Source organism: Pseudoduganella sp. R-43 (assembly GCF_049913255.1).
Taxonomy (GTDB): Bacteria; Pseudomonadota; Gammaproteobacteria; order Burkholderiales; family Burkholderiaceae_D; genus Rugamonas.
On record NZ_CP183988.1, the window covers coordinates 2,544,076 to 2,600,235 of the forward strand.

53 protein-coding genes, 1 tRNA gene, 1 other RNA gene and 1 riboswitch (2 of these 56 cut by a window edge) are annotated in these 56,160 nt (G+C 60.9%); of the genes, 37 read left to right on the forward strand and 18 right to left on the reverse strand.

Going from position 1 to position 56,160, the window contains the following annotated elements; translation table 11 throughout:
- Both ybgC and ACN9M3_RS11630 read right to left on the reverse strand, forming a co-directional pair.
- On the reverse strand, positions 1 to 296 hold the 5' portion of the coding sequence (gene ybgC / locus ACN9M3_RS11625) for a tol-pal system-associated acyl-CoA thioesterase (protein ID WP_426170877.1). The gene continues 103 nt to the left of window position 1, outside the view; the window shows 296 of its 399 coding nt (coding positions 1-296); the start codon lies at positions 294 to 296; its stop codon lies off the left edge, out of view.
- A 119-nt stretch (positions 297 to 415) separates the two neighbouring features.
- On the reverse strand, positions 416 to 1,159 hold the full coding sequence (locus ACN9M3_RS11630; protein ID WP_426322571.1) for an SDR family NAD(P)-dependent oxidoreductase: 744 nt from the start codon (positions 1,157 to 1,159) through the stop codon (positions 416 to 418).
- 214 nt (positions 1,160 to 1,373) lie between these two features.
- Positions 1,374 to 1,484: riboswitch (ZMP/ZTP riboswitch) on the forward strand.
- An 81-nt stretch (positions 1,485 to 1,565) separates the two neighbouring features.
- Here ACN9M3_RS11630 and glyA point away from each other — a divergent pair.
- The 9 genes from glyA (at position 1,566) to ACN9M3_RS11675 (ending at position 8,212) form a co-directional block, all read left to right on the forward strand.
- Positions 1,566 to 2,810, forward strand: a complete 1,245-nt coding sequence (gene glyA, locus ACN9M3_RS11635) for a serine hydroxymethyltransferase (protein ID WP_426170880.1) — start codon at positions 1,566 to 1,568, stop codon at positions 2,808 to 2,810.
- A 78-nt stretch (positions 2,811 to 2,888) separates the two neighbouring features.
- Positions 2,889 to 3,362 carry a transcriptional regulator NrdR gene (gene nrdR / locus ACN9M3_RS11640; protein ID WP_090443505.1) on the forward strand — a complete coding sequence of 158 codons (474 nt, stop codon included), beginning with the start codon at positions 2,889 to 2,891 and terminating at the stop codon, positions 3,360 to 3,362.
- A gap of 60 nt (positions 3,363 to 3,422) precedes the next feature.
- Positions 3,423 to 4,046, forward strand: coding sequence for a type IV pilus modification protein PilV (gene pilV, locus ACN9M3_RS11645; protein WP_426170881.1), 624 nt, complete (start codon positions 3,423 to 3,425; stop codon positions 4,044 to 4,046).
- Positions 4,043 to 4,918, forward strand: a complete 876-nt coding sequence (locus tag ACN9M3_RS11650; protein WP_426322574.1) for a PilW family protein — start codon at positions 4,043 to 4,045, stop codon at positions 4,916 to 4,918. Before pilV ends, ACN9M3_RS11650 begins: the two co-directional genes overlap by 4 nt.
- A gap of 10 nt (positions 4,919 to 4,928) precedes the next feature.
- A complete protein-coding gene (locus tag ACN9M3_RS11655) occupies positions 4,929 to 5,501 on the forward strand; it encodes a pilus assembly PilX family protein (protein WP_426170884.1) in 573 nt (190 codons plus the stop codon).
- On the forward strand, positions 5,498 to 5,941 hold the full coding sequence (locus ACN9M3_RS11660; protein ID WP_426322576.1) for a type IV pilin protein: 444 nt from the start codon (positions 5,498 to 5,500) through the stop codon (positions 5,939 to 5,941). The genes ACN9M3_RS11655 and ACN9M3_RS11660 overlap by 4 nt, the downstream gene beginning before the upstream one ends.
- Entirely contained in the window at positions 5,869 to 6,495 is a 627-nt protein-coding gene (locus tag ACN9M3_RS11665) for a GspH/FimT family pseudopilin (protein ID WP_426322578.1), read from the forward strand. The genes ACN9M3_RS11660 and ACN9M3_RS11665 overlap by 73 nt, the downstream gene beginning before the upstream one ends.
- On the forward strand, positions 6,492 to 7,586 hold the full coding sequence (ribD, locus tag ACN9M3_RS11670; protein WP_426323735.1) for a bifunctional diaminohydroxyphosphoribosylaminopyrimidine deaminase/5-amino-6-(5-phosphoribosylamino)uracil reductase RibD: 1,095 nt from the start codon (positions 6,492 to 6,494) through the stop codon (positions 7,584 to 7,586). Before ACN9M3_RS11665 ends, ribD begins: the two co-directional genes overlap by 4 nt.
- A gap of 11 nt (positions 7,587 to 7,597) precedes the next feature.
- Positions 7,598 to 8,212, forward strand: coding sequence for a riboflavin synthase (locus ACN9M3_RS11675; RefSeq protein ID WP_426322580.1), 615 nt, complete (start codon positions 7,598 to 7,600; stop codon positions 8,210 to 8,212).
- 225 nt (positions 8,213 to 8,437) lie between these two features.
- Here the strand turns inward: ACN9M3_RS11675 and ACN9M3_RS11680 are convergent, their stop codons facing one another.
- The gene (locus ACN9M3_RS11680; RefSeq protein WP_426322582.1) at positions 8,438 to 8,587 is read right to left on the reverse strand and encodes a hypothetical protein; all 150 of its coding nucleotides are present in this window, start codon (positions 8,585 to 8,587) and stop codon (positions 8,438 to 8,440) included.
- A gap of 210 nt (positions 8,588 to 8,797) precedes the next feature.
- On the opposite strand from ACN9M3_RS11680, the gene ACN9M3_RS11685 reads away from it, so the two are divergent.
- The 3 genes from ACN9M3_RS11685 (at position 8,798) to ACN9M3_RS11695 (ending at position 11,885) form a co-directional block, all read left to right on the forward strand.
- The gene (locus ACN9M3_RS11685) at positions 8,798 to 9,310 is read left to right on the forward strand and encodes a hypothetical protein (protein WP_426322584.1); all 513 of its coding nucleotides are present in this window, start codon (positions 8,798 to 8,800) and stop codon (positions 9,308 to 9,310) included.
- Between the two features lie 59 nt (positions 9,311 to 9,369).
- A protein-coding gene (locus ACN9M3_RS11690) for an IS3 family transposase (protein ID WP_426322586.1) occupies positions 9,370 to 10,538 on the forward strand; the annotation gives its coding sequence in 2 pieces (ribosomal slippage) (positions 9,370 to 9,637 and positions 9,637 to 10,538; 1,170 coding nt in all).
- A gap of 114 nt (positions 10,539 to 10,652) precedes the next feature.
- Complete coding sequence (locus ACN9M3_RS11695) at positions 10,653 to 11,885, forward strand: triple tyrosine motif-containing protein (protein ID WP_426322588.1); 1,233 nt, start codon at positions 10,653 to 10,655, stop codon at positions 11,883 to 11,885.
- A gap of 208 nt (positions 11,886 to 12,093) precedes the next feature.
- Here ACN9M3_RS11695 and ACN9M3_RS11700 read toward each other — a convergent pair whose 3' ends face one another.
- The 3 genes from ACN9M3_RS11700 to ACN9M3_RS11710 form a co-directional block, all read right to left on the reverse strand.
- Entirely contained in the window at positions 12,094 to 12,423 is a 330-nt protein-coding gene (locus ACN9M3_RS11700; RefSeq protein WP_426322590.1) for a type II toxin-antitoxin system RelE/ParE family toxin, read from the reverse strand.
- 31 nt (positions 12,424 to 12,454) lie between these two features.
- A complete protein-coding gene (locus tag ACN9M3_RS11705) occupies positions 12,455 to 13,168 on the reverse strand; it encodes an SDR family oxidoreductase (RefSeq protein WP_426170894.1) in 714 nt (237 codons plus the stop codon).
- A 151-nt stretch (positions 13,169 to 13,319) separates the two neighbouring features.
- Positions 13,320 to 13,742: an OsmC family protein gene (locus ACN9M3_RS11710; protein WP_426322592.1), complete on the reverse strand. Its 423-nt coding sequence runs from the start codon at positions 13,740 to 13,742 to the stop codon at positions 13,320 to 13,322.
- A gap of 145 nt (positions 13,743 to 13,887) precedes the next feature.
- On the opposite strand from ACN9M3_RS11710, the gene ribBA reads away from it, so the two are divergent.
- From ribBA to nusB, 3 genes are read left to right on the forward strand one after another with little or no spacing between them, the layout of a single operon-like run.
- The gene (gene ribBA / locus ACN9M3_RS11715; RefSeq protein WP_426322594.1) at positions 13,888 to 14,997 is read left to right on the forward strand and encodes a bifunctional 3,4-dihydroxy-2-butanone-4-phosphate synthase/GTP cyclohydrolase II; all 1,110 of its coding nucleotides are present in this window, start codon (positions 13,888 to 13,890) and stop codon (positions 14,995 to 14,997) included.
- 37 nt (positions 14,998 to 15,034) lie between these two features.
- Positions 15,035 to 15,523, forward strand: coding sequence for a 6,7-dimethyl-8-ribityllumazine synthase (gene ribH, locus ACN9M3_RS11720; RefSeq protein ID WP_057263414.1), 489 nt, complete (start codon positions 15,035 to 15,037; stop codon positions 15,521 to 15,523).
- A 20-nt stretch (positions 15,524 to 15,543) separates the two neighbouring features.
- A complete protein-coding gene (gene nusB / locus ACN9M3_RS11725; RefSeq protein WP_426170900.1) occupies positions 15,544 to 16,014 on the forward strand; it encodes a transcription antitermination factor NusB in 471 nt (156 codons plus the stop codon).
- Here nusB and ACN9M3_RS11730 read toward each other — a convergent pair.
- Both ACN9M3_RS11730 and ACN9M3_RS11735 read right to left on the reverse strand, forming a co-directional pair.
- On the reverse strand, positions 16,011 to 16,721 hold the full coding sequence (locus tag ACN9M3_RS11730) for a hypothetical protein (protein WP_426322597.1): 711 nt from the start codon (positions 16,719 to 16,721) through the stop codon (positions 16,011 to 16,013). The two genes, nusB and ACN9M3_RS11730, sit on opposite strands and share 4 nt — an antisense overlap.
- Before the next feature lie 69 nt (positions 16,722 to 16,790).
- A complete protein-coding gene (locus tag ACN9M3_RS11735; protein ID WP_426170902.1) occupies positions 16,791 to 17,720 on the reverse strand; it encodes a transglycosylase SLT domain-containing protein in 930 nt (309 codons plus the stop codon).
- 477 nt (positions 17,721 to 18,197) lie between these two features.
- Between ACN9M3_RS11735 and ubiD the strand changes: the two genes are divergently transcribed.
- From ubiD to recR, 6 genes are all read left to right on the forward strand, one after another.
- Entirely contained in the window at positions 18,198 to 19,682 is a 1,485-nt protein-coding gene (gene ubiD / locus ACN9M3_RS11740) for a 4-hydroxy-3-polyprenylbenzoate decarboxylase (RefSeq protein ID WP_426170903.1), read from the forward strand.
- Between the two features lie 16 nt (positions 19,683 to 19,698).
- Positions 19,699 to 19,797: signal recognition particle sRNA small type (gene ffs, locus ACN9M3_RS11745), an RNA gene on the forward strand.
- Between the two features lie 224 nt (positions 19,798 to 20,021).
- The gene (gene dnaX / locus ACN9M3_RS11750) at positions 20,022 to 22,523 is read left to right on the forward strand and encodes a DNA polymerase III subunit gamma/tau (RefSeq protein WP_426322599.1); all 2,502 of its coding nucleotides are present in this window, start codon (positions 20,022 to 20,024) and stop codon (positions 22,521 to 22,523) included.
- A 37-nt stretch (positions 22,524 to 22,560) separates the two neighbouring features.
- A complete protein-coding gene (locus ACN9M3_RS11755) occupies positions 22,561 to 22,887 on the forward strand; it encodes a YbaB/EbfC family nucleoid-associated protein (protein WP_130313213.1) in 327 nt (108 codons plus the stop codon).
- Positions 22,888 to 22,896: 9 nt separating this feature from the next.
- Positions 22,897 to 23,187 (forward strand): YciI family protein, encoded by a 291-nt coding sequence (locus ACN9M3_RS11760; RefSeq protein WP_426170909.1) that lies wholly within the window; start codon positions 22,897 to 22,899, stop codon positions 23,185 to 23,187.
- A gap of 4 nt (positions 23,188 to 23,191) precedes the next feature.
- Positions 23,192 to 23,782: a recombination mediator RecR gene (gene recR, locus ACN9M3_RS11765; protein WP_426170911.1), complete on the forward strand. Its 591-nt coding sequence runs from the start codon at positions 23,192 to 23,194 to the stop codon at positions 23,780 to 23,782.
- Positions 23,783 to 23,791: 9 nt separating this feature from the next.
- On the opposite strand, the gene ACN9M3_RS11770 is transcribed toward recR, so the two are convergent.
- From ACN9M3_RS11770 to ACN9M3_RS11785, 4 genes are all read right to left on the reverse strand, one after another.
- Entirely contained in the window at positions 23,792 to 25,879 is a 2,088-nt protein-coding gene (locus ACN9M3_RS11770; protein WP_426322602.1) for a putative bifunctional diguanylate cyclase/phosphodiesterase, read from the reverse strand.
- Between the two features lie 4 nt (positions 25,880 to 25,883).
- Complete coding sequence (locus tag ACN9M3_RS11775) at positions 25,884 to 28,832, reverse strand: response regulator (RefSeq protein WP_426170915.1); 2,949 nt, start codon at positions 28,830 to 28,832, stop codon at positions 25,884 to 25,886.
- 84 nt (positions 28,833 to 28,916) lie between these two features.
- Complete coding sequence (locus ACN9M3_RS11780) at positions 28,917 to 29,117, reverse strand: YbdD/YjiX family protein (RefSeq protein ID WP_130313223.1); 201 nt, start codon at positions 29,115 to 29,117, stop codon at positions 28,917 to 28,919.
- A gap of 4 nt (positions 29,118 to 29,121) precedes the next feature.
- Complete coding sequence (locus ACN9M3_RS11785) at positions 29,122 to 31,182, reverse strand: carbon starvation CstA family protein (RefSeq protein ID WP_426322605.1); 2,061 nt, start codon at positions 31,180 to 31,182, stop codon at positions 29,122 to 29,124.
- A gap of 129 nt (positions 31,183 to 31,311) precedes the next feature.
- On the opposite strand from ACN9M3_RS11785, the gene ACN9M3_RS11790 reads away from it, so the two are divergent.
- From ACN9M3_RS11790 to ACN9M3_RS11860, 15 genes are all read left to right on the forward strand, one after another.
- Positions 31,312 to 32,673 carry a cache domain-containing protein gene (locus tag ACN9M3_RS11790; protein ID WP_426322607.1) on the forward strand — a complete coding sequence of 454 codons (1,362 nt, stop codon included), beginning with the start codon at positions 31,312 to 31,314 and terminating at the stop codon, positions 32,671 to 32,673.
- Entirely contained in the window at positions 32,670 to 33,299 is a 630-nt protein-coding gene (locus tag ACN9M3_RS11795) for a response regulator (RefSeq protein ID WP_426322609.1), read from the forward strand. Before ACN9M3_RS11790 ends, ACN9M3_RS11795 begins: the two co-directional genes overlap by 4 nt.
- A gap of 293 nt (positions 33,300 to 33,592) precedes the next feature.
- A complete protein-coding gene (locus ACN9M3_RS11800) occupies positions 33,593 to 34,531 on the forward strand; it encodes an HDOD domain-containing protein (protein ID WP_426322611.1) in 939 nt (312 codons plus the stop codon).
- Between the two features lie 2 nt (positions 34,532 to 34,533).
- A complete protein-coding gene (locus ACN9M3_RS11805) occupies positions 34,534 to 36,591 on the forward strand; it encodes a putative bifunctional diguanylate cyclase/phosphodiesterase (RefSeq protein ID WP_426322613.1) in 2,058 nt (685 codons plus the stop codon).
- A 2-nt stretch (positions 36,592 to 36,593) separates the two neighbouring features.
- A complete protein-coding gene (locus ACN9M3_RS11810) occupies positions 36,594 to 37,391 on the forward strand; it encodes a substrate-binding periplasmic protein (RefSeq protein WP_426322615.1) in 798 nt (265 codons plus the stop codon).
- Between the two features lie 122 nt (positions 37,392 to 37,513).
- The gene (locus tag ACN9M3_RS11815; protein ID WP_426322617.1) at positions 37,514 to 38,908 is read left to right on the forward strand and encodes a DUF6861 domain-containing protein; all 1,395 of its coding nucleotides are present in this window, start codon (positions 37,514 to 37,516) and stop codon (positions 38,906 to 38,908) included.
- An 11-nt stretch (positions 38,909 to 38,919) separates the two neighbouring features.
- Entirely contained in the window at positions 38,920 to 39,546 is a 627-nt protein-coding gene (locus tag ACN9M3_RS11820; protein WP_426170928.1) for a GAD-like domain-containing protein, read from the forward strand.
- A gap of 4 nt (positions 39,547 to 39,550) precedes the next feature.
- Positions 39,551 to 40,162: a GAD-like domain-containing protein gene (locus tag ACN9M3_RS11825; protein ID WP_426323737.1), complete on the forward strand. Its 612-nt coding sequence runs from the start codon at positions 39,551 to 39,553 to the stop codon at positions 40,160 to 40,162.
- A gap of 34 nt (positions 40,163 to 40,196) precedes the next feature.
- Positions 40,197 to 40,808, forward strand: a complete 612-nt coding sequence (locus ACN9M3_RS11830) for a GAD-like domain-containing protein (RefSeq protein WP_426322619.1) — start codon at positions 40,197 to 40,199, stop codon at positions 40,806 to 40,808.
- Between the two features lie 15 nt (positions 40,809 to 40,823).
- Complete coding sequence (locus ACN9M3_RS11835; RefSeq protein WP_426170931.1) at positions 40,824 to 41,450, forward strand: GAD-like domain-containing protein; 627 nt, start codon at positions 40,824 to 40,826, stop codon at positions 41,448 to 41,450.
- A gap of 1 nt (position 41,451) precedes the next feature.
- On the forward strand, positions 41,452 to 42,060 hold the full coding sequence (locus ACN9M3_RS11840; protein ID WP_426170932.1) for a GAD-like domain-containing protein: 609 nt from the start codon (positions 41,452 to 41,454) through the stop codon (positions 42,058 to 42,060).
- Positions 42,057 to 42,671, forward strand: a complete 615-nt coding sequence (locus tag ACN9M3_RS11845) for a GAD-like domain-containing protein (RefSeq protein ID WP_426322622.1) — start codon at positions 42,057 to 42,059, stop codon at positions 42,669 to 42,671. The genes ACN9M3_RS11840 and ACN9M3_RS11845 overlap by 4 nt, the downstream gene beginning before the upstream one ends.
- Before the next feature lie 142 nt (positions 42,672 to 42,813).
- The gene (locus ACN9M3_RS11850; RefSeq protein WP_426322624.1) at positions 42,814 to 44,952 is read left to right on the forward strand and encodes an exo-alpha-sialidase; all 2,139 of its coding nucleotides are present in this window, start codon (positions 42,814 to 42,816) and stop codon (positions 44,950 to 44,952) included.
- A gap of 166 nt (positions 44,953 to 45,118) precedes the next feature.
- On the forward strand, positions 45,119 to 48,130 hold the full coding sequence (locus ACN9M3_RS11855; protein WP_426322626.1) for a TonB-dependent receptor: 3,012 nt from the start codon (positions 45,119 to 45,121) through the stop codon (positions 48,128 to 48,130).
- A 14-nt stretch (positions 48,131 to 48,144) separates the two neighbouring features.
- Positions 48,145 to 51,015, forward strand: a complete 2,871-nt coding sequence (locus tag ACN9M3_RS11860; protein ID WP_426322628.1) for a TIM-barrel domain-containing protein — start codon at positions 48,145 to 48,147, stop codon at positions 51,013 to 51,015.
- Between the two features lie 19 nt (positions 51,016 to 51,034).
- On the opposite strand, the gene ACN9M3_RS11865 is transcribed toward ACN9M3_RS11860, so the two are convergent.
- From ACN9M3_RS11865 to ACN9M3_RS11890, 6 genes are all read right to left on the reverse strand, one after another.
- Positions 51,035 to 52,657 carry an alpha/beta hydrolase gene (locus ACN9M3_RS11865; RefSeq protein WP_426170940.1) on the reverse strand — a complete coding sequence of 541 codons (1,623 nt, stop codon included), beginning with the start codon at positions 52,655 to 52,657 and terminating at the stop codon, positions 51,035 to 51,037.
- Positions 52,658 to 52,918: 261 nt separating this feature from the next.
- The gene (locus tag ACN9M3_RS11870; RefSeq protein ID WP_426170942.1) at positions 52,919 to 53,509 is read right to left on the reverse strand and encodes an addiction module antidote protein; all 591 of its coding nucleotides are present in this window, start codon (positions 53,507 to 53,509) and stop codon (positions 52,919 to 52,921) included.
- A gap of 62 nt (positions 53,510 to 53,571) precedes the next feature.
- The gene (locus ACN9M3_RS11875; protein ID WP_426170943.1) at positions 53,572 to 53,928 is read right to left on the reverse strand and encodes a type II toxin-antitoxin system RelE/ParE family toxin; all 357 of its coding nucleotides are present in this window, start codon (positions 53,926 to 53,928) and stop codon (positions 53,572 to 53,574) included.
- A 338-nt stretch (positions 53,929 to 54,266) separates the two neighbouring features.
- Complete coding sequence (locus tag ACN9M3_RS11880; RefSeq protein WP_426170945.1) at positions 54,267 to 54,611, reverse strand: YggL family protein; 345 nt, start codon at positions 54,609 to 54,611, stop codon at positions 54,267 to 54,269.
- A 64-nt stretch (positions 54,612 to 54,675) separates the two neighbouring features.
- On the reverse strand, positions 54,676 to 55,227 hold the full coding sequence (locus ACN9M3_RS11885; RefSeq protein ID WP_426170947.1) for a hypothetical protein: 552 nt from the start codon (positions 55,225 to 55,227) through the stop codon (positions 54,676 to 54,678).
- A gap of 121 nt (positions 55,228 to 55,348) precedes the next feature.
- Positions 55,349 to 55,438, reverse strand: a tRNA-Ser gene (locus ACN9M3_RS11890).
- Between the two features lie 124 nt (positions 55,439 to 55,562).
- Between ACN9M3_RS11890 and ACN9M3_RS11895 the strand changes: the two genes are divergently transcribed.
- Positions 55,563 to 56,160: the 5' portion of a M23 family metallopeptidase gene (locus tag ACN9M3_RS11895; RefSeq protein WP_426170949.1), read on the forward strand. It continues 488 nt past the right edge of the window; the window shows 598 of its 1,086 coding nt (coding positions 1-598); the start codon lies at positions 55,563 to 55,565; its stop codon lies off the right edge, out of view.

The window sequence follows — 56,160 nt, forward strand, 5'->3', positions numbered from 1 at the left end:
CCGCACCACGCCTCCTGTACAAACTGGATCGAAGCGCGGCCCAGTTTATCAATACGAAGCGTCAATTTTATTACATCGTCTAGTCGCGCTGGCGCGTGGTAGTCCGCGCTGACATTTTTGACAACAAACATGGCGTCGTGCTCACGCAGGAGGATATCCTGGTTAACGCCGAGGGAGCGCAACCACTCAGTGCGTGCGCGCTCGAAGAACTTCAAATAGTTCGCGTAATAGACAATTCCGCCGGCGTCCGTGTCTTCGTAATAAACACGGACATCCCAGGTGAACTCAGACGACATAGATAGAAGAGCTACTAAGTGAGAATCGGCAACATTTTACGCCAAATGAATCAGCGACAAGGCATTTTGCACAATCTCGTAACAATTGCTTACGGTTTTCCCTTATATGGGGCGGCATTTTAGCCGCGTTTGATCGCGAATGGCGAGAATCCTTGGCAGGTTGGCATCAATTCGATGGAATTTACATTAATGTGTTGCGGCAATGTTGCAATCCAGAAAGCCGTGTTGGCGATATCGTCGGCGGTCAGCGGGGTGGTGCCTTCGTAAACCTTGGCTGCGGCAGCGTCGTCTTTCAGGCGCACGTTGGAAAATTCGGTGCCGCCGCACAGGCCGGGGGCGATATTGGTAGCGCGCACACCGGTGCCGATCAGGTCGGCGCGCAGGTTCAGCGTGAATTGTTCGACGAAGGCCTTGGTGGCGCCGTACACATTGCCGCCGGGATAAGGGTAGGCGCCAGCGACGGAGCCGAGGTTGATGATGGTGCCGCGGCCGCGTTCGACCATGCCTGGCAGCAGGGCACGCGTGATGGTGACCAGGCCGGTGCAGTTGGTGGCAATCATGGTTTCCCAGTCTTCCAGGTCGGCTTCGTGGGCGCCTTTGATGCCGAGGGCGAGGCCGGCGTTATTAATCAGGACGTCGACTTCTTTCCAGTCGGCGGGCAAGGACGCCAGGGCTGCGTGGATCGCGCCTTTGTCGGTGACGTCGAGCTTGACCGGCAGCAGGTTCGGGCCGAGTTCGGCGGCCAGGGCTTCCAGGCGCTCGGCGCGGCGGCCGGCGGCGATGGCCTTGTGGCCGTTCTTCACGAAAACACGCGCCATCGCGGCGCCAAAACCAGCGGTTGCGCCGGTAACTAACACGATCATGGTCGAACTCCCAATGTTAACTTGGGGGATTCTAACGCCAAACCGGTAAGGCGGGGTCAGACCCGCAGGGTCAGACCCCTGTGCGCAGAGGGTGCCTGACCCTGCGGGTCAGGCACCGGTTTACCGGTTTTAGGCCGAATAACCCCCGAAATCCGCCGAATCCGGCCAAACGATTGCCGGATCTGGCCACTTAATCTACAATCTTGGCTCCATTACTGTCTCACGTAACTGGCGAAAAACTAGCTGGCGCTTGCGCTGCTGGTGAGAGGTGGGCAACCACCGGGGAACGTGAGATCTCAAACAGCCGTTCGCCTGGGCAGCCACGATGGAAACCTGCGTTTCGGCTGCCCTGTCACTTTTTGGCTCCCGATTCGATCCAATCTGCCTTAAAAACTGGAGTAATTTCATGTTCGCAAAAGATCACACCCTCGCCAACGTTGACGCGGAGCTGTTTGCCGCTATCCAGAACGAGAACAAGCGCCAGCACGACCACATCGAGCTGATCGCTTCTGAGAACTACACCTCGCCAGCCGTAATGGAAGCCCAGGGCTCGCAGCTCACCAATAAATACGCCGAAGGCTATCCTGGCAAGCGCTACTACGGTGGCTGCGAGTACGTGGACGTCGTCGAGCAACTGGCAATCGACCGCGTGAAGCAGCTGTTCGGCGCCGAAGCAGCCAACGTGCAGCCTAACTCCGGTTCCCAGGCTAACCAGGGCGTGTTCTTCGCTGTCCTGAAACCAGGCGACACCATCATGGGCATGTCGCTGGCGGAAGGCGGCCACCTGACCCACGGCATGGCGCTGAACATGTCCGGCAAATGGTTCAACGTCGTTTCCTACGGCCTGACCGCTGAAGAAGACATCGACTACGACGCAATGGAAGCCCTGGCCAAGGAACACAAGCCTAAGCTGATCATCGCCGGCGCGTCCGCCTTCTCCAAGAAGATCGACTTCGAGCGCTTCGCCAAAGTCGCCAAGGCCGTTGGCGCCTACTTCATGGTCGACATGGCCCACTACGCCGGCCTGATCGCCGCTGGCCTGTATCCGAACCCGGTTCCGCACGCCGACTTCGTGACCTCCACCACCCACAAGTCCCTGCGCGGCCCACGTGGCGGCATCATCCTGATGAAAGCCGAACACGAAAAGATCATCAACTCCGCGATCTTCCCTGGCATCCAGGGCGGCCCGCTGATGCACGTAATCGCCGGCAAGGCAGTGGCCTTCAAGGAAGCCCTGTCCCCTGAATTCAAGGCCTACCAGCAGCAAGTGGTGAAGAACGCCGACGTGCTGGCCAAGACCCTGATCAAGCGCGGCCTGCGCATCGTTTCCGGCGGCACCGAGTCGCACGTGTTCCTGGTCGACCTGCGCGCCAAGAACCTGACCGGCAAGGAAGCGGAAGCGATCCTGGGCCAGGCGCACATGACCTGCAACAAGAACGGCATCCCGAACGACCCGCAGAAGCCATTCGTGACTTCGGGCATCCGCCTGGGTTCGCCAGCCTTCACCACCCGCGGTTTCAAGGAAGCCGAAGCGGAAGAAGTGGGCAACCTGATCGCCGACGTGCTGGATAACCCGCACGATGCAGCAACCATCGAGCGCGTGAAAGCCGCTGTGAAGGTGCTGGCTGACAAATTCCCTGTTTACGCCTAAGCAAGCGGTTGGTACTATCGAGGCGCCGGATCGTAAGGTCCGGCGCTTTTTCATTCAATAATAAGAGACGCTCAATCCATGAAATGCCCGTTCTGCCAGCACGATGATATCCAGGTCCTCGACACCCGCGTGTCGGAGGAAGGGGACGCCATCAAGCGGCGCCGGCGCTGCGTGAACTGCGACAAGCGCTTCACCACCTGGGAGCGGATCGAACTGACCATGCCTTATGTGGTCAAGAAGAACGGCAGCCGCACCGAGTATTCGGCCGACAAGCTGCGCGCCAGCCTGATGCTGGCCTTGCGCAAGCGCCCTGTTGCCGCCGAGTCCGTTGACAAGGCGGTTTCCTCGATCGAAGAAAAGCTGCTGACCAGCGGCCAGCGTGAAGTCGATTCGGTCTTCGTCGGCGAACTCGTCATGGCCGAGCTCAAGCGCCTGGACAAAGTGGCGTATATCCGCTTCGCATCCGTCTACAAGAACTTCGAAGACCTGGCCGAATTCCAGGACGCGATCGAAGAAGTTGGTGACGGTCAAGAGCTCTCTCCCAAGGCTTGATATTTCTCAAACCCGCGAGTCCTCTGCTGACTAATTTGATCAGCAGGGGAGGGCTGTGCCATGCATCGTCCATTTGCTGGGTTCACCATGGTGGAAGTGTTGGTTGCCGTGCTGCTGCTCGCCGTCGGCCTGGTCGGCGCGCTGGCGATGCAGGCCCACGCCATGCGCACTCGACAGGAGTCGAGCCTGCAGACCGAAGCCCTGCAGGCTGCCGCCACGCTTGCTGACCACATCCGCGCGAACGCCGCGCAGTCCTCCGCTTACCTGGGATTCGAATTCGACGCCAGCGATGCCAGCGGCGTTTCCGGCGCACCGGCTTCCTGTGCCGGCGCGCCCTGCGATTCCGGCGCCATGGCGCGGCAAGAGCTGGAAGAGTTCCGCCGTCACCTTGCGGCTGTGCTGCCGCAAGCCCGCGCCGTCATCTGCCGCGACGCCGACACGGCGCCGGGCGGCCAGTTGCAATGGCCATGCTCCGGTGGCGCCGATGCGCCCGTCGTCATCAAGATAGGCTGGCGCTTCCGGCGGCCAGATGGGGCTGCTGCCGGTTTGGCCACCGTTCCAGGCGTTGCTTTGCCCATCGCGCTGGCCGATCCGCCACCCTTGCCCGGCCCACCGCCAGCGGCGCCCGCCCAGCCGGCTCCAAACGATCCGGTTGATCCGCCAGCCGCAGGAGACATGCAATGACAGTACGCCAGCATGGCCTGGCCATGGCCGAAGTCCTCGTCGCGATGGCGCTCAGCCTGTTGGTAGCGTTGGCGGCCGCCTCCCTCCTGCACGCGTCCGATAGCGACTTCCTGCATAACGGCGCTAATACCCGCATTGACGATAGTGGCCGCTTCGCACTGGCAATCATCGGCCAATCCCTGCGGCAGGCGGGCTATCCCGGCGAGCCAGGCGCGGAGGTCGCCGCCGCGCCAACGTCGCCCATGGCCATCGAAGGCCGCGACGCCGCAAGTGTGGCAACCAACGCCGACGGCCTCGGCCCAGCGCTGCCAGCTGTCAACGGCAGCGACGTACTCGCCATTCGCTATGCACCTGCAGCAATCGCCGGCGCGGAGGGCGGCGGCGCCATGCTCAATTGCGCCGGTTTCCCGGCCGACCCAGGCGAATGGGCCTGGAGCATTTTCTACATTGCCCAAGCTGGAGACGGCGTTGCTGAACTTCGCTGCAAATACAAGGGGGAAAACGGTTGGGGCTCGGACGCCGTGGTGCGTGGGGTGGATGCCTTCCACGTGCTATATGGCGTCGATACGGATAGCCCGCGCGACAGTATCCCCAACCTTTACCTGACCGCCAGCGGCATCGATGCCCTCGATGCCGCGCTTCCCGTATCCGAGCGTGCGCTGCGTCCTCATTGGCGCCGCGTCACCAGCGTTCGCATTGCCTTGCTGCTGCACGGTGAGCGCGGTTCGCGTGCGGGCGGCCGGCTTGGCAGCTACGATTTGCTGCCGGGCCTTGACCCGGGCGCACGTATCGACGAAGCCGGTTTGCCGCAGCCGATGCAGCGTCGCGCGCGCCGGCTGTTCGCGGCGACGGTCGCCTTGCGCAACCATTAAGGAGAGCACCATGCATGAATACCAGCGTGGCGTCACTCTTCCGGTAACGATGCTGTTGCTGTTCGCCGCCCTGACGATCGGCGCATCGGCCGCACAAATGGCGATGCTGGGCGAGAAGGCCGCCCGCGCTGAACGGGACCGCCTGCTTGCCTTCCAGTCTGCGGAGGATGGATTGATGGATGCAGAACGCGATATCAATGCCGGCCTTGGCCAGCCGCTCGACGTGCCCGCCACGCCGGCGCAGCCCGGGAGCGCGGCTCCCGCCTGGCAAACCGTTGACCTTGCAGGTATCGGAGGTACGGAATACGGCGCGCTGACCGGCGCCGCAATGGAGACAGGGCAGGGCGTGCTGCCATTTCGACGCCCGCGCTACCTCGTGGAGCGCGTCGGGTACACGCCAGCCGGAGCGCCGCCGTCCCACTATTACCGCGTGACGGTAATCGGCTTCGGCACGCGCCCCGGCGCCGAGACCGTGATGCAGGCCAGCTACACGCCCCCGGTACCGGTGCGACGCCACAGCTGGCGTGAAATCATGGATTGGCAGGCGCTGCACGATGCCGCCAGCCGCGAGGAGGAACAATGACCGCGCGCCCATCCGCCGGCGGCACCTTGCTTGGCATGCTGACCACCCTGATCATCATCGGCATTCTCTCGGCCGTGGCGATACCGGTCTGGAGCGAAGCGGTCATCCGCATGCGCCGCAGCGAAGCGCAGGCCGCACTACAAGAGCTGATGCAGCAGCAGGAGCGCCACTTCACGCGGTTTAGTAGCTACGCCGCGTTTTCGGCGAATACCGCGAGCGACTTCCGCTGGTGGTCGGGCCGGAACGCCAGGACCAGTGCTTACGAGCTGGAAGGCAAGGCCTGCGATGGCCAGCAAATCCGCGACTGCATCCAGCTTGTGGCCACGCCCGGCACGCCCAATGTCGACAGCCGATTCAGGGACCCGCAATGCGAACGCCTCATACTCACCAGCAGCGGGCTTCATCTCGCCACCGGGCCTTCCCGCAGCTGCTGGCGCTGAAGTGGGCGACGCGCCAGCAAGCGGGAAGGCGCCCCGGCTTTACGCTGCTGGAGCTGATGATCGTCCTTGCCATCCTCTCCATCCTGTTTGCCACCGCGCTGCCGAACCTGAGCAATATGCTTGCCGGACGCCAGCTGCGCACCGCTTCGGCCGAGCTGCTGGCGGCAATCAACGACACCCGTGCCCAGGCCATCGCCCGCCGCCGCGTGGTCACCCTGCTGGCCGAAAGCGGCAATTGGCAGCAAGGTTGGCTGATTGTCATCGACGCCAACGCCAACCGCAGCCTGGACGAAGGAGAGGCAATCCTGTCCCGCCACAGAGCCGCGCTCGAGCGCCTGCAGGTAAGGGCCAGGTTCACCGACAACACAGCCCCGGCCTATATTTCATATAATGCAGCAGGACGAAGCTGCCGCGCCGCCCACCCGAATGCCGCCAACTTTGGCACCATCACGCTTGAACTGGCCGGTGCGCAGCGCAATATCAAGATCAATATGCAGGGCAGGGCGCGCTTATGCGATCCCGCCCTGGAACCGGCAACCTGCGCAAGCATATGAATATCAACAGCGACCTCGAAGGCATGCAGCTTGCCCTGCTATGGGCAGAAAAAGGCCTGTTCACCACTTCACCGAACCCGCGCATCGGCTGCGTGATCGTGCGCGACGGCGTCGTGATCGGTGAGGGCGTGACGCAAGCCGCCGGCCAGGACCACGCCGAAGTCCAGGCTCTGAAAGACGCCAAGCGCCGGGGCCACGACGTGCGCGGCGCCACCGCCTACGTCACGCTGGAGCCGTGCAGTCACCATGGCCGCACGCCGCCCTGCGCCGACGCGCTGGTGCGCGAAGGACTGGGCCGCGTTGTCGCGGCGATGGAAGACCCTAACCCGCTGGTTGCTGGCAACGGCATGGCCCGCCTCTCGGCTGCCGGGATCGAAGTCGCCAGCGGCCTGCTGGCCGACCAGGCCTATGAAATGAACATTGGCTTCTTCCACCGCATGCGCCACGGCCTACCGTGGGTGCGCATGAAGACTGCTGCCAGCCTCGATGGCATGACCGCCTTGCACAACGGCCAAAGCCAGTGGATCACCGGCCCCGAGGCGCGCGCCGACGGCCATGCCTGGCGTGCCCGGGCCTGCGCCATCCTGACCGGCATCGGCACGGTGAAAGCCGACGACCCGCAACTGAATGTGCGCGCTGTCGAAACGCCGCGCCAGCCGCGCCGAATCGTGGTCGACAGCAAACTGGAAATCAGCCCGCAAGCGCGCGTGCTGCAAGGCGGCGGAACCTGGATCGTCGCTGCCGGCCATCACCCGGAAAAGGAAGCAATCTTGCGCGACCAAGGCGCCGAGATCATTGTGCTGCCCAACGCGCATGGCAAAGTCGACTTGCCGGAGCTGATGCGCGAGCTTGGCCGCCGCCAGATCAACGAGCTGCACGTCGAAGCAGGCGGCAAGCTGAATGGCTCGATGATCCGCGAAGGCTGCGTAGACGAGCTGCTGGTCTATCTCGCGCCAACCCTGCTGGGCGATGCACAAGGCATGTTCGCCCTGCCAGCGCTGACTGAGCTCAGCGGCAAGCACAGCCTGAAATTCCACGAGGTTAAGCAAGTCGGCGCCGATTTGCGTATCCTTGCCCGATTCAACCCTTAATAAAGATCACTATGTTTACTGGAATCGTAGCCGCGGTCGGCAAAATCAAAACCGTAACTCCGCTGGAAGGCGGCGCTGATGCAGGCGTGCGCCTGGATGTGGATGCCGGCGGCCTGCCGATGGCAGATGTCGGCCTGGGCGACTCGATCGCCCTGAACGGCGCCTGCATGACGGTGGTGAAAAAGACCGCGACCGGCTTCACCGTCGACGTTTCGCGCGAGAGCCTGAACAAGACCGTCGGCCTGGACACCACCACCGAAGTGAACCTGGAAAAAGCCCTGACCCTGGCCGAGCGCCTCGGCGGCCACCTGGTCTCCGGCCACGTCGATGGCATTGGCGTGGTGCGCAAGTTCGAGCCGGTCGGCGAGTCGCACGAACTGGTGATCGAAGCCCCGCGCGACCTGGCGAAATACCTGGCCTACAAGGGTTCGGTGGTGGTGAACGGCGTGTCGCTGACCGTCAACCGCGTTGAAGACAGCGCCACTGGCTGCTCGTTCTCGATCAACCTGATCCCTCACACCATCCAGGTCACCACATTGAAGCACTTGAAGGCCGGCTCCAAGGTTAACCTCGAGATCGACCTGATTGCCCGCTATGTGGAGCGCATGCTGTCGTTGAAATCCTAAATGGATATATCGATTTCATTCGCCAGCCGACCAACAACAGCTCTTGCCGAGCTCTGAGTTGGACCGCTAACGGCCAAAAGCTGCCTGCGGCGAGTGCGTAAATTTTTGGAGCTTTCATGGGGCCGCATCGGGTCAACATCATTAACCTTTTGGACCTTATCGCATCGCGCAGCGAGCAGCTTGAATACCAAGGATCAGCGCCAGTGAGGCGTTCATAAAGAGCCACTACAGCTCTGTGGGCAGCGCGACCTCATCGGACGCATGATTGTCGATGATCGGCAGGGCGGCGATGAGCATTGAGCTTAGTCGCTGCTGTGCCTTGCCGGCCCGCACCTTGCTGCGCAGGAATCGCGATATTGAACCTGCCTTCGCCATAAGGAACTCCGCAAGAATGGGGGGGGGCACCGCGGAATGCTACCTTGGGGCGGCCGTTCGCAAAGTTCGTTAAGCCGCGCAATCGCGCTGCACCACGTAAAATGGCGGGTTCGTTACCTGAATTCACCCCCCAATGCGGATATTGCATCTTATTCGGAATGGCCTCATTCTGTTTCTGGCGCACTCCCGACTCAGAATTCGGCGACCGCAGTGAGTGTCGTCTACAAGGATGGCGCAGATGTCTGGACGGGTGGGCGCGATGGCGTCTGGCACTACGCCGCTGGTATCCGGACGCGTGTTCCTTTGCCCGATTACGTTAACGTGATGCAGTTCCATGCAATCGCCCGGGATACGGAGGGCGGCTTGTGGGTTTCGGCTCGTGGGGCCGGCGTCATACGCTTGAAAGATGGTGCCTGGCAGCGTGGCGGCGGATATCGGGAACTGGAAACGTATGCGAGTTCGATTTCGCGCGATCGTCATGGAAAGATGTGGTTCGGATACCCGAATAATGGCATCCGCATGCTCGACAAGAACACCGTTCGATCGTACGGGGAGGAAGACGGTTTGGCGCTTGGGGCCACCCTGCAAATACTTGGCGATGGAAAGCGCGCGTGGGTTGGCGGCTCAGACGGCTTCAATTACTTCGATGGCACCAGGTTCCACCGGCTTGTCGGCGAAGGGGATGATCAGTTCCTCGGAGTGTCGGGAATCGTTGAATATTGAGGTAACCTGACTTTTTCGGACACTCTCGTTTGTTAAACTTAGCAACGGGAGAAGCATTTATGAAATCGAAGACATACACACCAGAGTTCAGGGCAGAGGCGGTCAAACTAATCCTCGCACAGGGACTGACGCTGGAGGAAGCCGCGCAGCGGCTCGACATTCCTAAGGGAACACTGGGGACTTGGGCTAACGCTGCAAAGCGAAGCAATGATACCGGGGCTGCTCCCGGTAGTCGTAGCGTGGCGGAGCTTGAAGCGGAAGTGGCAAAGCTGCGCAAAGAACTAGCCGTTGAACGCATGGAAAAGGAAGTGCTAAAAAAAGCAACGGCGTACTTTGCGAGGGAGTCGCTGCCAGGTACGCGTTCATGAAGTCGGTGCGACTCGACGGATACCCGATGGATTTGCTTTGCAGGGTGTTCAATGTCTCTCGCAGCGGCTTTTACGCATGGCAGGGGCGCAAGCCGTCGCGCCGCGCTCAGGAGGACGCCAAGCTGAAGGTGGCGATTCAGGCCGTGCATCAACAATCGCGCGAAACCTACGGCACGCTGCGCGTTCATCCTGAACTTCAGGAGCAAGGATTTGAGGCCGGGCGTGATCGCGTCGCCAGATTGCGGACAGAACTTGGTCTGCGCTGCAGACAAAAGCGCAAATTCAAGGCCACAACCAACTCTGTGCATGACTTGCCTGTTGCGCCGAACTTGTTGAACCAAACGTTCCTGCCGACGCGGCCAAACGAAGCCTGGGTGGCGGACATCACCTACGTCGCGACCGAAGAAGGCTGGCTCTATCTGGCCGGCGTAAAGGACGTGTTCACCTGCGAGTTGGTGGGATATGCGATGGGGCCACGCATGACGCAGGACTTGACGGCGCAAGCCTTGTGGCGGGCAGTGCGCAACAAGAGACCGGCGGCGGGATTGATCCATCATTCTGATCGCGGCAGTCAATATTGCGCCGAGAAATACAGGAAACTGCAGAACCAATTCGGAATGAAGACTTCGATGTCGCGCAAGGGAAACTGCTTCGACAACGCGCCGATGGAGAGCTTCTGGGGCAGCTTGAAAAATGAGCTGGTTCATCATCGTCGCTTTGCATGCAGGGCTGAAGCGCAGGCGGCAATCACGGAGTACATTGAGATCTTCTACAACCGCCAGCGGCGCCACTCGCGCCTTGGCTACAAATCGCCAGCGCGCTTTGCTGCGGACTTCAGCAAAGAAGCGCTGGCAGCTTGAGACGAGAGTGTCCACTATTGACAGTACACCTCATATGGCGGATCGCTTTGGCTCAATGGGGCGGCAGGTATCACCGTCATTGCTAACGCTGAACTGGAACGTGCCGCGTCAAACGTGAAGCACCGCATAAGATTCAGGCGCGTCAACCATCTTGATGGCTTGCGCGGTGCGGCAACAAATTCGTTCCCGATACCGACTGCGGTTGCCGGCACTGATGGCAAGCTGTGGTTTTCCACTGCAGCGGGCATCTTCTGGCTGGATGCTAAAAGGCCGATGACAAACAAGATGCCACCGGGAGTTCATGTCAGGGCCATCAACGTGGACGGCGCCAACTTCAAGTGGTCGAAGGATACGGTGACGCCCATCCCGCCGAACCCGGGCCGGTTGCGCATCGACTACACAGCCCTCAGTTTCAGCATGCCGGAGCGCGTGCGATTCCAGTATCGCATAGAGGGTATCGACCGTGACTGGCAAGACGGTGCGGCCGTGCACAGTGCGACGTACACCGGACTCGCTCCCGGGAAGTATCGGTTTCGCGTGCGAGCGGCCAACAATGACGGCGTGCGGAGTGTGGCGGATGCAGTAGCCGACTTCGAGGTACCCCCGGCCTATTACCAATCCATTTGGTTTCGTACTCTAGTCGTGTGCCTGCTGGCGCTTGCCCTATTGGGGATATACAAGCTTCGTGTTACATATGTGGCGCGGCGTGCGGTCGAGGGTTACGCAATCCAGGCGGCTGAAAGGACGCGCATTGCGCGCGACCTGCATGACACTTTGCTGCAAAGCGTGCATGTGCTATCTCTGCGGCTGGCGAAGGTGCTCGATCGCCTGCCAGCGGACAGCTACGGGCGGGATGAAATTGAACGCTCGCTGTGCCTGGTTGAGGCAGCGCTGCAGGAAGGGCAGGATAAGTTGCATGGATTGCGGCGCGGGCCGGCGTCGGACCTGTTAGGCGAGCTAAGCAGTTCCTTTGCGGCCGAATATCCGCTGTTGCCGTTGAAGTTGTCATGTACTGGCGACGTAAAAGAATTCCAGCCTCCTGTCCGTGAAGAGCTCCGGGCGGTAGCCTTCGAAGCGCTTCGCAACGCCGCGCGGCATTCCGGAGCTTCACAGATTCGTTTTGGCATGGAGTTCGACAACCACGAATTTCGAATGTCGATCATCGACAACGGCAAGGGCCTGCCTGAAGAAGTCGCGTTAGCTGGTTTCAGCAATGGCCGCTGGGGCCTGGTTGGTATGCGTGAGCGCATCGATCAGCTTGGCGCGCAATTGATCGTTGAGAGCATTCCCGGGGAGGGAACGATGATTAAAATCTCGGTAGCCGCGACCCGGGCATACGTGGGCTGATCTGTACTGGCGATCAGGCTGATTTTGTAGGCGCTGACGGGGAGTTGTTGCGGCGACAGGAGGAAGGCCAGTGCGCAGGTCAGAATGGCAACCAGGAGCCATTCGAACATGCGTGGCAATTTGCCCACGTAAGGGCGAGCCACCTTGACCAGGCGACAGATGGCGACGACAAGACCGGCGGCAATTAGCGCGGCCAACGAAATCTCCCTCATTCCCCGAGCATTGCTAATTGCTCCAACTGGGCCAGGCTTTGGCGATGGAAGGTATCGGCAATTGATTTTGCTGCGATACCACTGCATCGGGGAAGAAATATGACTGTCGAGCTGTGCCGCTTTGCGACTAAGGTGCGAAGTGCACCGCGTTTGCCATGGCCATGAGTTGCGATGTGCTTCTTGCACAAACCAGGACCGAGGTCGGCTTCGAACTGGCCGGCCTCGATTTCACGGGCAGCGATGCAAAGCAGGACATCGCCAACTACTTTCCTGGCCCAGTGGTCGAAAGTCTTCGTCTTGAAAACTCTTTTGCAGTCCCTGGGCAAGGGTAGCGCGCAGTGCTACACCTTGTCGCAATCAAGCGGCTGCGCGTGAGGCGGCGATGTAGGCCGGCAGTTCAGCGTTGATGCCCAACTTGACCTGGCGGGTCAGGTCGTCCGCCAGTACTTCTTCCTTGCCTTCGGCCAGAGCGGCAAAGATTTGCGCTGCCACTTCTTCCGGCTTGATCTTCGCGACTTCGTAGCCGGCGGTCATGTCGGTATCCATATAGCCCATGTGGGCGCCGACCACCTGCGTACCTTGTGCGGCCAGTTCGATGCGCAGGCCGTTGGTCAGTGCCCAGGCGGCCGACTTCGACATGCTGTAGGTATTGGTCGGGCCCTGGCTGTACCAGGCCAGCACGGACAGGATATTGACGATGGCGCCGCCGCCGTTGGCTTTCAGCGTTGGGGCGAAGCCTTTGCTCAGCAGCATAGGGCCGATTACGTTGGTTTCCATTTCGGCGCGGGCCTGTTCGAGGGAGTTGTCGGCCAGGATGCCGCCGGCGCGGACGATGCCGGCGTTATTGATCAGCACACTCACATCTTTGTATTCACGGGTGACGGCGGCGATTTCGTCGTGGTTGGTCACGTCGAGCTGGACCGGGGTGACGCCGGGCAGAGTGACCGATTTCGGGTCGCGGGCGGCGCCGTAGACTTTCTTAGCGCCTGCGGCGAGGGCGGCTTTCGCCAGTTGCTGGCCGAGGCCACGGTTGGCGCCGGTGATGAATACGACGGAATCTTTGATGTTCATGGTGGTTTCCTTGAGGGTTAATGATGACGGTCGTCATCGAATGACTTGATAATAGTGATCGCAATTAAAAAGTTCAAGGGAAATTTTTGGAAACCGGTAAACCAGGGTCAGACCCGAAGGGTCTGACCCTCGCTAAGCGACGGGCGCGGGATTACAGGAGGGTGGTGGTGAGGGTGATGTTGGCTTTGAAGAGCTTGGAGACGGGGCAGCCAAGCTTTGCTTTATTGGCAAGTTCTTCGAACTTGGCCTTGTCGGCTCCGGGGATCTTCGCCTGCAGGTCGAGGCGGATGGCGGAAATCGAGAAGCCGTCGGGCACTTTATCCAGAGTCACTTCGGCCTTGGTTTCCATCTTTTCGGCCGTCAGCCCGGCCTCGCCCAGGATCAGCGACAGGGCCATTGTGAAGCAGCCGGCATGCGCCGCGCCGATCAATTCTTCGGGGTTGGTGCCCGGTTTCCCTTCGAAACGGCTGGAAAAGCCGTATGGCGCCGCCTGCAGTGCGCCGCTTGCCGTGCTGATCGCTCCACGTCCATCCTTGATGCCGCCAGTCCAGACGGCCGAACCGCTAGTCTTCATCGCTGCCTCCTTCAGGGTTGAAAAGCAATTCAGTCTAGGCCAAAACCCCTAATGGCGGCGCTCGAGGGGGCGGAAGTGCGCCAAATCCTTTAAAATAGCGGGTTAACAAAGAAACGCTCTGTGCCTCACATCAAAGGAAAAAAATATGTCCATTTCCAGCACCGAAGAAATCGTCGCCGAACTGCGCGCCGGTCGCATGGTGATCCTGGTCGATGAAGAAGACCGTGAAAACGAAGGCGACCTGGTGCTGGCCGCCGAGCACGTCACGCCGGAAGCGATCAATTTCATGATCAAGCACGCGCGCGGCCTGGTGTGCCTGACTTTGACCGAAGAGCATTGCAACCAGCTCGACCTGACCATGATGACGGCCAAGAACGGCACTTCGTTCGGCACCAACTTCACCGTGTCGATCGAAGCGGCGGAAGGCGTCACCACCGGTATCTCGGCAGCGGACCGCGCCAAGACCATCCAGGTGGCCGTGGCCAAGGGTGCCAAGCCAAGCGACATCGTGCAGCCGGGCCACATCTTCCCGCTGCGCGCGGTGCCGGGCGGCGTGCTGATGCGCGCTGGCCATACCGAAGCCGGCTGCGACCTGACCGCGATGGCTGGCCTGATGCCGGCTTCCGTGATCTGCGAGATCATCAAGGATGACGGCACCATGGCGCGCCTGCCGGAACTGCTGGAATTCGCCAAGGAACATGGCCTGAAGATTGGCACCATCGCGGATCTGATCCACTATCGCAGCCAGAACGAATGCATGGTGGAGCGCATTGCCGAACGTCCGCTGCGCACTGCGCACGGCGACTTCCGCATGATCGCTTTCCGCGACAAGCCGAGCGGCTCGGCCCACCTGGCGCTGGTGCACGGCGATATGGCGCCTGGCAAGGAATCGCTGGTGCGCGTGCACCAGCCGGTATCGATCCTGGACCTGCTGGAAACCGAAGCCACCACCCACTCCTGGAACGTGTCGTCCTCGATGAAGGCAATCAAGGCGGCGGAGCAGGGCGTGATGGTGCTGCTGAACTGCGGCGAGACCGCGGAGCAGTTGTTCGGCCAGCTGGAAGCGCTGGACAAGAACGTGCGCCCAACCGGCCGCGCCGCCAGCATGGACCTGCGCAGCTACGGCATTGGCGCGCAAATCCTGCGCGATGTGGGCGTGCACAGGATGCAGTTGCTGGCCAGCCCGCGCAAGATGCCTTCGATGACCGGCTTTAACCTTGAAGTCACCGGCTACATGGCCAAACCTGCCGCCTGAAGCGCGGCTTAACCGAAATCCAGAAAAGAGGACCACCATGACCGTAGCAACCTACGAAACCAACCTGTCCGGCGAAAACCTGCGCATCGGCATCGTGCAAGCGCGCTTCAACGAAGACGTTTGCCATGGCCTGCTGTCCGCTTGCCTGCAGGAGCTGAAGAACCTGGGCGTGGAAGATGAAGACATCCTGCACGTGACTGTTCCGGGCGCGCTGGAAATCCCGCTGGTGCTGCAGAAGATGGCCGAATCCAACCAGTTCGATGCCCTGATCGCGCTGGGCGCCGTCATCCGCGGCGAAACCTACCATTTCGAACTGGTGTCCAATGAGTCCGGCGCAGGCGTGACCCGCGTGGGCCTGGACTACAGCATCCCAATCGCCAACGCCATCCTGACCACCGAGAATGACGAGCAGGCGGAAGTCCGCATGGCTGTCAAAGGCGCCGAGGCTGCCCGCTGTGCCGTCGAAATGGCCAACCTGTCGATCGCCCTGGAAGAACTGCACCAGGACCTGGGCGACGACGAGTAATTCAACAAGAAGGTAAGAACATGACTGACAAAATGACGCACGCCAACCCGAGCAAGAACCGCACGCCGCGCCATCGCGCGCGCGAGTTCGCGCTGCAGGGCCTGTACCAGTGGCTGCTGAACAACGAAGACGCGACCAAGGTCGTCAACAACATCCGCGGCGCCCATGGCTTCGACAAGGCGGACGGCGAGTACTTTGCCGACCTGCTGCGCGGCACCATCAAGCAATCGGTCGAGCTGCGTGAAGTGTTCACGCCGCTGGTCGATCGCGGCATTGGCGAACTGTCCCCGATCGAGCACGCGGTGCTGCTGATCGGCGCATATGAGCTGAAGAACCACGTTGAGATTCCATATCGCGTCGTGATCAACGAAGCGGTAGAGCTGACCAAGTCCTTTGGCGGTATCGATGGCCATAAATACGTGAACGGCGTGCTGGACAAGCTGGCGGCCCAACTGCGCGGCGACGAAGTCGCGGCAGACAAGAAGCGCTAATCCCTTCCCCCGGTGCCTGCGGCAGTGGCCGCGGGCCCGTCTTTCAGCACCAGTTGTCCCTTCACCAGCCATGCGGCTGAAAAGGCCATGACCGCAAGGGTCTCCGGCCAGAAGATCGATTGCTGCTGTCCGTTCAGTTCCAGGATCGCTATCCACGCGAATGCCACCGTCATCAGGGCGCCGCAGGCAATGTAGACCTTGTTGCGCGTGCATTTCTGTTGCGTCGGCAGGGAAGGCGTATTGGCGCGGAAGCGGAACGTCACCAGGTAAAACGTCAGCACGAAGAAGGCGGCAACGAAGATGAAGTGGTAGCCCAGCGGGCCATGCGGGGCGTGCAGCAGGGCTGCCACCAGCTTGCTCTCGTCGTCGGGCAGGATGGTGTCGGGTGACCTGAGGACGCCGATCGAGATTTTCATGGGGAAAAGGGCGATGCCGATGGCCGACGCTCCGGCCAGGATGGAAAACCAGCGGTCGCGCCGGTGGCCGGTATCGAAGAACGCCATGACCACTCCGCCCACCACCAGGGCGCCGACGAAGATGTCGCGCGCACTGCTGTAGTAATAGGCACTGATGGAGTTGGTGGTCCAGACCTGGTCCGGCGAGAGGAAGGCGAGCAGGCGCACGCTGACCGGCATCAGGAAGGCGATCCAGCCCACGGTTTGCTGCAAGGCCCGCTCGGAGATGAGCAAGTGGTTTGCGGTCGACATGCCTCCATTCTGCGCCGCGCATAATAAAAAAGCCACCCGAGGGTGGCTTCGTGCGCGGCAGGTGGTCGATTACAGGCCGGCCAGCTGGTCTGCGCTGATCGGCTTGTCAGCCTGGGCCACGGTGGTCGGGGCTTCTTTCGGCTTTGCCGGGGCAGGGGCGGAGGACGCGACCTGCTGCGGCGGGGTAATGTAAGGCACTTTCTTGCCGGCGGAGACTTGCTTCAGGCGCGAGTATTCCGCCAGCACGCGCGAACCATAGCCGTCATCGGTTTCGAAGGCGGCTGCGCCGACGTAGGATTTCAGGCCCGCTTCAACGGAACCGCCCTTGGCCACGTAATCCTTCAGGATCAGGGCGCCGACGCGGATGTTGGCGACCGGGTTCAGCGCAGCCTGCACGCCGCCCATGTCCTGGAATTTGTCGGTGTGGACCTTGGACATCACCTGCATCAGGCCTTGCGCCCCCATCGGGCTTTCCGCGAACGGATTCAGGCCCGACTCGATTGCCATCACGGCCAGGATCAGCAGCGGATCCAGCTTGATTTCGCGAGCGGTAAGGTAGGCGGTAGAGACCAGCATATTGGTCGCATCGCCAGCCACGCGGTAACGCTTGGAGAGCCAGTTGGTAACGGCATCCTGCTGCTTCTTGGAGCCCACCAGGTCTTTGTCCTCGGCGGCAAGCTGCGCTTCGGCAGTGGCGATGACCAGGCCGGCCGGACGCACTGCAGGCGCTTCCATCAGTTCGGACAGCGGAGGCGCCACGACGACTTGCTGAGGCGCTGGCGGCGCGCCGCGCAGGGCCTGGGCCAGATCGGTCGCCAGTTCAGGACGGGCAACCATGGCGCAAGCCATGACCAATGCAGCGATACCCAGGAGGCTCAGCAGAGACTGAGCGGCGGTCAGCAGACCGCGTGCCGAAATGCTCTGCGTGGAAATCCACGCGGCGGGCTGGCGAGCCCACAGGCGGGCGCTATCAAGCAACCCATTGAATCGATTGTTCATTCAGAACTCCCCTGAAATGTAAGAGTCAAAACGCGTCCCCGCCGCGCTAAAACGCGGTCAATTCGACGTGCCATAGTCGTTACATCAGTGTTATCTTCGTCCACCGCCGCACAGGTCGCACGGGACTGGACGCCATCATTGTTTGCTAAAGCTGGCGGGTCTATGGGGCCAGTTGCAACACAACTTTTTCCGGGAGGGAGGCAGACGCCTCGTGAAAAACACTCCTTAAAATGTCTGTGGAGCCCGGATACTCCGTGAATGTAATGAGTGACAACTTAGTTGGCATAAAGGCCATGCCCTCATCAGGTAGGTCAAATTGTAGGAGGGGTATTATATCTAGTCAATACTAACACCGTCGTTCTTTATTACTTTTGAGTATGATTTTCTCGTGAACACATTGACAAAAACCAATAAAATCAACGGCTTGACCAAAAGTGCTCAGACGGCCCGTCGGGAGCAAAAAAATCGTAAAAAAGTATGAAATATCGCGATCTCCGGGATTTTATTTCCCAACTGCAAGCAATGGGCGAACTTAAGCGCACAAGCTTGCCTGTTTCGCCACACCTCGAGATGACGGAAATTTGCGACCGCACCCTGCGTGCCGGCGGACCGGCCATCCTGTTCGAGAAACCGGCCGGTTTCGACATGCCGGTGCTGGGCAACCTGTTCGGCACCCCGCGCCGCGTGGCCCTGGGCATGGGAGCGGACGAAGTCGGCGAACTGCGCAAGATCGGGCATGTGCTGGCACAGTTGAAAGAACCCGAGCCGCCAAAGGGCTTCAAGGACTTGATGGGCCTGGGCTCGCTGGTAAAAGCAGTATGGGACATGTCGCCGAAGGAAATGCGCGGTGCGCCATGCCAGGAGATTGTCTGGGAAGGCAATGACGTAGACCTGGCCCGCCTGCCGATCCAGCATTGCTGGCCAGGCGACGTGGCGCCCCTTATTACATGGGGCCTTGTGATTACCAAGGGGCCGAACAAGAAGCGCCAGAACCTCGGCATCTACCGCCAGCAGGTCTTGGGGCGTAACAAGGTCATCATGCGCTGGCTGGCGCATCGCGGCGGCGCGCTGGACTTTCGCGAGCACTGCATCAAGCATCCGGGCCAGCCATATCCGGTCTGCGTGGCGTTGGGCGCCGATCCTGCAACCATCCTCGGCGCCGTCACGCCAGTGCCGGACAGCTTGTCGGAATATCAGTTTGCGGGCTTGCTGCGCGGCAGCCGCACCGAACTGGTAAAGGCGATCGGCAGCGAGTTGCGCGTGCCTGCTTCGGCCGAGATCGTGCTGGAAGGGCATATCTACCCGGACGAGAAGCATCCGTCGGGCTTCGAGCATGGCCTGGAAGGCCCGTATGGCGACCACACCGGCTATTACAACGAGCAGGACTGGTTCCCGGTCTTTACCATCGACCGCATCACCATGCGGCGCGACCCGATCTACCACTCCACTTATACAGGCAAGCCGCCGGACGAACCGGCTGTGCTGGGCGTGGCGCTGAACGAAGTGTTCGTGCCGTTGCTGCAGAAGCAGTTCAGCGAGATCACCGACTTTTACTTGCCTCCGGAAGGCTGCAGCTACCGCATGGCGGTGGTGCAGATCCGCAAACAGTACGCGGGCCACGCCAAGCGAGTCATGTTCGGCGTGTGGAGCTTCCTGCGCCAGTTCATGTATACCAAGTTCATTATCGTGGTGGACGAGGACGTGAACATCCGCGACTGGAAGGAAGTGATCTGGGCGATAACAACCCGCGTCGACCCGACCCGCGACACCACGCTGGTCGACAATACGCCGATCGATTACCTGGACTTTGCCTCGCCGGTCAGTGGCCTGGGCAGCAAGATGGGCATCGACGCTACCAATAAATGGCCGGGTGAAACCAGCCGGGAATGGGGCACCACGATCGCCATGACGCCCGATGTGAAAGCCCGTGTGGATGATATTTGGCAGCAGCTAGGTTTATAGCCTATAATTGCCGCCGGGCGGGCCCCTGCGCATTGTGGCACGGTTAACCTGGTCAGGTCGGGAACGAAGCAGCCAAAGCTGTTCACCGCAAGTGCCGCAGATCAGGCTCGCCTCCTTGAATTCTTAAAAAGCTGCCAATGGCAGCTTTTTTCATTCTGATTTTCCTTCAGCAGCACAGACTTCAGCGTGGGCGGTGCCGGTGCCGGTGCAGGCCAGCAGGGCAGTCAGCAGCAGCTTTCTCATGGTGGTGAGGTTGTAAAAAAGACAAAGTCCGGGCGAAGCCTGGCCAAACGTCTAATGTTGTCCGCAGTGCTTGCTAACTACGGTAAAATTCCGTTCATGTCCTATCAAGTCCTCGCTCGCAAATACCGTCCCCGGAACTTTGAAACGCTCGTCGGCCAGGAGCACGTTGTCCGTGCACTGACCCACGCGTTGCATACCGGTCGCCTGCACCACGCCTACCTGTTTACCGGGACGCGCGGTGTCGGCAAGACGACGCTGTCCCGTATCCTGGCCAAGTCGCTCAATTGCGTCGGCCCGGACGGCAATGGCGGGATCACGGCTACCCCGTGCGGCGTGTGCGAGGCTTGTACCGCGATCGACGGCGGACGCTTTGTCGACTACGTCGAGATGGATGCAGCATCCAACCGCGGCGTCGATGAAATGGCGCAGTTGCTGGAGCAGGCGGTGTACGCGCCGTCCAATGCACGCTTCAAGGTCTATATGATCGACGAGGTGCACATGCTGACCAACCACGCTTTCAATGCGATGCTGAAGACGTTGGAGGAACCGCCTGAGCACATCAAGTTCATCCTGGCGACCACCGATCCGCAAAAGATTCCTGTCACCGTGCTGTCGCGCTGCCTGCAGTTCAATCTGAAGCAGATGCCGCCGGGGCATATCGTCGGCCACCTGGAAAATATCCTGGGCCAGGAAAATGTGGTGTTCGAACAGCCGGCCTTGCGCTTGCTGGCGCAGGGCGCGCACGGCTCGATGCGCGATGCCTTGTCGCTGACCGACCAGGCGATTGCCTACGCCGCCGGCGCTGTCACGCTGGATGCGGTGCAGGGCATGCTGGGAGCTTTGGACCAGTCCTATCTGGTGCGCCTGCTGGACGCACTGGCCAATAAGGATGGCGCGGATTTGATGGCGGTGGCCGACGAGATGGCGACGCGTTCGCTGTCATATAACGGCGCCTTGCAGGACCTGGGCACTTTGCTGCACCGGATTGCGCTGGCGCAGACCGTGCCTTCCGCCGTGCCGGCGGACCTGCCTGAATATAGCGATATCGTGCGCCTGGCTTCCCTGTTCGATGCGGAGGAAGTGCAGTTGTATTACCAGATCGCCGTGCACGGGCGGAATGAGTTGGGGCTGGCGCCGGATGAATATGCCGGCTTCTCCATGACCCTGTTACGCATGCTTGCCTTTCGGCCCGGCATCGGCGGGGCAGATGGCCAACCGGGCGGCGCCCCGGTAGCGGCTCGTCCAGCCGGTGCGAATCCGGCCCGTGCGGCTGCTGCAGCCGCCATGGCCGCATCGGCAGCAACGGCGGATCGCATGAGTGTTCCGGTTGGCCAACCCGCACCGGCCAGCGCCGCCCCGGCTGCGGCCGTGCCGCCAGCGCCGCCGGTCCAGCAAGTCGCACCCGCTGCCGCAGCGGCTGCAAACGCTGCCAGTGCCTCGCACCTGAGCAGCGTTCCGGCCAGTGCCCCGGCTGTCGCCGCGCAAGCCGCACCAGCGCAGCCAAGCGGTTCGCAGCTTGCCAACGCATCCGCTCCTGCGCCAGTCGCCACGTCGCAAACTGCTGCCGCTGCAGCCCCTGCGCAGCCCGCGCCAGCAGCCGTGGCAGCACCGCAGCCTGCTGCTGCACCTGCCCCGGCTGCAGCGCCTGCGCCGCAGCCAGCGCCTGCCGCCGGCAGCCGCCCGATGAGCCCAGCCAAGATGGCTATCACGGCGGCATTGGAAGCCGCGCGCGCCGCAGCCGCTGCCCGTACCGGCCAGCGCGCGCCGGCGCCAGCACGTCCGGCAGCGCCGCAAGCCGACGCGCCAGCATCGCCGCCTGCAGCGCCAGCCTCCGCGCCGCGCGCAGCGATGTCGCCGGCACCGGCCGCCCAGCCTCCTGCCGCGCCATCGGCACCCCGGGCACCGGCGCCGTGGGAAGACGCCCCGGCGATGCAAGCCAGCGCTCCTTGGGACGACCACGACGGTGCCGCCGCCGTGATGGAAGCCCCGCAGCAAGTGCAGCAGCGCCGCGCTCCTCCAGTGCAGCAGCCGGCGGATGAAGACGAGCTCCCGCCCTGGGTCACCGACTTCTCCGAAGACTCCGCAGTGCCGGCCGGCGCCGACCACATTTCCGGCATGGCGCAGGCAGCGCCGCAGCAACGCGCCGCCGCGCCGGCCCAGGCGCCATATGAATATGTCATTACCCCGGTTCCTGAATTGGGCTGGGACGGCAACTGGCCAGCGCTGGCCGCCCACCTGCCGCTGCGCGGCGTGGCGCAGCAGCTGGCAACCCAGGCCGAACTGGTAAGCTGTGCCTTTGACGGCAATATGGCCGTGTTCCGCATCCGCTGCCCGATCGAAACCTGGGCCACCCCGGCCAACGTGGAAAAACTGACCTCCGCCCTGACCGAACGCTTCGGCCGCGCCGCACGGGTCGAGACCGAAATCGGCAAGGCCTGGTACACCACCAGCGTCGAAGCCCAGGTGCACCGCGACAATTGCCAGCGAGCCGCTGAAGAAGCCGTAGCCGCCGATCCATTTATCAAAGCCATGGTGCGCGACTTCGGCGCCTTCGTCGTCCCCGGCTCGATCGTGGCGCCGATGACGCCAGCGCACTAAACCCAATACTCAACACCGAAATACGGAGAACCACACCATGATGAAGAACCAACTGGCCGGCCTGATGAAGCAAGCGCAAGCCATGCAGGACAACATGAAGAAGGCGCAAGAAGCGCTGGCCCTGATCGAAGTTGAAGGCCAGGCCGGCGCCGGCATGGTGAAGGTCGTCATGACCTGCAAGAACGACGTGAAGCGCGTGTCGATCGACCCATCGCTGCTGGGCGACGACAAGGACATGCTGGAAGACCTGGTAGCCGCCGCCTTCAACGACGCCGTGCGCAAGGCCGAAGCCACCGCTTCGGAAAAAATGAGCGGCCTGACCGCCGGCCTGCCGCTGCCACCCGGCTTCAAGATGCCTTTCTAAACCAACATCATGTTCATCATCACGCTCACGTACCTTAAACCGGCCGAGGAGATCGACAAGCTCCTCGCCGCGCACAGCGAGTACCTGCGCGAGCAATATGCCAACGGCATGTTCCTGATGTCTGGACGCCTGGTGCCGCGCACGGGCGGCATCATCCTTGCCACGGCCGATAGCCGGGCCGATATCGAAGCGGTGATCGAGCTGGACCCGTTCAACGAAGCGGGAGCAGCCAGCTACACGATCACCGAATTCGTGCCGACCAAGACGGCCGACTTCCTGAGCGCGTTCAAGCAATCCTGATCCAATGGCGAAGTCCTTTGAATTCCTGACTGAGGCGCTGCGCCGCCTGCCTGGTGTCGGCCCCAAGTCGGCCCAGCGCATGGCCTTCCACCTGCTGCAGCACGACCGCGAAGGCGCGGCGATGCTGTCGCGCGCTCTGTACCAGGCGGTGGAGCAGGTGCACCACTGCGCGCTGTGCAATACCTTCACCGAAACCGAGATCTGCGACACCTGCGCCGACGAGTCGCGCGACAAGCGCCAGCTATGCGTGGTCGAAACGCCGGCCGACCAGGCGATGATTGAATCCACGCTGACCTACAAGGGCCTGTACTTTGTCCTGATGGGCCGCCTGTCGCCGCTGGACGGCATCGGCCCGAAGGACATCCACCTCGAAAAGCTGCTGGCGCGCGCCGCCGACGGCGTGGTGGAGGAAGTGGTGCTGGCGACCAACTTCACCAACGAAGGCGAGGCCACCGCCCACTACATCAGCGAAATGCTGAAAGCCCGCGGCCTGGCCGTGACGCGCCTGGCGCGCGGCGTGCCCGTTGGCGGCGAGCTCGAATACGTCGACGCCGGCACCATCGCCCGCGCGATGCTGGACCGCCGCAGTACCTGATCGCCGCTGTCAAGTTGACGCGATGCCCGTCGGGCATGCGACCAGCATCTGGCTGATGGCTTCCTGCGGGGCGGGGCGGCCGAGCAGGTAACCCTGGGCCATGTCGCAACCGTAGTGCTTCAGCAGGTCGAGCTGTTCGGGCGTTTCGACGCCTTCGGCCACCACGATCATCTTCAGGCCGTGCGCCATGGCGATGATGGCGCGCGTGATGGCGGCGTTTTCGCTGTCCTGCGGCAGTCCGCTGATGAAGCTCTTGTCGATCTTCAAGGCGCGCACGTCGAAACGTTTCAGGTAGCTCATGGACGAATAGCCGGTGCCGAAATCGTCGATCGACAGGAATACGCCGATGCCGCGCAACTGTTCCAGCGTGGCCAGCGTGGCGAGGGCGTTGTCCATCAATGTGCCCTCGGTCAGCTCCAGCTCCAGCAGGCCCGGATCGAGCCCGGTATCCTGCAATACCGCCAGCACGATCTGCGCCAGGTTTTCATCCTTGAACTGGCGCGCGGAGAGGTTGACTGCCATGCGGACAGGACGATCGCATTCGCGCTGCCAGGCGCGGGCCTGCCAGCAGGCTGTGCGCAACACCCATTCGCCGATCGGCACGATCAGGCCAGTCTCCTCCGCCAGCGGAATGAACTCCGTGGGCGGGATGATGCCGTGTTCCGGATGGCGCCAGCGTATCAGCGCTTCCACGCCGACGATGCGCGTGGTGGGCACGTCGACCTGGGGTTGGTACAGCAGGTAAAGCTCGTTGTTCTGCAAGGCCTTGCGCAAGCCCACCTCCAGCTTGACGTGGCTCATGATCTGCATCGTGAGCGAGGAGCTGTATAGCTTGGCGTTGTTCTTGCCGCAGTTCTTGGCGTGGTACATGGCGGTGTCGGCGAACTTGAGCAGCGAGGTGCAGTCTTCGCCGTCTTCCGGGTAGAGCGAAATGCCGATACTGGCGGTGACGAAGATTTCATGGCCGTCCAGGTTGAAGGGGCGGCGCATGGCGTCCTTCACGCGATGGGCGACGGCCAGGGCGTCGTCCACGCGCTCGATATCGGGCAGCAGGATCGTGAATTCATCGCCGCCCAGGCGGGCCAGGCTGCTCAAGTGGTCGCTGGGGCGTATGGTTTCGCGCAGGCGCTCGGTGACGATCTGCAGCAGCAGGTCGCCGACATTATGGCCCAGCGTATCGTTGATGCGCTTGAAGGAGTCCAGGTCCATGAACAGGATGGCGAACTTGCGCTGTTCGCGCTGCGAGCGCTCCAGCTCGCGCTCCAGCGTCTCGAGGAATGCCTGGCGATTCGGGATGCCGGTCAGGCTATCGCAATAGGCCAGCTTGCGGATCTGTTCTTCGGTGCGTTTGCGCTCACTGATGTCGCGCACCAGGCCGAGGACCTCGCCCGAGGCTGTGCCGACCAAACGCGCTTCAAAGTGGTGGCTGACGCCGTCGCGCGTCAATTCGTAATCGACCGAGTGCACGGAAGTGGAATGCAGCACGGCCGACAGTTGATCCAGCATGCGGCTTGCGATCGGGGCGGGCAGCACGTCGCGGATGTGGCGCCCCACGCATTCGCGGCTGGCGAAATCGGCTCCAGGCTCATGGCCTTCTTCGTAATCGAGGTAGTAGCCGTCGGCGCTGAGGCGGAAGAAGGTGTCGGGGATCGCGGCCAGCACGGCGCGGTTGTGGGCGTCGGCAATGCGCAGGCGGGCGATGGCATCGCTGGCGCGCAGCACATAGAGCACGCGGTGCCCGAGGATGGGCCAGTTGATCGGCTTGGAGACGAAGTCGGTGGCGCCGGCTTCATAGGCTTGCGTGACTGCGCCCAGGTCGTCGCCGCCGGTGACCATGATGACGGGAACGTGCGATGAGCTTTCCAGCTTGCGGATGGCGCGGCAGACGGAAAAGCCGTCGAGCAGCGGCATGTCGACGTCGAGCAGCACCAGGTCTGGCGCGTTGTCGCGGAAGCTGGCGATGGCCGCACGGCCATCGCTCGCTTCCACGGCGTCGAGCCCGACCTGGGCCAGCATTTCAAGCATCAACAGGCGCATGACGGGATCGTCGTCCGCCACCAGCACGGTGCCGCGTTTGGGTGAATAGAGCGCTGCCATGATTTCATGCTCCCTTCGGCAGAATGAGGCTGAGCGAATGCCGGACTGACTGGAATTCGCGCTCCAGTTGCGCTATCAGGTCTGCCGCACCATCGGTCTGGCCGGTGCGGGCAAGCTGTTCCAGGTCGCGGAACAGCCGGGCCAGCGTATCGGCGCCGACGTTGGCGCTGCTCGATTTCAGGCTGTGGGCGGTCTTGCGGATGGTGTTTGGGTCGCTTTCTGCGACCGCTTCGTGCAGGGCTGCGAGCTGGCGGGGCGTGTCTTGCAGGAAGGTGGCCAGCACGCGCTGCAGCAATGCCTCTCCTTGCCCTGCGCTGAGGGCGCGGATGGCGTCAAGCGCGAGCGGGTTGATGGCTGCGGGCATGGCTTGCAGGGGGGGGCGCACATGGCCTGCATCGGCTGGCTCGGCTGGGGGCGGGGCGTGCGCCTTGTGGTTGCCGACGGCGCTTGCTGGTGGTGCCTGGCCGGACGCGGCGCGCACTGCGAGAGCTACGGATAGCGCGCTGGCGGAGGCGCGGCTGTCCGGGGCCGTGGCCGGCAATGCGGCAGGCGCCGGGCGGGGCAGGGCGATCCACCGGCCAAGCGTATCGGCCAGGGCCTGTTGCGAGAACGGCTTGCTGATGTAATCGTCCATCCCCGCCGCAAGGCAGCGTTCACGGTCCCCTTGCAGGGCGTTGGCGGTGATGGCGACGATAGGCGTGGCGCGTGCGCGGCCGCGCTGCTGCTCCAGCCGGCGGATTTCGGCGGTGGCGGCCATGCCGTCCATCACCGGCATCATGCAGTCCATCAGCACCAGGTCGTAGTCGCCCGCCCGCACGGCCGCCAGCGCCTCCTCGCCGTTGGCAGCGCAGGCCACTTCCATGCCCAGGCCGCGCAGCATGGCCGACGCCACTTCCACATTGACGGGATTATCTTCCGCCAGCAGGGCGCGCGGGCGTTGGCCGAGGCGAGGACGCAGCGAGGCTTGGGACTGCGATGCGCCGCCGTGCGCAGCAGCGCCCACGCCTTCATTGGCCCGCACCGGCGTCACGATGCAGTCGTACAGGTCCGGCTCGCGCACCGGCTTGATAAGCTGGAACGCCACGCCGGCGGCACGGCGCTGCACCTGGTCCGCTGCATTGCGCTCGGAGGCCAGCAAGATCAGGCGGATGCCCGAAATGTCGGGATCGGCCTTGATCTCGGCCGCCAGCGCCAGCCCGCCGATATCGTCCAGCCCCATGTCAAGCAGCGCCACGTCGTAGGGCGTCCCCCGTGCGGCCGCCGCGTGCAGCTCGCGCAAGGCATCGGCGGCGCTTGGTGCGCAATGCCCTTGCAAGTGCCAGCGGCCCAGCAGGCGCTGGAGCGCCAGCGCGCTCTCGGCCTGGCGATCGACCACCAGCGCGCGCAAGCCCTTGGTCGGTTTTTGCTGGAAGCCTGCATCATCCGCATCCACGCGCCGCTTGTCGAATTGCACGGTGAACCAGAACACCGAACCGCGTCCCAGCGCGTTGTCGACGCCGATCGAGCCTCCCATCAACTCCACCAGCTGCTTGGAAATCGCCAATCCCAGCCCGGTACCGCCATGCTTGCGGGTAGTCGAGCCATCGCCCTGCGAGAACGAGTCGAAAATGTGGGCCCGCGCCTCGCGTGAAACGCCGATGCCGGTATCTTGCACTTCTATGCGCAGGCGGGCCGATTGCGCGTCTTCCTCCGCCACGCGAACCGCCACCTTGATCCGTCCCTGGTCGGTGAACTTGACCGCGTTGCCCAGCAGGTTGACGATCACCTGCCGCAGCCGGTTTGGGTCGCCGCAGATCGCCAGCGGAATATTGTTCGCCACAGCAAACTCCATCTCGATGCCCTTGGCCTGGGCCTGCGGCGCAAATACGTTCTCGATATCGTCAAGGAGTTCGCGCAGGTTGAAGTTGATGTATTCGACGGTCAGCTTGCCCGCTTCAACCTTGGAAAAGTCGAGGATGTCGTTGATGATCACCAGCAGGTGCTCTCCCGAGCGACGCACCATGCTGGTGTAGTGGCGCTGGGTCTCGGTCAGCTCGGTCGCCGCCAGCAGCTCGGCCATGCCCAGCACCCCGTTCATCGGCGTGCGGATTTCGTGCGACATATTGGCCAGGAAGGCGCTCTTGGCCTGGCTGGCCGCTTCCGCCGAATCCTTGGCTTTTTCCAGTTGCGCAGTGCGGATGCTGACCTGGCGTTCCAGTTCGCCGCGGTACTGCGCCAGCTTGGTGTCGCGGCTCTCGATCTGCGCCAGCATGCCGTTGAAGCTGTCGATCAGCGTGCCCAGTTCATCGCTGCGCTGGTGCTGCACCTGGGCGTAGGTCTGGCTGCTGCTCACCTTGTCCGCCGCCGCGATCAGCTGCGCAATGGGCGCCGCAATGCCTTCGCGAAAGCGCGCCGACAGCACCAGCGCCAGCCCGAAGGAGGAAACGGTGGCCGCCGCCGTAATGCCGAGGTTGCGCAGGATGCCAAGCCACAGCGAAGCCTGGCCGGCCTCGATCATCACCGCCCCGATCACATGCTGGCGCACCCGCACCGGCCGGTAAAGCCGCAGCAGCGGCGCCCACGGCGGCCCGTCACGCTCGGCCAGTTCGCCCGACGCCAGTTGCCGCAAGCGCGGCGCATCCAGCGCAATGGGCGCCGGTTCGCGCTGGGCAGGGTAGGAGGCAAACAGCCTGCCGTCCCGGTCGAACAGGGCGGCGCGCGTGATGTCGCTCTTGACCGCCAGCGCGGCCAAGGCCTGTTCGGCAGTCGGCCGGTCGGCATAAAGCAGGGAAGAGACGCTGTTGGCGCCGATGACATCAGCCAGCGAGGTTAGCTGCTTGCGCTCCTCGCTGGTGTGGGAAAGGATGGACGCGACGGCGAATGCCACGAACACCAGCAGCAGGGCGCTGCCGGTGGTGAGCACCGAGATGATGGTCAGTTTCTGGCTTAGGCCGGACCGTTCGAAATTGAGCATTTTCGCCGCCGAAGGACGATTCCATCGGGCAAAGAATAAATGCTAAGAATTTCGACACTTTGATCTGGCTCTAACTTCCAGTTACTAGCAGCAGCCACCCCGCTTGCCGGCGCCGCCGTAGCGCGCTTCCTGGCGTTCGCGGAAGAATTCCTCGTAGCTCATCACGGGCTCACCCGGGTGGGTGGTCTCGCGATGGGCGACGTAGGTGTCGTATTCCGGCAGGCCGCACATCAGCCGCATGCTCTGTCCGAGGTAGCGGCCTGCCTTGACGATTTCGCCGAGCATGGCTTTACTTGGCCGCGGCGGCGTATTGGGCCGGGGCTTCGTTGTGGGTCGGGCGGCTGGCGTTCCAGGCAGCCAGCGCGGTGCGCACGCCAAATACCAGTACGCTGACCACGACGATCATGAAGAAGGCTGCCAGGCCTGCATCGAGGTAGTCGTTGACGATGACCTGCTGCATCTGCTCGATCGACTTGGCCGGGGCCAGCACTTTGCCGTCCGTCAGGGCCGCCTGGTATTTCGCGGCGTGGGCCATGAAGCCGATCTTCGGATTGGCGTCGAAGATCTTCTGCCAGCCGGCGGTCAGGGTGCACAGCAGCAGCCAGATGGTCGGCAGGATGGTGACCCAGGCGTATTTGGCGCGCTTCATCTTGAACAGCACGCAGGTCGCCAGGATCAGCGCAATCGCGGCCAGCATCTGGTTGGCGATGCCGAACAGCGGCCACAGGGTGTTGATGCCGCCCAGCGGATCGACCACGCCCTGGTACAGGAAGTAACCCCAGGCAGCCACGCACAGGCCGGTGGCCAGCAGGCTGGCGAACACGGAGTCGGTGCGTTTCAGCGACGGTGCGAAGGAGCCCAGCAAGTCCTGCAGCATGAAGCGGCCGGCGCGGGTGCCCGCATCGACAGCGGTCAGGATGAACAGGGCTTCGAACAGGATGGCGAAGTGGTACCAGAACGCCATCATGGCCTTGCCGCCCACCACGTTGGACAGGATGTGCGCCATGCCCACCGCCAGGGTCGGTGCGCCGCCGGCGCGGGAGATGATGGTGGATTCGCCCACGTCCTTGGCGGTCTGCGTCAGCATTTCAGGCGTGACGTAGAAGCCCCATTGGGAAATCGCCTGCGCTGCAGATTCGGCGGTGGTGCCGAGCAGTGCGGCCGGGCTGTTCATCGCGAAGTACACGCCTGGCTCGATGGTCGAAGCGGCCACCAGCGCCATGATGGCGACGAAGGATTCCATCAGCATCGCACCGTAGCCGATGAAGCGGGCGTGGGTTTCGTTCTCGATCATCTTCGGCGTGGTGCCGGAGGAGATCAGCGCGTGGAAGCCGGACACGGCGCCGCAGGCGATGGTGATGAACAGGAAGGGGAACAGGTTGCCGGACCATACAGGGCCGGTGCCGTCGATGAACTTGGTAATCGACGGCATCTGCAGCATCGGCGCCACGATCAGGATGCCCAGCGCCAGGCCGACAATGGTGCCAATCTTCAGGAAGGTGGACAGGTAGTCGCGCGGCGCCAGCAGCAGCCACACCGGCAGCACGGAAGCGATGAAGCCATAGCCGATCAGCATCCAGGTCAGTTCAGTGCCGGAGAAGGTGAACATCGGCGCGAGGGCAGGGTTTTCCTGCACCCACTGGCCGCCGAAGATGGCCAGCATCAGCAGCACGAAGCCGATCAGCGACACTTCGCCGACGCGGCCGACGCGGATATAGCGGGAGTAGACGCCCATGAACAGCGCAATCGGGATGGTCGCCATCACGGTGAAGGAGCCCCATGGCGAGTGCGCCAGCGCCTTCACCACGATCAGCGCCAGCACGGCCAGGATGATCACCATGATCATGAAGGTGCCCAGCAGCGCGATATTGCCCGGGATCGGGCCCAGTTCGGACTTGATCAGGTCGCCGAGCGAGCGGCCATCGCGGCGGGTGGAAATGAACAGCACCATGAAGTCCTGCACCGCGCCGGCGAACACCACGCCGGCCAGGATCCACAGCATGCCGGGCAGGTAGCCCATCTGCGCCGCCAGCACGGGGCCGACCAGCGGGCCGGCGCCGGCAATCGCGGCGAAGTGGTGGCCGAACAGAACGTTCTTATTGGTTGGCACGTAGTCCAGGCCATCGTTGTGCTTATGGGCCGGGGTCAGGCGGTTGGCCTCCAGGCCCATGACGTTTTTGGCAATAAACAGGCTGTAGAAGCGGTACGCGATCAGGTACACGCAAACGGCTGCAATCACCAGCCAGATGGCGCTGACAGGTTCGCCGCGCTTGAGGGCAATCACGCCCAGGGCGCCGGCACCGAGCACCGACATCGCTGCCCAGCCAAGTTTCTTCATAACGGGATTCATCGGGGTCTCCTCCAAGGATGAATGGCCAGTATTCAGGAATTGAATATCTGTCACAAGCGCACCACTACGCAAACGCCGTCCGTATAACTACGTAGGACAAGCGCCCGGCAGCGGGCTTACAATCGCCGCATGAAGCTGCGGCAAAAGTTCCTGTTCCTGGCCATTGCGCCCCTGATCCTGGCCTTGTGCGCGATCGCCGTCGCGGTGCGCTACCAGGCGGCGACGCTTGCCCGCCAGCAGCGCGACACCATCCAGCAGGCCTACCTGGCCAGCAAGGAAGCGGAGCTCAAGCACTACGTCACCCTGGCCAATCACTCGATTGCCCACCTGGTCAAATCGGGGCGCAAGGACCAGGCCACGCTGGACGAAGCGAAACGCATCCTGTCGACCCTGAGCTTCGGCGACGATGGTTATTTCTTCGTCTACGACATGCAGGGCAATTCGCTGATGCACCCGCGCCAGCCGGAGCTGGTGGGCCAGAACCTGTTCATGCTGAAGGACCAGGAAGGCAATCCCACCATCCAGCGCCTGCTGGCCCGCGCCCGCGAAGGCGGAGGGCTGGAGCGCTACAACTGGGTCAAGCCTTCCACCCACAAGCCGGCGCCCAAGCTTGGCTACGTGATCCCGCTGCCGGAATGGGGCTGGATGCTGGGCACCGGCATCTATCTCGACGACGTCGATGCGGCGCTGGCCCAGGTCGACGCCCAGCAGCGCGGCAACATCCGCAATACCCTGCTGTGGATGGCGGCGATTGCGGCGCTGGCCCTGGTGGCGGTCGGCGTATCGGGCCTGGCGCTGAATATCCGCGAATACCGCGTCGCCGATGCCAAGCTGAAGGTGTTGGCTCAGCGCGTGGTCGAATCGCAGGAAGAGGAGAGGGCGCGCCTGTCGCGCGACCTGCACGACGGCATCAGCCAGTGGCTGGTGTCGATCAAGCTGCAGATCGAGGCCGGCATCATCCGCCTCGGCAACCCCGCGCAGCAGGACAAGGCCAAGGCGGCTTTCGAACACACGGCGGAGCAGTTGAACAATGTGCTGGGAGAAGTGCGCCGCATCTCGCACAACCTGCGTCCCGCCATCCTGGACGACCTGGGCCTGGCCGCCGCGCTCGACCACCTGGCCGCCGAATTTCGCGAGCACATCGGCGTCGACGTGGCCTTCATCGCCAACGGCTGCACCGACCGCCTGCCGGACGTGGCGAACACGGTGCTGTTCCGCATTGCGCAGGAGGCGCTCACCAATATCGAGCGCCATGCTGCGGCGACCAGCATCAATATCGGCCTCGAAGGCGATGCCGAAGGCGTCACGCTGCGCATTGCCGACAATGGCAGCGGCTTCGATGCCGAGGGCATCGCCGGCCATCCGAAGCGCGGCATCGGATTACGGAATATGATGGAGCGCATGGAAGCGATCGGCGGCCAGTTCCGCGTCGAGTCCTCGCCAGCCGGCACCACGGTGCTGGCGCGTGTAGACAATAAGGGCAAAAAATGAGTGAGCTGCGGACAAGGATCCTGCTGGTAGACGACCACCCCCTCGTACGCGACGGCCTGCGCGCGCGGCTGGAAGCGATGGCCCAGTTCGACGTGGTAGGCGAGGCCGGCAGCGCCGCCGAGGCGCTGGAAGCTGCCGGCCTGCACAGCCCCGACCTGGTCCTGATGGACATCAATATGCGCGGCACCAATGGCATCGAAGCGACGGCCCTGTTCAAGCGCCAGTTCCCGTCGATTGCAGTGCTGATCCTGTCGATGCATGACAAGCTGGAATACGTGACCCAGGCCATCCAGGCAGGCGCCCGCGGCTACGTGCTGAAAGACGCGCCGGGCAAGGATATCGTGGTGGCCATCGAAACCGTGATGGCCGGCGGCATCTACTACAGCGCCAACCTGGCGCAGCAACTGGCCAAGCCCATGGCGCAGGACAACCATCTCACCACCCGCGAAGCGGAAGTGCTGCGCCACCTCGCCAACGGCGAATCGAACAAGCATATCGCGCGCGAGCTGGACCTCAGCGTGCGCACGGTGGAAACCCACCGCCTCAATATCAAGCGCAAGCTCGGCATCGAGGGACAGGCAGAATTGATCAAGTTTGCGGTACAACACGCACAATTCGACAAATAGAAATTGCTAAATAGCTCAGGAATGTATCGTTGCAGGTACAATCCGGCAATTCGATTGCTCCCTCTATCCCCAAAAAGCTGACTTTTCAGCAATTTCTGTTATATTCCCGGAGTCTTGTAACACAGGGTGTCAGCGGGCGCTCAATGGTTGCTTTACATCAATAAACCATTTACCATTGTTCGTATTGCCACACCGAGATTCCGATGTCTGCGTCAGATCCGAATTCGTTTCCGTTGGTGGGAATCAAGCCTGTCCTGGATAACCAAAACCACTGGGCAGGACTGGCGTTTCAAATGCCGGCAGCGGCTTCGCTGCCCGCGCTGCAATTGCTCCTTGGCTGTCCTGAATCCGAAGCACTGGGTTCGCTCGATTACTACATTCCCCTCGCCGATCCGCTTGCCATCGAGGCCAGCCAGCTCGATGGCCTGCCGCTCGCACGCATCGTCTTCACCGTCTCCGCCGCGCAGCTGGCCGACAGCGCAGTGCAGCAGCGGTGCAAGCAACTGGCCGAGCGCGGACTGCGCTTGCTGGCCGATGGTGAAGCTGGCGTCGCACCGGCCCAGGCCTGTCTCCGCAGCGAACTGCCGCGCGCGCAGCAACATGAAGCGGCGCAAGGCGACGGCACCACCCGCAAACGCTTGCTTGCCCTGCTTGGCCTGCTGGCCCGGGACGCCGATTCGCGCGAGCTGGAAACCCTGCTGAAACAGGACCCTGCGCTGTCCTTCCAGTTGCTCAAGCTGGTCAATTCAGCCGCCTTCGCGCCGAACAGCAACCCCATCCACAATTTCGGGCAGGCCATCAACCTGCTGGGCCGCCGCCAACTGCAACGCTGGCTGCAACTGCTGCTGTACGCGCGCCAGCAAGCGGACGGCCCGGCCAATGCCCTGCTGCCGCTGGCTGCCCTGCGCGCCGCGCAAATGGAAGCCTTGTGCAAGCTGCGCGAAGGCGACCGCGATGAGCAGGACATGGCGTTCCTGGTCGGCGTGTTCTCGCTGCTCGACGTGTTGCTGGCAATGCCCATGACCGACATCGTATCGGCACTGAACCTCGACCTGGACGTCGTTGCGGCCCTGCTGGACCGCACCGGCGAACTGGGTGAGATGCTGGCGCTGGTGGAAATGCACGAACCGCAGGCGAGTGCGCTGCGCGACGTCGGCATCGACAATGAGACCTATTGGCGCAGCCTGTTGCAGGCCTACCATTGGGCGCTCCAGGTCAGCAGGAACGTGTGAGCATGCCCGCGCAACCGCTTGCCAATTTCCTCGCCAGCAGCGCCGCCGTGTGCGATGCCGTGCTGCGCCTGCGCGGGCACGCGCTGGTGGAGGAGCTTGGCCGCGTCGCGCGCGAGGTCACCGGCAGCCCGCACGGCCGCTACGTGCCGCGCGACATGACGCCGGCCACCGGCCTGCCGGGATGGGAAAGCGGCTTGTCGCAGCTGATCCAGTTCGACAGCCAGTATTTCGGCCGCTTTGAAGTATCCGGTCTCGCATCCTATACCGACGCCAACCGGCAGAATCTCGCCAGCCTCGCCAGCCTGGCCGCCAGCATACTGCAAGTGCATTCGGTAGCGCAGCGCACCACCCACGCCTATGTGCAGGTGGAAGCGCGCCTGCAGCACCAGACGCAGATCCTGGACCAGATCCACGAGTCGGTACTGACCATGGACCCGAACGGCTTCATCACAAGCTGGAACAAGGGCGCCGAGCGCCTGTTCGGCTATTCGGCGGTGGAAGCGGTCGGCCGCAACATCATCTTCCTCTACGACGACGAAGACGAAGATCTCGGCGATGCATTCCTGGAGCAGGGCGGCCGCCTGATGGAAGTGCGCCGCAAGAAAAAGAACGGCGAAGTATTCTGGGCCAGCCTGTCGCTGTCGCAGCTATGCGATATGGAAGACCGCTCGATCGGCCTGATCGCCTACCTGACCGATATCACGGAGCGCAAACGGGCGGAGGAACGCATCCACCACCTCGCATACTACGATGCGCTGACCAACCTGCCGAACCGCTCGCTGCTGACCAAGCTGGTCGACCAGGCCTTGATCGTAGCCCAGCGCAGCAAGGCGCACGGCTGCGTGATGTTCATCGACTTGAACCGCTTCAAGCTGATCAACGACACCCTGGGACGCGCCGTGGGCGACGCGCTGCTGCGCGAAATTTCGCAGCGCTTCCGGCTGGCCCTGCGCGACCAGGACGTGGTGGCGCGGCTGTCCGGCGACGAATTCGCGGTTGGCCTGTTCGATATCCACCAGCATTACGAAGCAAGCATGGTGGCAAACAAGCTGCTGTCGGCGCTGAACGAGCCTTTCCTGATCGATGGCCATGACTTGCGCGTCAGCGCCTCGATCGGCATCAGCGTCTACCCGCAGGATGGCAACGACGCGGAAACCCTGCTGCGCTTGGCCGATATCGCCATGTATCGCGCCAAGCAGAATGCCTCGACCGACGGCGAGCATATCGCCTTCTACAGCCAGGACATGAACAAGGGCATGCAAGAGCGCATGCGCATAGAATCCGGCTTGCGCCAGGCGCTGGGCAATGGACAGCTGCTGCTGCACTACCAGCCAAAATTCGAAATCAGCAGCGGCAAGATCATCGGCGCCGAAGCGCTGGTGCGCTGGAAGCACCCCGAGCGCGGCCTGGTGCCGCCGGCCGAATTCATCCCGCTGGCGGAAGCGACCGGCCTGGTGGTGCAAGTCGGCGAATGGGTGCTGGAAGCTGCTTGCGCGCAGGCGCAGGCATGGAAGGAGAAAGGCTTGCCGCCGATTCGCCTGGCAGTCAACGTCTCTGCGCGCGAGTTCACTTCCGCGTTGCCAGGCCGCGTGATGGAAACGCTGCAGCGCTACGGCCTCGAACCATCCTGGCTGGAACTGGAAATCACCGAATCCACCCTGATGCACAATATCGAGCGCGTGATCGGCATCATGGATCGCCTGACAGCGGCCGGCATCACCTTGTCGCTGGACGACTTCGGCACCGGCTATTCCAGCCTGTCCTACCTGAAGCGATTCCCGATCGATACCTTGAAGATCGACCGCTCCTTCACCACCGGCATTCCGGTCGACACCAACGACTGTGCCATTGCCAGCACCATCATCAGCATTGCCCAGCAACTGAAGCACAAGGTGATTGCCGAGGGTGTGGAAACGCCGGAACAACTGGCCTTCCTCAAGGATTCCGGCTGCGACGAAGTACAGGGCTACCTGTTCTCGCGCCCCCTGCCGGCCGAGGAGTTCGAAGAGGCCCTGGTGCAGAACTGGGCGCCGCCAGAACGTATCGCCGCGGCAGGCTGACCATGTTGCGCGCCGCCCTCCTGGCCATGCTGGTTTCCTGCTCCGCGCAGGCTGCAGAGCCGGCGCGCATCAGGTTCGGCCTGCAGGACGACATTGCCCCCTTTGTCATGCCCGACCGCCACAGCGGCCCGATGGTCGATGTGCTGCGTGACGCCATGGCAACGCAAGGCATCGCAGCGGATTTCCTCTACCTGCCGCAGAAGCGAACCGAGGAAGCCCTGCGCAAGGGCGTAGTCGACGTAACGACCAGTGCCAAGCCAGGGATGACGCTGCCAGGCGTGATGAGCCGCTGGCCGATAACCAGCTTCCACAACCTTGCGATCACCCGGCGCGCCAACTTGCCGCGGCTCGATTCGGTCGCCGACCTGTCGCACTACCGCGTGACCGCCTTCAATGGCGCCAGCCGCATGCTAGGCCAGGCCTACCGCGACGCAGTGCAGGGCAATGCTCGCTACTCAGAACCCTTGACGCTGCAATCACCGCTGCTGGTGCTGAAGCAGGTGGACGTAGTGATCTCGCAGAAGGATATTTTCAACTTCTACCTGGACCGGCAGTCCTACCTGCGCGATGGCGATTTCGACCTGGTGTATCACGACATCCTCGGCAAGCCGAATGAATATTGGTTTGCCTTCCGAACGGTCGAAATGCGTGAAAGCTTCGAGCGCGGCATCGCGGCCCTGTACAAATCCGGCGACATCGACCGTATCTTCAATCGCTATAACAAAGCTTACGGCACCTCGCGTGATTTCTTCCGCCCATTGGACTGCCGCTTCGCTGCCATCAAGCCCCAGGACTGCTAGCTTATCGCGGCAGGAAGTTATTCATTGTGTCGTTCAACCTGCGCACTGCAGAACTTATCGAAAATTTAATTATTTTGCTATCCTACCGGTTTTCCAATTGAGCAACGCCAGAGGGTAGCAATTTGCTTAACCAATCGTCGCGCATATGGTCTGAACTTGAAAAACGGGAGCGCCAGGTCAGCAAGGGGCATGGCACGGGTTCGGTTTTCGACAGCATGGGACGGGCCATCAGCCCCGCGCCCCCATTCGGCATCGGCAATTTCGCAAGCCAGAGCTCACGCGTCGAGCGCGTCCAGCGCGCGCTGGAGCAGTCGGGTGACATGGCCAGAAGGATCATTGTCCAGCAACTGTCGGGCATCGACCTTTCGTCCATCTGGCACATTCTCATCGAAGTCTGTAAAGACATGGCCCTGTACTATGGCGGCTCGGTTGTCGCCGGCGCCACGGTCGGCGCTGTCGGCGGCGCGTTCTTTGGTGGAGTCGGAGCTTTGCCGGGTGCTGCAGCCGGCGCGGCGGTGGGCTCACAAGTCGGCGCCTGGGTGATGGCGCTCTTGGGACTGAAATCGCTGATTGAAGGCATGGTGACGGCAATTCCCGAAGCCATGGAGCACTATGAACGTGGTTTCCGTGAAGCCTGGGGGCCGCCGCCGCGGGGTGAGCGAACCTGCAGTTACGCGCTAGCCGGGCCGGAACAAGGAAACGTACGCCACGCAGCCTTTGAGTTCGCCAACGGCCACGTGATCATGATCATGGCCATCCTGATGGCGCTGATGGCCTACTTCTCGCGGGGAAAAGGTAACAAAGCCCTGGCGTTGAAAGAAGTCCGTGAGAGCCCGCGCCTGGGACCAAAAGTGGCGCGCTGGATCGAGGAAAATGAAGAGAAGTTGAGCCGGCATCCGGCCTTACAATCACGCCGCAAAAATGCAGCGAGCGCGCTGGAGGAACCTGCACCTGCGCCGCCGAAACGAAAACGTCCAACTGAGGAGCCGGAACCACGGCGCCCGGCAGGTATGCCTCAAAAGAAGGTTCCGTGTTTCAAGCCGAATGACCTGCCGCAAGGAAGCCTTCCCGAATTTGACCGCCAACTGGCGGGGCAGGAAGCGGGTTTGAACGCAATGACTGTCGAGGAATACATGGAAGGCCGCAAGGCGTTCACTGCAAAAGATGCAATTCGTGATCCCAAAGTGGCGAAACAGGCTCGTGAGGGGTACGAAAGGAGACTTGTGGAAGCACTTACCATCCAATTCCGCAAAATTGGATTGTCGGTAGGCGATGCTGAAACTAAGGCCATGCAAGAAGCAGCAACTAGAATGAAGGCGTTGGCAGCCTTACATAACCCCGACATGGTCGTAGCTGGACGGGATGTTATCAGCGATTTCGGTGATCGCAATATTAACTCGCGCATCGGTTCTCAATGGCGAAGCCGAGTTGGAACACTTGATGACGCAGCAAAAGAAGTGCCAATCTCGCAACGCACCGTTGCCAAAATGAATGTAAAGCTCGAACGATGCAAATAAGGGAATAAATTATGGATGAAGACTTTGAGTACTTCCTTGAGAAAATGGGGCCGGTGATGAATAAGCGCCATGTTCCACCATCAAGCATTGCTCGCTTTCGAGGAAAACTCCCTGATCAATTGCTGGCGTATTGGGAAGAACATGGCTGGTGTGGTTATGCAGAGGGTTTATTCTGGACCGTCGATCCGCAAGAGTACGAGCCTGTTCTCGAGGCATGGATCGGTGAAACGCCCCTCATGGAAAGGGATGCGTATCACGTCATTGCGCGGAGCGCCTTCGGTGAGCTCTACTTCTGGGGCGAACAAACGGGCAACACGCTGACGTTATTTGCGCCAGGGTCGTACTGCTTTCCTACCGAACCAGCTTTTCAGGAGCATGAGCTAGAGTTTGGTATGCGAGTTTTTTTCGGCATGCGGAAACGAAAGGACAACGACTTTGCTGAAATGTTCTCGCCAGCGTTGAAGAAATTAGGCCAGTTGAAGCACGATGAAATGTATGGTTTCGTTCCTGCGCTGGCGCTCGGAGGCCCATCGGAACTGCCGCATCTTCAAAAAGTAAAAGCCGTCGAGCACTTGGTTCTTCTTGCTCAACTCGCCCCATTGGAAGTGATGAGATCGCCTACGCTTACTGATTTCTAAAGTGATGGACGAATACTTCGAGTTCTTCTTGAAAAAAATGGGGCCTGCCATGCACAAGCGTTGCGTCCCAGCGCTGAGCATCGAACGCTTTCGAGGAAAACTCCCTGAACAATTGTTGGCATATTGGGAGGACCATGGATGGTGTGGTTACGCGGGTGGTCTCTTCTGGACCGTAGATCCTCAAGAGTACGAGCCCGTACTGGAAGCATGGATTGGTGACAGCCCATTCATGGAAAAGGACGCTTATCACATCATTGCGCGTGGCGCTTTTGGTGAGCTGTATTTTTGGGGCGAACGTACTTGCGACTCATTGAAAGTCTTTGCGCCGGGCTCCTATTGTTTTCCTCGTGAATCGGCATTCCAGCACGGAGATATGGAACGCGGCATGCGGGTCTTCTTCAGCAAGCGAGATCGTGAAGAAAATGATTTTGCTGACTTATTTGTGCCGGCCTCAGAAAAACTCGGGCCGCTAAAACACGATGAAATGTATGGTTTCGTCCCCGCATTAGCGCTGGGTGGCCCGTCGGAATTGTCGCATCTCCAAAAGGTTAAGGCTGTCGAGCACTTGGTGCTGCTGGCCCAACTCGCGCCATTGGAAGTAATGACCCCACCTTAGCTGATTGCGGGCACATCGACCGAACAATAAAGTGATGGATGACGACTTTGAATTTTTCCTGGCGCAGATGGGACCTGCGATTGAGCGGCGGCGTGTCTCAACAGCGAGCATGGCACGCTTCCGAGGAAAGCTCCCCGAGCAGCTATTGGCCTATTGGGAACAGCATGGCTGGTGTGGATACGCCGACGGATTGTTCTGGACCGTCGACCCCCAAGAGTATGAGCCGGTGTTGGAAGCATGGATCGGCGATACGCCATTTATGGAAAAGGACGCGTATCACATCATCGCGCGCAGTGCGTTTGGGAAGCTGTATTTTTGGGGAGAGCGTACCGGAGACTCTCTGAAAGTGATAGCGCCTGGAGCGTATTGTTTCCCTCGTCAATCGCGCTTTCAGAATGGCAGACTCGAACTTGGCCTTCGCATGTTTTTCAGCAAACGGGATCGTGAAGAAAATGATATGGAGGGCCTTTTCTCTCCAGCGAGGGAGAAGCTAGGACAATTGAAGCATGATGAGATGTACGGCTTCGTTCCTGCATTGGCGCTGGGCGGCCCATCGGAACTGTCGCATCTTCAAAAGGTGAAAGCCGTCGAGCACTTGGTCTTACTAGCCCAACTTGCGCCATTAGAAGTAATGACCCCGCCCTAATTGATTGTTGATGCAATGGACGAACATTTCGAATTATTTCTGGAGGAGATGGGGCCGGCGATTGATAAGCGGCCCGTTCCGCCATCGAGCATTGAACGATTCCGCGGTAAGCTCCCCAGCCAGTTGTTGGCTTACTGGGAGGAGCACGGCTGGTGCGGTTATGCAGACGGGCTTTTCTGGACGGTCGATCCCCAAGAGTATGAGCCTGTGCTGGACGCATGGATTGGCGATACCGAGTTCATCGAGAGGGATGCTTATCACATCATTGCGCGAAGCGCCTTCGGTGGGTTGTACTTCTGGGGCGAACGTACCTGCGACTCGCTAACTGTGTTCGCTCCGGGCACTTACTGCTTTCCTCACGAATCAATTTTCCAGAACGGGGATATAAACCTCGGCCTTCGCACGTTCTTCGGCGTGCGTGATCGCAATGAGAACGATTTTGATGACATGTTCTCCGGCGCCCGAAAAAAACTGGGTCAATTGAAGCACGATGAAATGTATGGATTCGTTCCGGCATTGGCGCTCGGCGGTCCTGCACCCTTGTCACACCTCAAGAAGGTTAAAGCGGTTGAGCATTTGGTGTTCCTCGCACAGCTCGCCCCATTGGAAGTGATGACGCCGCATTCGCTTGCTGATTTCTAAAATGACGGACGAACATTTCGAGTTCTTTCTTGAAAAAATGGGACCGGCAGTGCACAAGCGTTGCGTCCCAGCGCAGAGTGTCGAACGCTTTCGAGGAAAACTCCCTGATCAATTGCTGGCGTATTGGGAAGAGCATGGCTGGTGTGGCTATGCTGACGGCTTGTTCTGGACCGTCGATCCGTCTGAGTATCAACCGGTCCTGGAGGCGTGGATCGCCGGTACAGGCTTCATGGCGCAGGATGCGTATCACATCATCGCGCGGAGTGCATTTGGTGAGCTGTACTTTTGGGGCGAGCGTACTGGCGAGTCCCTCCGGTTGTTTGCGCCCGGTTCTTATTGCCTTCCCGTTGATCCGGTCTTTGAAGAGGATGAGCTGGAGCTCGGTGTGCGTGCGTTCTTCAGCGTGCGAGATCGCGAGGAGAATGACTTCGCGGGCATGTTTCTCCACGCATTGGAAAAGTTGGGGCATTTGAACCACGATGAAATGTATGGTTTCTCGCCAGCGTTGGCGCTGGGAGGGGCTTCGATGTTGAAGAATCTAAGGAAGGTAAAGGCTGTCGAGCACTTGGTATTACTTGCGCAGCTCGCCCCTTTGAGGCTGATTTCGTGAATGAAGACTTCGAGTACTTCCTTGAAAATATGGGGCCGGCGATAAGCAAACGCCGTGCTCCGCCATCAAGCCTCGCACGCTTCCAGGGAAAGCTCCCTGACCAGCTTTTGGCTTTCTGGGACGAGCATGGCTGGTGTGGTTATGCCGATGGCTTATTCTGGACCGTCGATCCTCAAGAGTACGAGCCGGTGTTGGAAGCATGGATCGGCGACACGCCGCTTATGGAAAGGGATGCGTATCACGTCATCGCTCGAAGCGCATTTGGGAAGTTGTATTTATGGGGGGAGCGAACCGGAGACTCCTTAAAAGTGATGGCGCCTGGAGCTTATGGTTTTTCACGTGAATCGATTTTCCAGGGTAATAGGTTGGAGTTTGCGCTGCGTTTGTTTTTCAGTAATCGAGACCGCGAAGAGAACGATTTTGCAGACCTGTTTTCCCCTGCCTTGCGTAGGCTCGGTCAACTGAAACATGATGAGATGTACGGGTTTGTTCCGGCATTGGCGCTCGGCGGTTCCGCGGCCTTGACACACCTCAAGAAGGTCAGGGCTGTTGAGCACTTGGTGCTGCTCGCGCAGCTAGCGCCCTTGCAAATCATGAACCCCGCAAATTGATCCAGTTTCCGCATTATCGGAATCCGGTTTGGTGATTTTCGTAATTGCCGGGTAATCCTGTGCATTGGAGAATGCGCTTCCGATACTCTCCGGGAGACGACGCATGGGGTCTTTACTTAACGCTGGCCCGATTGGTGCAGGGATGGCGGCAATCATCTTATGCGTGGGCGCGGTTGCTGCGCCCCAGGCACCTGGCTATGTGTGGGACAGCGTGGCAATTGGCGGCGGTGGATTTGTGTCCGCCGTCATTCCGAGCCGTAGCGAGGCTGGCGTCGTGTATGCCCGAACGGACGTCGGCGGCGCCTACCGCTGGGACAAGGGTGCTGGGCGCTGGATGCCGCTGCTGGACTGGCTGGGCGATGCAGATACTGGCCTGTTAGGCATCGATTCCCTGGCCGTTGACCCACACAATGCCGGCAAAGTCTACCTCCTGGCCGGCATCGGCTACTTGCAGAATGGCCGCACGGCGATCCTGCGTTCCAGCGATTACGGCAAGACCTGGGCCGTAACGGAGACCACTGGCCAGTTTAAAACGCATGGCAATGGCATGGGGCGCAATAACGGGGAGCGGCTGGCTGTCGATCCCGGCAACGGCAACGTGCTCTATGTCGGCACACGCTGGAATGGCCTGTTCAAGAGTACAGATGCCGGCGCTAGCTGGCGCCATATGGCGAGCCTGGATGTCAAATCTACTCCGAACGGTGCGGGCATCAGCTTTGTACTGCCGGACCCGGCCAGCGTGAAGGACGGCGCGGTGCGGCGCCTGTATGTTGGCGTATCGCGCTACGGCTCCGTCGGCCCGAACTTCTATCGGAGCGACGACGGCGGCGCAACATTCACGCCAGTGCAGGGTGCTCCCGCCGCGCTGATGCCGCAACGGGCGGCGCTCGATGGCGCGGGCAAGCTTTACATCACGTTCGCGAACGGTGCTGGCCCGCATCCGAACGACAGGCAACCCGAGCCCATGGACCGGGGACAGGTCTGGCAATACGCCATCGCAACCGGCGCATGGAAGGATGTGACGCCAGCCGGTTTCACGGCGCCTTTCAGCGGTATCAGCGTCGATGCGAAGAACCCGCGCCGGCTCGCCGTATCCACCATCAGTACTTACCTGCCGCAGGGCGACGCCAAAGGGGACCGCCTGTTCGTCTCTAACGACGCCGGCAACAGCTGGACCGACGTCATTGCTCGTGGCTTTAAAAAGGACCTGCAAGGCGCGTCCTGGATGGCCGGACATGGCATCCACTGGGCCAGCACGTTCGAATTCGATCCTTTCGATTCAAAGGCAGCCTGGGTTACCTCCGGCAATGGCGTTTTCCGTACCGCCGATATCGATGCAAGGCCGGCGCGCTGGTCCTTCCATGTGCGGGGACTGGAGGAAACGGTTCCCCTGAATGCCATCAGCGTTCCGGGTGGGCCGCTGGTATCGGCACTGGGCGATATCGACGGCTTCCTACACGCGAATCCCGCCCGCTATTCGCCGATCCATATGCCGCAGATGGGCACGACGTTTGGCCTCGCCGTGGCCAGTGCCAGGCCTGGCGTAATGGCCCGAGTCGGCAAGGCGATGTACCTCACCACGGATGGCGGCTCACACTGGACGCAAACACGCTCGTTGAAGGGCGAGCAGGGCCAACTCGCCCTGTCGTCCGATGGTGCCGTCATGCTGCACGCTCCGCGCGGCAGCCGGGAGGTTTATCGCAGCAGCGATTCAGGGACTAGCTGGAGCGTCGTGCGCGGCCTGGCTGGCGCCAACCTGCGCCCGGTTGCCGATTCGGTTGCGTCGGGACTGTTTTATGCCTACGACAACGGGGTGATGCAGGTCAGTACCGACAGCGGCGTTTCATTTGCACCGCGTGCGCGGCTGGCTGCAGGCGGTTCGCGTGTGATCAGGGCTGCACCGGGCAGGGAAGGGGATATCTGGGTTCCGCTATACGGTGGCGGACTGGCGCGCTCCACGGATGCAGGTGCCAGCTTCGCGCCCTTGGCCGGCGTTACCTATTGCGCAGCCGTCGGCTTTGGCAAGGCTGCGCCGGGCGCCGATTATCCGGCGGTCTACATCTGGGGCAGTGTCGGCGGAGTGCGGGGCATCCACCGCTCGCTGGACGGCGGCACGACCTGGCAGCGCATCAACGACGACGCAAACCAGTTCGGCGGACCTGGCGATGGCCAATTCATCGTCGGCGACATGAACCGCTTCGGCGTGGTCTACATGAGCACTGCCGGACGCGGAATCATTTACGGCCTGCCAGCCGCGGGCAAGGGGGACCCGGTGTTGTAGCAAGTAGACACATGCGAGTAGGTCTATGGTTCGGAAATCCGGGTAATTGTTTGAAAACGTTTTCAGCTTTGGTGAATTTCATAATTGCGAACGCAAAAATAGCAAAGCAAACTCCAATCACTCAGTGGAAAACCACGAGATAGATACTAAAAAAGGAGACTACAGCGTGAATCAGACTCACCTCAGGAAGACCGCTATTGCCCTCGCCGCGGCCCAGTTTGCACTGCTTACCGCCAGCACCGCGATGGCCCAGGTGGGGGGCGATGCGGCCCAGCCTTCGTCAGTCGTGGTGGTGACCGGCCAGCGGGCGGCACTGCAATCGGCACAGAACATCAAACGCAATTCAGACGAAATCGTCGACTCCATCGTCGCCGAAGACATTGGCAAGCTGCCGGACCGTTCCATCACCGAAGTGCTGCAGCGCGTAGTCGGCGTGGCGATCGACCGCACCATGGCCAAGGGCGACCCGGAACACTATTCGGTGGAGGGCTCCGGCGTGACCGTGCGCGGCCTGACCTATGTGCGCTCTGAACTGAATGGCCGTGATTCCTTCTCCGCCAATGGCGGCCGTTCGCTGAATTTCGAGGACGTTCCACCGGAGCTGATGGCCGGCGTGGACGTGTACAAGAACCCTTCCGCAGAACAGATCGAAGGCTCGATCGGCGGCCTGGTCAACCTGCGCACCGCGCTACCCTTCGATTACAAAGGCTCCAAGGTCTCCCTGAGCGCCGACTACACGTACAATGAGCTGGGCGGCAAGAAGAAGCCGGGCGGCTCGATCCTGGCATCGGATCGCTGGAAAACGCCGATAGGAGAGTTTGGCGCGCTGGTCGACCTGGCATACTCGGAAAGCGCCACCCGCACCGACGCCTTCCAGGTCGAGCCTTATTATCCGCGCACCGACGTCGTCAACGGCAAGACGGTGTGGGTGCCGAAGGGCGCGCAATGGCGCACACTGGAATTCGACCGCAAGCGCGAGGGCTATTACGGCGCACTGCAATGGCAGAAGGATTCCACGCTGAAGTCGCACCTGACTTATTTCAAGTCCAAGTACCAGATGCAATGGGATGAGCGCGCAATCTTCTCGCAGGCCAGCCCGTACAACATCCGCGTCAGCCCCGATGCCACCTACGGCCCGAACGGCAACCTGCTGACGGGTACCTTGACCGATCCGGCCGATGGCGGCATCAATTTTGGCGGCGACACCCGTACCGCCAACCGCAAGTCCGACACCACGGACATCGGCTGGAATGTTACCTGGCGCCCTGCGAACCGCTGGACCCTGAAATCCGACCTGCAGTACATCAAGGCCAAGACCCGCAGCCTGGACTCCACCGTGGCGACCGGCATCCAGATGGCCAAGGAACAGGTCGACCTGAGCGGCGACGTCCCGCGCCTGATCTTCGACCAGTCCGACCTGGCTCACCTGGCCGACCCCAGGAATTACTACTGGGCCTTCACCATGGAGCACCTGGATCGCTCCAAAGCCACCGGCAAGTCGTGGAAGGGCGATGCCATTTACGACTTCGAAGACCATCCCTTCCTGAAGGACATCCGCTTCGGCGTCCGCCTGTCCAACAAGGACTCGGTGACGATGAACTCCAACCCGAGCTACAACTGGTCGCCGATCACCCAGACATGGCAACTTGGTGGAGACATCAAGCAGCTTGCTTACTTGGGCGACCCACGGTTCAGCGGCAATACCGAGGTGCATGCCTTCAATAACTTCTTCAACAAGAACATGCAGGTGCCATCGCTGGTGTTCCCGGCGGTCTCGCTGGCGAATGGTTATCCGGACAGCTATGCAGCGCTGCACAAATACCACGACATCCTGTGTACCGAAGCGCATAACGGCGACTCTTCCAGCTGCACCCCGTGGAAGGCCGCCACGTTCGGCACCGATCCGGCCGGCACCAACGTGCAGTCGGAAAAGACCAAGGCCTTCTATACCCAGGTGCGCTTCGGCTTCGATGAACTGAAGTACCCGATCGACGGCAACCTTGGCGTGCGCTATGTGAAGACCGACATGACCGCCCAGGGCTACGTCACCTTCAAGCCTGACTACACCATCCCAGCCGGTAACGTTGTGACTGGCCTGCCGTTTGCCCTGATCCCGGCCTACCAGGCAGCCCAGGACTTCGACAACAGCTACCACAACGTGCTACCTAGCCTGAACCTGCGCATGAAGGCCAGCGACAAGCTGCAATTCCGCTTCGGCTTTGCAGGTGCGATGTCGCGGCCGGACTTTGACCAGTTGCAGGCCTACACTTCGCTGTCGCAGAAGCTCGACATCACCAACAACGGCGGCGTCACCACCATCAACAGCGTCAACCAGTCGGGCGAGGCCAAAGGCAACCCGCAACTGAAGCCGATCACCTCCAGGCAGACCGACCTGACAGCCGAATGGTACTTCTCGCCCGTGGGTTCGTTCACGGTGGCCGTGTTCAACAAGCAGCTCAAGGACGTGATCCTCAAGCAGTCCCTGGTCTACCAGATCCCTGACGTATCGGGCAACCTGCAGAACTTTGTCGTGACCGGTCCGGTGAACGGCGCCAAGGGCCACGCGCGCGGCATCGAACTGGCTTACCAGCAGTACTTCGACAAGCTGCCGGGCTGGATGTCCGGCATCGGCATGCAGGCCAACTACACCTACGTGGACAGCAAGCAGAAGCTGTACACCCCGGTGTTCTCGCCGTACTGCAGCGGCAGCAGCCAGGCCGCTGGCCTGAACACCAGCATGAATGGTTGCGACACCAACGGCCAGACCTTCAACGATTTGCCGCTGCCACTGCTGTCGAAGAATGCCTACAACATCGCACTGCTGTACGACAAAGGCCCATGGTCGGCCCGCGTGGCCTACAGCTGGCGTTCCAGGAACCTGCAGGCGATCGACGTGAACGGCACCAACGGCGGCGACGCCACCGACACCAATCCGGCCAGCCCGACTTTCGGCCAGCACGTGCTGCACTGGGCGCTTCCGACCTGGGCCGATTCCTTCGGCCAGCTGGATGCCTCGGTGTTCTACCAGATCAACGACAAGGCAACCATTGGCATTGAAGGCACCAACCTGACCGATGCCAAGTACCGCCAGTTGATGCAGCAGCATACCGGCATGATGGGGCGCGCATGGTTCGTTTCGGGCCCGCGCTACGCCGTCAAGCTGCGTTATTCGTTCTAATCACAGGAGAGAGAATGCGTTTTAAACCGATGCGGGCCGCGCTGTTGTGTGCCCTGGCGGCGGCCGGCAGTGCAGGCGCCGGCACCTTCGAACAAACAGCCCATGGCCTGGTGGTCAAACCGGACCGCGGCGCTGCGAAGGAAGTCCGCCTGGAGCTCATGGACGACAACATCATCCATGTGCTGAAACTGGACCAGGGCGGCAAGGCGCTGACGCCATCGCTGATGGCGGTCGCCAAGCCATGCAGCTGCAGTTTCACTGTCCAGCGCAAGGGCGATACGGTGATCCTCCAGGCTAACAAGATTGCTGCTGCCGTGTCGCTGGCGACCGGCAGCGTGCAATTTTCGGATGCGGGAGGCAAGCCGTTCCTGAGCCAGGCATCGGAATCCATTGAACCGATTGAAGTCGGCGGCAAGCCTTTCGTGGCGATCAAGCAGGGCTTCAACTACGGTACGAAAGATGCGTTCTACGGCCTGGGCCAGCACCAGAACGCCCAGATGAACCTGAACGGCGAAGATGTGCTGCTGGCCCAGCACAACATGATCGCCTCCGTGCCCTTCGCGGTCTCGGACAAGAACTACGGCGTCCTGTGGGACAACAACGCCATCTCGCGCTTCGGCAACCCGCATCCTTATGGGCCGTTAAAGCGCGACCTGAAGCTGGTAGATGCGGAAGGCAAAGCGGGTGGACTGACCGCGCGCTACTACGTGGACGGCAAGCTGGCGCTGACCCGCCAGGAACCTGATATCGCCTATCAGTACCTGAAGGACGTTGCGGAAAACTGGCCGAAAGAACTCGGCCCAGTGAAAAACCTGAAGGACGTGAAGGTGGTGTGGGAAGGCACGCTGTCCAGCGACAAGCCGGGCGTCCACAAAATGCAGCTGTACGCATCCGACTATGCCACGCTGACCATCGACGGCAAGCAGGTGCTGGATGTGTGGCGCCAGGGCTGGAATCCGTGGTACCACAACTTCGAGCTCAATATGGCCAAGGACAAGCCGGTCAAGCTGAAACTGGAATGGAAGCCATCCGGCGGCATGGTGGCCATGACGCACAGCGACCCCATGCCGGATCGCGAGCGCCATTCGCTGACGCTGTCCTCGGAAATCGCACAAGGCATCGACTACTACGTGATCCGCGGCACGAACATGGATTCCGTGATCGGCGGCTATCGCCAGTTGACCGGCCAGGCGCCCATGATGCCGAAATGGGCTTATGGCTTCTGGCAATCGCGCCAGCGCTACGAAACCCAACAGCAGCTGCTCGACACCCTGCACGAATATCGCAGGCGCCAATGGCCGCTGGATAATATCGTGCAGGACTGGTTCTACTGGCCGGAAAACGCCTGGGGCTCGCACGACTTCGATAAGACCCGCTTCCCGGACCCGAAGGGCATGGTGGACGAAGTGCACCGCCTGCATGCGCGCATCATGATCTCCATTTGGGGCAAATACTACGACACGACCGACAACTACAAGGAGTTCGCGTCCAAAGGCCATATGTGGACGAAGAACGTGGAGGACGGAGCGCTGGACTGGGTTGGTCCTGGCTACAAGAACAGTCACTACAGCCCCTATGCGCAAGAGGCGCGCGACATCTACTACCGCCAAATGAAGCACAAGCTGGTGGACCTGGGCTTTGACGCCTGGTGGATGGATAATACCGAGCCGGACGTGCTGTCCAACACGCGCCCCGAGGATTTCAAGAAGCTGATCGGCCCGACCATTTACGGCCCGGGCGAGGTCACCTTCAATCCGTATAGCCTGGTGCATACCCAAGGCATGTATGAAGGCTTGAAGCGCGACCAGCCCGACAAGCGCCAGTTCATCTTGTCGCGTTCCGGTTTTGCCGGCATCCAGCGCAATGCCACAGCCGTGTGGAGCGGGGACGTGGCCAGCCGCTGGAATAACCTGTACGACCAGATTGCCTCGGGCGTGAACATGTCGATGTCCGGCATCCCGAACTGGACGCACGACATCGGCGGCTACGCCCAGGAGAACCGCTACCAGTATGGCGACGTGGGTTCGGCGCAGGAGAATCGCGGGACCGGCGGCGGCAAGATCGATCCCGCCGACCTGAAGGAATGGCAAGAGCTGAACCTGCGCTGGTTCCAGTTCGGCGCGTTTTCGCCGCTATTCCGTTCGCACGGCGAAGTGGTCAAGCGCGAGATCTACAATATCGCGCCGGAAGGCTCGGAGATGCGCGACTCGATGGTGTCGTACCTGAAACTGCGCTACCGCCTGATGCCGTATATCTACGCGACCGCGTCGGACACCTATCACAAGTCCGGCACCATCATGCGCGGCATGGTGATGGACTTTCCGTATGACGAGCGTGTGAAAGACATCAAGGACCAATACCTGTTCGGCCACGACATCCTGGTCGCCCCGGTGACCAGCTACGGCGCCCGTGAACGCAGCGTCTACTTGCCCAAGGGGGCGTCGTGGTATGACTTCGACACCGGCGCCGTGCACCAAGGCGGCTCGACAATCACAGCTGCCGCGCCCGCCTCGCGCATCCCGCTGTTCGTGAAAGCTGGCGCGATCATTCCTACGGTGCCGGTGCAGCAGTATGTGGACCAGCAACCGGATGCGCCGGTTACCTTGAAGATCTACACGGGGGCCGACGGGGACTTCTCGCTTTACGAAGACGACGGCGTCAGCAACGGCTATACGCGCGGCGAATACACCCGCATCCCGCTACGTTACGACGCGAAGACCGGTGTCGTAACGATCGGTAAGCGGGAAGGGCAGTATCCAGGCATGGTGGCGGCGCGCAAGTTCAAGGTTCACTTCATCAAGCCGGGCACCTCGACCTCCGGTAGCCTCGATGTTGCCGACAAAGAGGTCACTTACGACGGAAAGGAAGTCGCAATCAAGCCATGATGAGTGCGCGGCCCTGCTTTTAGGGGTTCCCCGGCTTTAATGGGGATTTGGGCCGCGCTACCGAATACATCTCCCAAGTGATCTTCTCCAGCAGGGCGAGTTTGTTCTCGCCCTCTTTGTAGAGGTCAAAATGCGTTTTGCCGGAGACGAAGCGGAAGTCCGATTTTGCGTTCAGGCCTTCCATCACCGCTTGCAGGCGACGGGCCGAACCATCCAGGTAGAAAGTGTCGGCGGTACCCACGATCAGGTGAATCTTTCCATCGAGGTCGGCCTTCAGTGCAGGCCAATCGCGCTTCATGCGGTGGGCAATGTCGAAATTCTCCCGCCAATAAGCGACTACGGCGGGATCGACGTTGCCCGTGTCGCGGTCGAACATGGGCTGCGGCGCTCCGGCATGGCCGCGCGGCGAGAACACCCATTCCATTGAGGCGAGTTGGCCGCCATAGCTGCCCAGCACGCGTTCCAGCTTGGCGAACTGCTCAAACGTGCCAAGGACCTTGTCGTGGTCACGCACCAGCGGATAGGCGCTGCCATCGGTCTTGCGGAAGACATTGGCCTGCGGTGCGTACAAGTCTACACCGGTGAAATCGTGGAAGTCCGACGGGTCCGGCGACGTGGACCAGGTTCCGCCGAACAGTTTTGGATAGCGCGTCTGCAGCCAGAGGGTTGCCCAGCCACCCGACGAGTGGCCGTTCAGAAGGCGTCCATTGGCGTTGGCATCCATGCGGTAGTTTGACTCCAGCTGAGGAATCAGCTCGGACGTCAGCGCCTGGCCCCAAGGGCCATTATTCACAGAGTCTGCAAATTCGTGCGTGCCGGTGGGGCTCGATTCATCCAGCAGCACCCAGATCATGGGCGGCGTTTTCCCGCTTGCCATGCCTTTAAAAATGTCCGCCATGATCGGCACCAGGTAGGCGGCATTGCCGCCAAATCCGTGGGTGAAATAAACCGTAGGATAGGTCTCCTTCGCTTTCGCGTCATAGCCAGGCGGGGTCAGGACCCAGCCATCCATTTTGACAGGGCGGCCCCAGAAAGCGCTCAGGGCAGGGCTGGTGAACGCGATAGGCTGGGCGTGCGGACGGGCTGCATCCAGCGCCGCGCGCTCCTCGGCGGAAGCGGACTCCCGCGTCCACGGATCGGTTGCGGGCAGGGCTCGGGCCAAGTGGATCGTGGGTGCTTCCTTGGTTGGCAAGTGCACCTTGACGACGTCGCTGACCAGATCGCCCGCGCCACGCCCTGTGTAGTTGTAGCTGTGATCCACGTCAAGCACCGCCTGAACGTAATAGTCGCCGGGAGGCAATTGCGAGTATGGATGCGGGAAAGCGATGTCGTCTCCGTCAATGCCTACGCTTTCTCCTGGGTGGAGGCGGCCAACTTCCCGCGCCGTGACAGCAGTTTCAGTTGCAGCAAAGGGATCGGCATCTACTACCGTCACTGCATTGGACTTTTGCTTGGACTTCTCCAGCGCGTTCGCTTCGGCGGATTTGGCCTCTCTCGCAAACACCAGTAGCCGGCCTTGGGTGGCAGGGCTGGCGGCGGCATCCAGTTGGACCTTGATGAACTGCCGGTCTGGCGTGGCGGCGGCCTGCACGTTTGCTGCGCTGGCCAGCATCAGAAGGAGGGAGAGTGTCGAAATCTTCAAGCAGCTATGCATGGCGGCCTTTCAAAGAAATGGAAACACGAGAGTATCAGGATCAGCGGGAAACGCAACGAAGCCATAATTTCGTAGAACGATGCCGCTCCATCTTCCGCATCAACAAACAATGTGATTCCGCCGACATTTTGTGATGCGCGCCAGACGCGCTCCCCGCTGCATGGCGGCAGACTGAAGCCACCCCGTTGGTGGCAAATCGGGCTTGCTCTGTTTCGCAAGCCTTTCTTGAAGCAGGGTGCGATGGTGTTCTTAAGCCTTGCCGTAGGCTTTATGCGGGTGCTGTGCGGGTGTGGGAGCTTTCTTTGCCCCACCTTTCTTTGCAGGTGCATGGGGAGTCTTCTTTGCCGCTGACTTGGCTGGTGCGTTGGCCGGAGTCGCTTCGACCGTCATGGCTTTTGCAGCCGGCATTGAATGCACCGGCGCTCGCTTAGGTGGTGCCTTTCGAGCTGTTGGTGACAGGTGACGCACTTCCACTTTTCGTGAATCTATCTGTTGAGTCGCTTCTGCCTTTGTTAATTCAGCAGGAATTGGCTCGACCACCAAGCGTAACTGCATTGCGCCAAGAACTCGGGCGATAGTTTCCATGCGTGGCTGGCTGTTCTGGCGCAACGCCTTGTACAGCGCCTCCCGGGTAATACCAGCGCTTTTGGCAATTTCAGTCATGCCGCGAGCGCGGGCAATGTCACCGATTGCGGACGCGAGAAACGCTGCATCGCCTGTTGCCAGGGCTTCGTTAATATAAACAGCGGCGGCCTCCTCGCTGGTGAGGTATTCCGCAGGGTCGAAGTCCTCCAGGCCCAGACCGTCAAGGTCGGACACAGTAATATTTTGATCGGACATACATTTCTCCTTGCTTACCTTATTGTGCTATGTGAGTGAACTTAGTGTGTGCTTAAGTGGCACTATCTTTGTACGGACTTTGATGTCGATTTTGCGCCCGGTCTCGCCGCTGCGTTCGCGGCTGCCCGTTTCTTCAATTCTTTAAACATCGTTTTTGCGTCATCAATGTCGGCTTGTTGCCCTTTTTTTGTGCCGCCTGCGAGCAGAATGATTACTTGGCCGGCGAGCTCGCCGAAGTAGACCCGATACCCAGGCCCATGGTCGACCCTAATCTCACTGACCTCTTCTCCAACCGGTGCGACGTCGCCGAGACCCCTTTCCAACTTCTCGACGTTGGACGCAACGATCGCCGCTGTCTTGACATCCTTGATGCTGGCCATCCAGTCCCGATACTTTTGCGTGCTTTTGATAGCCTTCATAGGCAACTCGTGTAATCATTCGATTACATTCATTGTAATCACTCGATTACGGCAACGCAATCGAATAATCATGCGCTGCGGGAGTATTGCGAAGTCGCGGACTTAATGAAGTGTCCCAAGTTGCGGAACGTCGTTGCCTGTAATCTGCAATTAACAAGACGCCAAAAGAAATCTCATAACTGTTGTTACGCATTCCCAACCGGCATATATTGTGTCAAATATGCAATTTCCGGAGAGGAGGGCAGATCATGACTGTAGCTGAACATCAGCGGTTGCAAAGAGCTTGACATGAAAAAGGCAGCCATTTGGCTGCCCTCAACTGGTGTGACGCTTACTGCTTAACCCCAGCCGTACCACGCATCGCGCAGTTCGCCGACTTTGACGTCGGTCAGCTTGCTCTGCTTGGCAAGCCATTCCTGAACCAGGGTGCGATGGTGTTCTTCAACCTTGCCGTAGGCTTTGTTCGAAACCACAATGCCACCGAAATCATCGTTGTAGCCGCCGCCAAAAGCGAGGCCGTTTGGCTCGATTGCTTCGTCGAGGAATTGATGGATCAGCGCATTGTGTTCGGCCATGGACAATTGGCCCACGATTTGTGCTTCCACGAGGAAGCCGAGTTCCTGGAACTCACCGAGGTGTTTTTTCTTGAGTTGGCGTTTGTTGTAGCGGCGGGATGCGGTCATGGTAGATCGTGGTCAAAAAAATTGGGTTGATGGTAATCTATTACCACCAACCCATCAGTCAGGCTTACCTCACAATTCCGAAGTCAGCAGCCTTGATCTTCACCATGCGACCATCCGGGTGGTACCAAACCACACCTTCCATCACATTCTTGGTCAAGTAAGACTTCAGGCCATCGAAATCACGAGGGCAATCAACAAGTACATCTTTGCCGTGAGGTACCAGCAGGTGTTCAGATAACCGTTCAGGATTTGCGCCATGGCGGGTGCCGACCGTAGGACCGCAGAATTCGTACGTCCCATCAGGCAGGCCTTCTTTTACGGCCGCCATGATCCTCTTCAAGTTCTTGCCTTCCACCTTGACCCAGCCCGGCCAGTGACCGGTTTCAGGATCGGGTTGTGGTTGAGCAGGCTCAAAGCCGGCGGGAGGGGTGCGTCCTGTTTTCGCGTCGTAGCGTACAAAGATCACGCCATCTTTCAACCGCACAGCCAAGCCATCCCATTTACGGGTTGCGTAGCCGGTACCTTCGGTGACCCATTCGGATCCCGGCACGACTTCGTTTCGAACTTGACGATTTCCGTCGTAGTTACGCTGAAACAACGACTTAATCTTAATCATTTGCTGCTCCTAGGTAGTTGGTAAGGTTTCGATTCCGGCCCCATCCACACTAGGTACTTCTACTACTGCACTACTACTGCACATCAGGATCAAAGTCACGCGACCAAGTCCCAAAGCACGTTGGCGGAAGCGGTGAGATTCGAACTCACGAACGGGATTAACCGTCGGCAGTTTTCAAGACTGCTGCCTTCAACCACTCGGCCACGCTTCCGGAGGGCTGGATTATACATTCCCGGAGCGGATCGCGCCAAGAATCGTGCAGTTCGTCGCAAATTCCCGCGCCGGGATGCCTGCGCCGGTATGGTCGGCCCACGATTAAAACCCTGGGGGACCGAATGAAACTGCATGCCATCGCTTTTGCCGCAATGACCTTGACCTTGGGTGCTGCCATGGCCGCTCCGATCGAGGTGAGCGTGGCGCCTTCAAAGCCGCTGATCGAGCAGGGCAAAGGCCAGCAATTGCTGAACATAGACTTCCTGATCAAGAATGACAGCCAGGATAAGGTTGAATTGAGCGAAGTCGAAGTATCCGTGCTGGGCGACGCCGGCAAGCTGGTGGCGCAGTATCGCGTAGGCGCCAATGGCCGCAGCGTGCTGGTGGTGCCGAACCGTTTTATTGAGCCGGGCAAGTCGGAGCTGGTCTTCAATCCCCTGTATGCATTCCCTCAGGAGCTCGATTTGTCGCGCCTGCGCTATACCTTCAAGTTCGACGTAGGCGACGATACCAAATACACGGTCGAAATCCCGGTAGCGCCAACTTCCTACAAGCCGAAAGCGCAGCTGCAACTGCCCGTTGCCGGGCCGGTCCTGGTACATGACGGACACGATTTTTACGGCCACCATCGCCGCCTGCCGTTGCTGGACCCTATGGCGCAGGCGCTGAAATGGAAGCGCAACTTCATGCGTTACAGCTATGACTTCGTGGCCACCGATG

What these genes read in the sequence shown, in the direction of transcription:
- ACN9M3_RS11630 (WP_426322571.1), bottom strand. Translation starts at nt 1,159, where the DNA reads ATGATCGTGTTAGTTACCGGCGCAACCGCTGGTTTTGGCGCCGCGATG.
- glyA (WP_426170880.1), top strand. Translation starts at nt 1,566, where the DNA reads ATGTTCGCAAAAGATCACACCCTCGCCAACGTTGACGCGGAGCTGTTT.
- nrdR (WP_090443505.1), top strand. Translation starts at nt 2,889, where the DNA reads ATGAAATGCCCGTTCTGCCAGCACGATGATATCCAGGTCCTCGACACC.
- pilV (WP_426170881.1), top strand. Translation starts at nt 3,423, where the DNA reads ATGCATCGTCCATTTGCTGGGTTCACCATGGTGGAAGTGTTGGTTGCC.
- ACN9M3_RS11650 (WP_426322574.1), top strand. Translation starts at nt 4,043, where the DNA reads ATGACAGTACGCCAGCATGGCCTGGCCATGGCCGAAGTCCTCGTCGCG.
- ACN9M3_RS11655 (WP_426170884.1), top strand. Translation starts at nt 4,929, where the DNA reads ATGCATGAATACCAGCGTGGCGTCACTCTTCCGGTAACGATGCTGTTG.
- ACN9M3_RS11660 (WP_426322576.1), top strand. Translation starts at nt 5,498, where the DNA reads ATGACCGCGCGCCCATCCGCCGGCGGCACCTTGCTTGGCATGCTGACC.
- ACN9M3_RS11665 (WP_426322578.1), top strand. Translation starts at nt 5,869, where the DNA reads ATGCGAACGCCTCATACTCACCAGCAGCGGGCTTCATCTCGCCACCGG.
- ribD (WP_426323735.1), top strand. Translation starts at nt 6,492, where the DNA reads ATGAATATCAACAGCGACCTCGAAGGCATGCAGCTTGCCCTGCTATGG.
- ACN9M3_RS11675 (WP_426322580.1), top strand. Translation starts at nt 7,598, where the DNA reads ATGTTTACTGGAATCGTAGCCGCGGTCGGCAAAATCAAAACCGTAACT.
- ACN9M3_RS11680 (WP_426322582.1), bottom strand. Translation starts at nt 8,587, where the DNA reads ATGGCGAAGGCAGGTTCAATATCGCGATTCCTGCGCAGCAAGGTGCGG.
- ACN9M3_RS11705 (WP_426170894.1), bottom strand. Translation starts at nt 13,168, where the DNA reads ATGAACATCAAAGATTCCGTCGTATTCATCACCGGCGCCAACCGTGGC.
- ACN9M3_RS11710 (WP_426322592.1), bottom strand. Translation starts at nt 13,742, where the DNA reads ATGAAGACTAGCGGTTCGGCCGTCTGGACTGGCGGCATCAAGGATGGA.
- ribBA (WP_426322594.1), top strand. Translation starts at nt 13,888, where the DNA reads ATGTCCATTTCCAGCACCGAAGAAATCGTCGCCGAACTGCGCGCCGGT.
- ribH (WP_057263414.1), top strand. Translation starts at nt 15,035, where the DNA reads ATGACCGTAGCAACCTACGAAACCAACCTGTCCGGCGAAAACCTGCGC.
- nusB (WP_426170900.1), top strand. Translation starts at nt 15,544, where the DNA reads ATGACTGACAAAATGACGCACGCCAACCCGAGCAAGAACCGCACGCCG.
- ACN9M3_RS11730 (WP_426322597.1), bottom strand. Translation starts at nt 16,721, where the DNA reads ATGTCGACCGCAAACCACTTGCTCATCTCCGAGCGGGCCTTGCAGCAA.
- ACN9M3_RS11735 (WP_426170902.1), bottom strand. Translation starts at nt 17,720, where the DNA reads ATGAACAATCGATTCAATGGGTTGCTTGATAGCGCCCGCCTGTGGGCT.
- ubiD (WP_426170903.1), top strand. Translation starts at nt 18,198, where the DNA reads ATGAAATATCGCGATCTCCGGGATTTTATTTCCCAACTGCAAGCAATG.
- dnaX (WP_426322599.1), top strand. Translation starts at nt 20,022, where the DNA reads ATGTCCTATCAAGTCCTCGCTCGCAAATACCGTCCCCGGAACTTTGAA.
- ACN9M3_RS11755 (WP_130313213.1), top strand. Translation starts at nt 22,561, where the DNA reads ATGATGAAGAACCAACTGGCCGGCCTGATGAAGCAAGCGCAAGCCATG.
- ACN9M3_RS11760 (WP_426170909.1), top strand. Translation starts at nt 22,897, where the DNA reads ATGTTCATCATCACGCTCACGTACCTTAAACCGGCCGAGGAGATCGAC.
- recR (WP_426170911.1), top strand. Translation starts at nt 23,192, where the DNA reads ATGGCGAAGTCCTTTGAATTCCTGACTGAGGCGCTGCGCCGCCTGCCT.
- ACN9M3_RS11770 (WP_426322602.1), bottom strand. Translation starts at nt 25,879, where the DNA reads ATGGCAGCGCTCTATTCACCCAAACGCGGCACCGTGCTGGTGGCGGAC.
- ACN9M3_RS11775 (WP_426170915.1), bottom strand. Translation starts at nt 28,832, where the DNA reads ATGCTCAATTTCGAACGGTCCGGCCTAAGCCAGAAACTGACCATCATC.
- ACN9M3_RS11780 (WP_130313223.1), bottom strand. Translation starts at nt 29,117, where the DNA reads ATGCTCGGCGAAATCGTCAAGGCAGGCCGCTACCTCGGACAGAGCATG.
- ACN9M3_RS11785 (WP_426322605.1), bottom strand. Translation starts at nt 31,182, where the DNA reads ATGAATCCCGTTATGAAGAAACTTGGCTGGGCAGCGATGTCGGTGCTC.
- ACN9M3_RS11790 (WP_426322607.1), top strand. Translation starts at nt 31,312, where the DNA reads ATGAAGCTGCGGCAAAAGTTCCTGTTCCTGGCCATTGCGCCCCTGATC.
- ACN9M3_RS11795 (WP_426322609.1), top strand. Translation starts at nt 32,670, where the DNA reads ATGAGTGAGCTGCGGACAAGGATCCTGCTGGTAGACGACCACCCCCTC.
- ACN9M3_RS11800 (WP_426322611.1), top strand. Translation starts at nt 33,593, where the DNA reads ATGCCGGCAGCGGCTTCGCTGCCCGCGCTGCAATTGCTCCTTGGCTGT.
- ACN9M3_RS11805 (WP_426322613.1), top strand. Translation starts at nt 34,534, where the DNA reads ATGCCCGCGCAACCGCTTGCCAATTTCCTCGCCAGCAGCGCCGCCGTG.
- ACN9M3_RS11810 (WP_426322615.1), top strand. Translation starts at nt 36,594, where the DNA reads ATGTTGCGCGCCGCCCTCCTGGCCATGCTGGTTTCCTGCTCCGCGCAG.
- ACN9M3_RS11820 (WP_426170928.1), top strand. Translation starts at nt 38,920, where the DNA reads ATGGATGAAGACTTTGAGTACTTCCTTGAGAAAATGGGGCCGGTGATG.
- ACN9M3_RS11825 (WP_426323737.1), top strand. Translation starts at nt 39,551, where the DNA reads ATGGACGAATACTTCGAGTTCTTCTTGAAAAAAATGGGGCCTGCCATG.
- ACN9M3_RS11830 (WP_426322619.1), top strand. Translation starts at nt 40,197, where the DNA reads ATGGATGACGACTTTGAATTTTTCCTGGCGCAGATGGGACCTGCGATT.
- ACN9M3_RS11835 (WP_426170931.1), top strand. Translation starts at nt 40,824, where the DNA reads ATGGACGAACATTTCGAATTATTTCTGGAGGAGATGGGGCCGGCGATT.
- ACN9M3_RS11840 (WP_426170932.1), top strand. Translation starts at nt 41,452, where the DNA reads ATGACGGACGAACATTTCGAGTTCTTTCTTGAAAAAATGGGACCGGCA.
- ACN9M3_RS11850 (WP_426322624.1), top strand. Translation starts at nt 42,814, where the DNA reads ATGGCGGCAATCATCTTATGCGTGGGCGCGGTTGCTGCGCCCCAGGCA.
- ACN9M3_RS11860 (WP_426322628.1), top strand. Translation starts at nt 48,145, where the DNA reads ATGCGTTTTAAACCGATGCGGGCCGCGCTGTTGTGTGCCCTGGCGGCG.
- ACN9M3_RS11870 (WP_426170942.1), bottom strand. Translation starts at nt 53,509, where the DNA reads ATGTCCGATCAAAATATTACTGTGTCCGACCTTGACGGTCTGGGCCTG.
- ACN9M3_RS11875 (WP_426170943.1), bottom strand. Translation starts at nt 53,928, where the DNA reads ATGAAGGCTATCAAAAGCACGCAAAAGTATCGGGACTGGATGGCCAGC.
- ACN9M3_RS11880 (WP_426170945.1), bottom strand. Translation starts at nt 54,611, where the DNA reads ATGACCGCATCCCGCCGCTACAACAAACGCCAACTCAAGAAAAAACAC.
- ACN9M3_RS11885 (WP_426170947.1), bottom strand. Translation starts at nt 55,227, where the DNA reads ATGATTAAGATTAAGTCGTTGTTTCAGCGTAACTACGACGGAAATCGT.